This window comes from Bacteroidales bacterium (assembly GCA_016709865.1).
GTDB lineage: Bacteria > Bacteroidota > Bacteroidia > Bacteroidales > VadinHA17 > LD21.
In genome coordinates this window covers 1-57,671 of sequence record JADJLX010000003.1, presented here as the reverse complement: position 1 = coordinate 57,671, position 57,671 = coordinate 1, and the positions used below count along the sequence as shown (strand labels likewise).

Here is a 57,671-nt window from a genome sequence, read left to right as displayed (position 1 = left end):
TCCTGCCATGATTTTTTCGTGTGATGCTGTTCCTGATTTTTAATATATTCCCTAACCCGATGAACATGGGACTCACTCACAGAAACACCAAAATACTCTTCAGCCCATTCAAATTTATCCTTTACTACCAAATTTCTATTAATCCAAAAAGAGGATTCTCCCTTAATCAGCTGCATCACTTTGGATAATGTCTGGTCCTGGTTTAAAGAAAGAAGGCAGTGAAGATGCTCTGTATGTCCATTTATAAAGTCTATATATATACCTTTTTCATTGGCATTGTTCCGGATATGACTGATCACTTCTGCCTTTTTCTCACCCAAAAGGAATTGTTTACGGTTTTTAGTTCCCCAAACACAGTGAATCCAGATCTTTACGTACGGCATAGTATTAAGGTTTTGGGCTAAAGCCCTGTTTTATAGCGTGTTTCAACTTCCACGGCTTAAAAGCCGTGGTTACTCAGGTTGGTCTCCTCCATGGCTTAGAAGCCGTGGTTAGTTAATAACCTGATGCTGTAATCATCATGGTCTTCCACTAGCTGAGGACTTCAGTCCGTTAAAAACCCTGCTTAGTGATTGCCACTGATACCTTGATCGTGCAGGGCATCCATTAACCACGGACTTCAGTCCGTGGTTGGAGATAAGTCTCAGGGAAAGGGCTTTAGCCCAAAACCGCTTATAATCACCTCTTGCGGAGGAGGATGAATCAGAAAGCATATTATTATATGTATACATATTAGGTGTGATGTAAGGTTCCGGGCTAAAGCCCTATTCCTTCCGATTCTGCCTACCACGGCTTAAAAGCCGTGGTTAGTGAATGACCCTGATGCTGTAATAGCACCTGCCTTCCTCTAACCATATACTTTAGTCCGTGGTGGGAGATCAGTAATTCATTTACTAATCTCGACTGTCGCACTTTCAAATCCTCCCTTTAAACCATCCACAAAATCATCCCATTCATAGATAAGTACTATCAGGAATGCAGCTACCATGCCTAGAAAGAAAACCTTTACATCTCGTTTTGTTATTTGAAGTTTCTTCATTTTTAGGTGATTAAATATCCGCACTAATATCCTATTGGCATATTATATCTTTTTGCTAGATCTATACTCTCCTGAAGAAGGTTTTTGATTTACAAACCATTTCAGTCAATCTCAGTCAAGGTCGCATATGTTGTTATACATGAAGACAGAGTTAAAGCAACAGCGCAAACTCCAAGGATTATGAGAACGAAACCACCATCGGTTGACTGCATTTCAAGGGTATTCATCTCATGAACACCCATTGAATTAAAATTAAATTTTTGCATAATAAATAGTTGTTAAGTGAATACTAATGACCTAATCAAAATTTCATTTAATGTATATTCAAGTATTTGAAGGTCTAGGACCTGGTAGATCAATTTTAGCATAAACTCCTTTAAGTGCTAAATAAATTTCGGAGAGTAGCGTACGGAAAAAAGGATTTTGGAGTATAAAAAAAGAATTTAAAATAAAGTAAAGACCTGTAAAAAATAGGTGTTATAGTATCCAGATGTAGTTAGATTAAAAAACCTTCATTAACTAGTTCTGAATGAATCACGACTGGTATACTGTGAAGGTTTTGGGCTAAAGCCCGGTTCTCTATTCATTATATCTGCTCCGGACTGAAGTCCGGAGTTAGTAAATAGTTATCATAATGAGTCTTTTACCTCTGAGACTTTCAGAGACTTTCTCTCTATTCCCTTCACTATAAATACTGTATAAAGGATTGCGACCATTATAAAAAATCCATGACAAAAATAAAAAGAGAGATAACCAATTATTACTTTATTAATATACCAATAAGAAATCTTTCAAAAACATTATCTATTTTTAATATATATATATAATGTTAGTTATTACATGATACAAAGACCGAATAAAACAGATGGGAATAGAAACATCCTAAGACAAAACAACACATGGATAACCATTTATTTTGGATAATTGATAAAAACCGAAAGGAAATTTGCCTTGTTTTATCCCCAGTGTTTTTAAGATATTTCATTGCTATGATAAATTACAGACTTAATAGGATAGCAAAAAACCATAGAATATGATAGTTTGTACCCAACTAAAATGTAAATAACGATAATCCAATTATCTTCATATTTCAAATCTGGTGAAGCCAGATAAGTTGTAGCAATATCAAGTATAACAAATAAAAAATATAAAAATACTAATAAAGCAGGTGCATCTTTTACACCTGCTTTAACTATGTAATAATTTTCATCAATATCCGATTGGCATATTAAACTTTTGCTAATTCCATAGGTTCTACAGTTGCCATCTGCAATTCCCATTCATAGTACTATCCGCCACCTGTGTTACATTTATTGTATTACCTGAACCCCCAATTTGTGTGTTAAAATTTATTGTACATGAAGACAACGCCAATACAGCAGCGCATACACCAAGGATGATTAATACTACACCACCATCAGTTTCCTGCATTTCAACGGGATTCAGTTCCTGAACTCCCATCAAACGTAATTCTGAATTTTTCATGATATTCATATTTCATTAGTAAAAATAATTAATCCGCGCCGAATATCTATCCGGAATAATAATCTTATGCAGATAACTATTTTAAATTTTAATTTCTCCCCCATTTCTTTCTCATGCCCGGGGTTTTAGCATGGTAACGTTACCATACTAAGGTCGGAGGACAGCGTACGGAAAAAAAGGATTTTGGGGAAAATTACCGAGCCGCCTTCATTTTCTTTGGTTTCTGTGTAGGTGAGCGGACGAAGGGAACAGGTGACAGCTATGTCGTAGGGCTGACTGTAGAAAAAGGTCTTCGCCGACTTCGAGTAAGCTATCGGCACTCCGCGCGAACGTAACTCATCAATCAGTTCATACAGACTGGTCCTGCTGACGCCCAGCTGACAGGCAAACTCTTCAGGGGTGCCGGTCTTGCGCCTCGACACCAGCTTGTGCATCCTGCTGATGCGATCGAGATATTCAAATACTTTCATGCTATTGGTATTTTGGGTTCATACTTTTATTGTCTCCGTTACATCTATCGTCTGATGCATCCACATCCTCCTGAAGGCTCCCGGTGTATTCGCCAGTTCGGAAAAGGTGCCATCCTGGACTATCTCTCCCTTTTCAAGCACTATTATTCTCTGGGCCAGACTGATCGTCGATAACCTGTGCGCAATAACTATAACTGTCTTATTCGATTTCCGTAATAACTCAATCGTATTCTGAACAAATGTCTCTGCCATCGAGTCGAGTGATGAGGTCGCTTCATCGAGGATCAGGATCTCCGGATCCCTGTACAACGCTCTCGCAATTGCAATCCTTTGCTGCTGACCGCCCGAGAGGGTGGCTCCGTTCTCTCCCAGGTATGTGTTGAATCCATGCGGGAGCTGCTCTATGAACTTCATCATGCCAAGCTTCTCACAGACTTCCAGCACTCTCTCCATATCGGGCTGAAACTCGCCGACAGCTATGTTCTCCAGGACATTCCCCGCAAAAAGGTCGATCTTCTGCGGGACAACCGATACTACCTTTCGAAGCGATGAATTGGTAAGATGCCTGAGGTCGTGACTGCCAATCTTAATATGCCCCGATTGTACAGGATACAGATTCTGAAGCAACGATATGAGTGTCGACTTCCCCGATCCGCTCTCCCCTGCCACTGCTGTTATATCTCCCTTCTTTATTGTTAGATTAAGTGAATCAAATACATCCACCCTGGTGCCGTAACGGAACTTCACATTCTCAAACCTGATGTCTCCGGCCATCTCTGGCTTCAGATCAATCTTATTCGATTCATCTTCAATCTCCAGGTCAAAGATCTCAAAGAGCCTGTCTGCTGCTATCTTTGCATCCTGAAGGGTGCGGTTGAAGCCAATAATGCCTGTAACCGGACCGGTAAAATATCCTACCACTGAATAGAATGAGAGCAGCTCTCCGGGTGTGATCTGCGAACTTATTGCATACCCGGCTCCTATCCATAAAACAAGTATCGTAATCACCTGCGAAAGAAGACTTGTTGAACTGGATGAGAAAATGCCATTCAATCCTGACTTATAAATTATCTCCAGCAGATTCACAAACCGTGTCTCTGTCTTCAGATTGGAAAACTCTTCCAGACCGAATCTCTTTATAGTTCCTGCTGCATTAAGCGATTCGACAAGCTGTGCCTCAAGATCTGCAGCCTTCTCCATAACCTTTCTCTGGACTTTCCTGTTTAACCTGTTCGAGATAAAATATATTAATGCATAAAACGGCACAACAAAAAGCATTATCAGTGCCAGCTTCCAGTAGAAAGAGAACATCAGCACAAATGATACTATTAATATGAATACGTTAAGGATAAGACTTACCGAGACTTCATTCACAAATACCCTTATCTTCACTGCATCCCCTATCCTCGAAATTATCTCACCTGTGCGCATATTGTCGAAAAAGGTCTGGGGAAGCTTAAGCAGATGCTGATAATATCCCAGGATTAGTGTTGCATCTATCCGCTGTCCGGCCTTAAGAATAAATATTGTCTGGAAATAACTTAGCAGCAGTCTCAGTATAATTATAAGTAACATCGCAATGCCTAGCAGATTCAGCAGGCTGAGGTTCCCTCCCGGTAATACATTATCAACAAGTTTCCCTACATATAAAGATGCTGCCAGACCCAGTACGGAGAATACCAGCGCTCCTACCAGCGACTGAAGCAGAATCCCTTTGTTAGGTTTGATGAGTCGCCAGAACCGTTCGGAAATTGATGTTTTTTCATTGCCTATTGTAAACTTTTTCGCCGGGGGCAATCAGTACCAGGACACCTGTCCATTGCTTTTTGAATTCTTCATGTGTAACTCTGTGAAGCTCTCCATCGGCTGGATCCATTATTTCAATATACTTCTCTGTTGCCTTGATTAATACAACATAATGATGAAGGGCCTCTTTTACAATCACATGTGCTATGGCAGGCTTGGGTATTTTAAAGAGAGAGTCCCATTCTCCCCTGACTCCTTTTGCCAGAAACCCCATCTTTGCTGCTGCTTCAACCAATCCCAAAACATTCGTTCCTTTCTTATCGGTTCCTGCAAACTGCCGGATCTTGGCAACAGGCAGGGCAAGATTATAATATGCAGCTACCGAGGCCAGACATGCTGCACCGCAATCGGTTATATCTCTTTGTTTTACTTTTATCAGCATACAACTAACGAATTTCCCTTTGTGTCCTTCGTGAAGACCTTAGTGTCCTTTGTGGTAAAAAGAAATCCATTAACCACAAAGAGCACAAAGGATAACACAAAGAACACAAAGGGTTTTTTAGAACTCATCTTTCTTATTCAGGTTTATATGTATATGGATTGAACCATTTATCCGCTTTATCGAATAACAGATTATAAAGGCTTCGACGTATCACGAAGATCCTTGTATTGATGCTCATACCTTTCTTTATATATGCTTTATGCCCGTTCCTGAGAGAAAGGAAGGTCTGATCAGGTTTGCATTTGATCCTGAAGTATGCCGTTGATCCGTTCTCAACTATCATATCATCTGAAATATCAATAATATTGCCTGTAAGCATTCCCCATTCATTATAATTGAATGCATCTACCTGGATCTTCACTTTCTGGTTCTCGCGGATCAGACCGATATCTGTTGGCCTGGCAAAGCATGTGGCTATAAGCTCCCCTTCAGGCGATAACTCTGCAATCATCTGTCCCTGACTGACAACACTCCCTGTCTGGATATCGGAGGTCTGGATTACCTCTCCGCTTGTTGGGGCTAAAACAATCCTGTTATTAAGCTCTTCGATACATTGTTTATATTCAGCCTGCAATCTTACAGCTTCATTTTTTCTTGCTGTAAGATCGTTCTGCCACACAGATTTCTGATAGATCAGGACCTGATTCAGATTGTCCTTTTCAGATTTCAGGGCATATGAGCTGTTTTCATGATCAGTCTCAGGTATTATCTTCTGCTTAAAAAGAAGTTCATTTCTTTCATGCTCAGTCTTTCGTTTCTGAAATTTCTGATACTGCATTTCATGCTGATTCACTACATTCTCAAATTCAGCCTGATATCTTTTTGAAGCAAACATAACCTCTTCAGAATGAAGCATCGATGAATCAAGAAGAGTCAGTATTTCAAGATCGTTTATTGATGCATCGTTCTCATCAATTCTTTTCTTCAGTGCTGACTGCTGTGCCCGTATTGCTTCGGAATCGATTATAAGAAGTGTGTCTCCTTTTCCAACTTTGTCGCCGTTATGGAATGATGCAAAGACAACTCTTCCGTGGAAGGGGGTATATACAACCTGTTTTTCAATCTCCGACTGAAAATATCCTCTTGCCTGAACGGATACATCGACATAAATAAATGGGAGTACTGCAATACCGGATACAATGATTCCTATGATTATCCAGTAGATAATTTTGCTCCTGGAAGTGATCTTTATAAAATAACTTTCCAGACACAGAGTGGTAACTGAATATGGTATCAGATTCATATTATTCCACTATTAAATGCAGCAAACGGCAAATTAATATTTAGCACTAAAAACAGCCGGTTTCTTTACATTTTTTGCATGCAGCTGATCAAATTTAGAAAATTAATTCTATTTGTTGAATGAAAATTTCAAGTTTTTTTGTCTTTGATCAGATTTTTTCTCTATCCCGGTTTCTTTTTTACCGCAGAGGAACGCAGAGCCCTCCTCCGCTAAAGCTTCGGCGGGTGAAAAATGCGCAGAGGGCCGCTGAGTCCTTTACCGGTTTACCCGGAAGGCCCCCGGTTTCGCCCTCGTTTTTGTTTCCTCTGTGGCTCTCTGTACTCTCCGGATCTCCTCTGTGTCAGTTCTTCATTTTTATTACAATTCTTTTAACCACGGAGGCACGAGATTGCAAGGAGTTACACAGAGTTAAGCCTCCACGCCAATAAAGAAAAGCCCGTCTCTCAACGGGCTCTCTTCTTCTTAGCCCCCCTTTAGGGGGGTTGGGGGGCGAAAATCTGGGGCAAAGGTTAGTGTAACAGCGTCACATCCCCCACTTTCTTGAACGGCTCGCCATTACTGTACTTGCCTTCCACATACCATATATATACTCCCTGCGGACAAAGCTTCCCTTTGTAGTAGCCGTTCCATGCATTGTTTATGTTGCGGCTTTCGAAGAGCAGCACTCCAAGCCTGTTGAAGATCTGCAGTTTGTACTTCTGTACTTTCTCCTGTATTGGCGGAAAGAAGAACATATCCATGTTTCCGGAATTGATATTACCCATGTCTCCGTCAATCTCTCCGTCTTTGTTAGGCGTGAAGACTGTAGAGAACCTGATATCTCCGGCCGGCTCAACTGTTACTCCGGGCGACAGGATAAACTTGTCGTAACATCCGTTGTTAGAGTAAGCCGACAAGGTGATGTCAAATACTCCGGGCTCCATATACTTGTGGAACGGTTCTTTCACATGCGAGGTGTCGCCATCACCAAATTCCCATAAGTATGTATTGCCTATTGCCGGGGTACTGAGGTTGAATCCTCTTACTTTCTCATCGTTCACAAAGACAAAGGTTGGTGCAACTTCAAAGTATGCCTTAGGTGATGGATTGACATGTATTGTCTGCAATGTATCATCCTCTCCGCCTGGTCCACGCACTGTAAGTTTTATCACATAGATACCCGGATCGAAGTATGTATACTCCGGATTCTTCGCTGTGGAGATTCCTCCGTCGCCAAACTCCCAGAAGTATGTTGTACCCGGTATTTCGGTATTCTGTGAGGTATTGACCGCGGTGAATGAAACCGGTTCGCAGCCATCAGGGATCTTATCAAAGCTTGCAATAGGTGCCTTAGGTGTTACGCTCACAGTATGCATTACCTTGTCTGAGCACGATCCGTTGGTTACTTCGAGAGTTACATCATAGTCGCCAAGATCTGCGAATGAATGAGACGGGTTTGCAGCTGTTGATGTTGTTCCGTCATCGAAGTTCCACTTGTATGTCCAGTTGCCGGTATTGGTAAGGTTGGTGAATGATACCGGGTTGCCTCCCACTTTGTATACCTGCGAAACCGGACTAGCTGAGAACTGTGCCACAGGTACAGGCATAACCACAATCTTAATAGTTGTATCAGCCGTACAGTTGTAGAACGATGTTGTTGTCAGCTTGACATTGAGATCAAGTGGTGTGGTGCCCGGGTTGGTATACAGGTGTGTTGAGTTGCTTCCTGCATACGCGCTCACTGCATCGCCATAATCCCAGAAGTACTTGCTTGCACCTGATATACCTGTGAAGGTCACTGTCTTGCCGCTGCAGATAGTATCTGTTGTTGCGGTAAAGGTTGCCTTAACTGCAGGGTAAACTGTTACAAGCGAGGTATATGTCTTGATACAGCCGCCCGGTGAACGTACTTTCAGTTTCACATTATAGTAGCTGATAGCTGTCTTGCTGCTGTTTACAAAGGTATGTGAAGGATTGGCCTGGAGTGAGTCGAGCGGCGAACCGTCGTTGAAATCCCACCAGAACTTGGCTATTCCTGTCATATCCTTCGTGTACTTGACTGTCAGCGGTGTGCAGCCGTTATCGATATCCTGGGTGAAATCAGCAGATGGACTGTCAACTATCACTTTAAGGGTATCGGTTGCTGTACAGGTCTTGCTGTCGGTTACCTTGTATATTAAGGTATAGGTACCTGAGATCTGCGAACTGAAGGTAGGCGACTTAACTGTGTAGAGGTTCAGAGGACCTACATCTCCTGTCCAGCGGTGCTGTGTATATGGCAATGTTCCGCCTGAAGGATTTAAAGGATCGTTGTTCAGAACCAATGGTACTCCTCCGCATGCGTTTACATCTGCTGTAAAGTTCACTATCGGGTTCGGATTGACTGTCAGGGTAACTCCGTTTGAGTATACTGTTGTACATGATCCGATGAATGCCAGACGGTACTGATTATTGTTAAGTGTTACCGGTGCATTGAGTACCGAAAGCTGGTTGGTAGCTGCTCCCACATAGGTAACAGCATCGTCAGTTATGTTGGTCCATGTTGCTCCGGCATTGGTACTTACCTGCCACTGCAGATTCATGTAGCCCGATCCGTTCCCGAGGAAGTTTGTGCTTCCGTTTTCGCATATCACCTTAAGTACAGGCTGAAGTGCCACTACAGGCGGATTGGTTACTGACAACCGTCCAAAGTTGGTATTGACTGCTGCGCCGCATGTTCCTTTGGCCTGTGCCCTGAAGATCCAGTTGTTGTATGTTGCAAGTGCGTCAGTTATTGTAAGTGTTGTCTTTGTTGTATCTGACGAAACTGTTGTTGCAAAGCTGAAGTGTGTATCGGCAACAACCGGAACAAATCCTCCTGTTCCTTTATTGACGTACCATGTCCATACAATTCCTGTTCCCAGCGAAGCTGCGTTCATTGTTGTTGTTGCACCCAGACAGATTACCGAGTCTTTAGGATGAACTGTTAACTCAGGTGCAGTATTTACTGTAAGAAGTGCAGAAGCTGATGTTACATCGGGCAGACAACCTGATACCACTACGCGGTATTTGTAGTTGTTCATTGTCCTGTCGGCACTCCAGATCTGAAGTGTTGAGGATGCTATTCCGCTGTAAATTCCGCCTGTTACAGGTGCAAATGTTCCTGTGTTCGGGTCAACTTCCCACTGGTAGCTCAGATCATCTCCGTTTGCTGTTACATCGAAGTTAACCTGACCGAATTCGCAGGTAACTGCAGCAACAGGTGATGTTGCTATCGATGGCAGACGTTTTACCCTTACTGTTACACTACCCACTGTGGTTCCGCATAATCCTGCAGATGTTGCAGTTATTGTTGCGTTACCGAAGAAGGCAGGTGCCCAGTCCATGATTCCTGTTGTCGCATTTATAGTACCTGCTGTTGCCGGTAATACCGAGTACAGAATCGATGTGCTGTTAGTGGCTGTTGCAGTATATGTCTCATCCGGTGCATCCTGACAGACCTCTAATGCTCCTGTTGTGAAGCTGGTCGGTCCGGTTGACGGATTGACTGTTACCACTATGTTTGTCGGAAGTCCTGAACATGAGTTGGCAGTCGGTGTTACAATATATGTAACTGTTCCTGGTGTCAGTCCGGTATTGTAAAGCGTCTGGGCTATTGTTGTGCCGTTTGAAGCAGTTGCTCCGCTTACGCTTCCTGTTACTCCTCCGATTGTCCAGCTGAATGTTGTCCCGGCAACTCCGCTTGCAAGTGCAATATTTGTAGTTGCTGAGTTACATATTGTTGTTACACTTGCTGTTGTTACATCAGGGGTTGGATTGACTGTTATTACAACAGTTACCGGTAATCCCGGACATGAATTAGCTGTCGGTGTAACTATATATTCAACAGTTCCTGCTGTTGTTCCCGGATTGGTGAGGATCTGTGCGATATTTGCACCTCCTGCAGGTGTAGCTCCGGTAATTCCTCCTGTTATTGTACCTATTGTCCAGGTGAATGTAGTACCTGCAACACTGCTGCTAAGAGCAATATTTGTTGATGTTGCACTGCAGATTGTTGTTGGGCCTACAGTTGATACATTAGGTGTAGGATTAACAGCAACAGTGATATTAACAGGTAATCCTGAACATCCGCCTGCTGTAGGTGTAACTGCATAGGTCACTGAGCCCGGAGTTGTTCCCGGATTGATAAGTATCTGTGCAATTGTTGATCCGCTCGAAGCACTTGCTCCTGTTATTCCTCCCGATACTGATCCGACTGTCCATGTGTAGGTAGCTCCTGCAATGTTGCTTGTGAGTGCAATATTGGTTGTGGTAGCGCTACAGATTGTAAGCGGACTGGCCGTTGATACATTTGGTGTCGGATTTACTGTTATTGTAAATGTTTCTGCCGGACCGGTACATGTTACTGAACCGTTGGCAAAATGAGGAGTAACAGTTATCGTTGCAACTACAGGAGTCACTCCGGTATTTACAGCTGTAAATGCTGCAATATTTCCTGAGCCGGCAGCCGCCAGACCAATACTTGGACTGTCATTTGTCCAGTCGTATGTTGTGGTTCCTCCTGTGTTGGATGTGGTAAAGTTAATTGCTGTTGCAGTTGCTCCGTTACATACAACCTGGTTGGCAGGATCGTTCACCTGACCTGTCGGATTCACAGTTATTGTGAAAGTCTGTGCAGGACCGGTACAATTTACTGAACCGTTATTAAAGGTTGGTGTAACTGTTATGGTGGCTACAATAGGTGCCGTACCGGTATTTGTACCTGTAAACGAAGCAATATTTCCAGTGCCGCTCGCCGCAAGCCCCATGCCGGTTGCCGAATTGGTCCATGCATAAGTTGTTGTTCCTCCGGTGTTTACTGTTGCAAAATTAACAGCAGTTACCGGAGCGCCATTGCAAACAACCTGATCGACAGGGTCAGTAACTTGTGCGGTCGGATTCACTATTATTGTGAATGTCTGGGCCGGACCATCACATGTAACCAGACTATTGCTGAAGTGAGGTATAACTGTAATTGTTGCAGTAACCGGTGAAGTACCTGTATTTACAGCAGGGAATGCAGAAATATTTCCGGTACCGGATGCTGCCAGACCAATGCTTGTAAGATCGTTTGTCCATGTATAGGTTGTTGTTCCGCCTGTATTTACTGTTGCGAAATTAACCGGTGCTGTAAACGAACCATTGCAAACAACCTGATCTGCAGGATCGGTAACCTGACCAGTCGGATTCACAGTTATTGTGAATGTCTGATCGGGACCAGCACAAGCCACACCATTTGTAAATGTTGGTGTTACGGTTATTGTCGCTGTAATCGGGGCAGTAGTTGCATTAGTTGCTGCAAATGACGCTATATTACCAATGCCGGAAGCCGCAAGACCAATGCCCGGTGTCGAGTTAGTCCATGTATAGGTTGTTACTCCTCCTGAATTGCCTGTTGTAAATGTAACTGCTATATTATCTGTGTTACATACAACCAGGTTGGCAGGATCGTTCACCTGTGCCGTCGGGTTGACAGTTATTGTGAATGTCTGTGCCGGACCATTGCATGTTACCGAACCATTATCAAAATGAGGAGTCACTACTATCGATGCCACTATTGGTGTGGTACCGGTATTAACAGCATTAAATGATGCTATGTCTCCTGAACCGGAAGCCGCAAGCCCAATACCGCTTGCCGAATTAGTCCAGGTGTAGGTGGTAGTTCCTCCTGTATTTAATGTTCCGAAAGTAACCAGGGTTGTCGGGAAACCGTTACATACAACCTGATCAGCCGGATCATTTACCTGGGCTGTCGGATTGACTGTTATTGTAAAGGTCTCAGCCGGACCGTCACATGTAACCGCACCGTTTAAGAAATGTGGTGTAACTGTTACTGTTGCTACAACTGGCACTGTACCGAGATTGACAGCATTGAATGTAGCAATATTACCAGTACCTAAAGCAGCAAGCCCTATGCCCGGAGCCGAATTCGTCCAGCTATAGGTTGTGCTACCTCCCAGGTTATTGGTGCTGAAGTTGACAGCTGATACCGGGGCACCATTACATACTACCTGATTGGCAGGATCGTTGACCTGACCAGTCGGATTTACAGTTATTGTAAAGGTCTCAGCAGTGCCATCGCATATCGGTGCACCATTATCAAAGTGAGGTGTTACTGTTATTGTTGCTGTAACAGGAGAGGTTCCCAAATTAGCTGCATTAAATGAAGCTATAGGACCTGTTCCTGATGCAGCCAGACCAATAGATGGTGTATTATTCACCCAGGTATAGGTAGTTGTTCCGCCGGTATTATTTGTAGTAAAGTTTATTGCTGTTACCGGTAGTCCGTTGCAAACAACCTGGTTAGCCGGATCGTTCACCTGTCCTTTTGGATTGACAGTTATTGTAAATGTCTGTGGTGTTCCATCGCAGGTAACCGAGTTATTCGTATAATGAGGTGTAACCTCTATCGTTGCCACAACAGGAGCAGTACTTGCATTTGTTGCAGTAAAGAATGGAATGCTTCCTGTTCCGCTTGCTGCCAGACCGATTGATGGCAGATCGTTGGTCCATGAATATGTAGTGGATCCACCCGTATTCAGTGTTCCAAAGAGGACAGTAGCAGTCGAAGAACCGCTGCAGACTACCTGGTTAGCCGGATCGTTGACCTGACCTGCCGGATTTACTGTTATTGTGAATGTCTGGGCCGGACCAGTGCAGCTGACAGCTCCGTTTGTAAATGTTGGAGTTACTGTTATTGTTGCAGTTACAGGTGCCGTTCCGGCATTTACTGCTGCAAACGAGGCTATATCTCCAGATCCTAGTGCTGCCAATCCGATTGTAGCATTATCATTGGTCCAGTCGTAGGTTGTTGTCCCGCCAGTGTTGAGTGTTCCAAAGACCACTGTAGTTGTCATATCACCGGCACAAACTGTTTCATTAGCCGGATCATTAACCTGTGCAGTCGGATTGACTGTTATTGTGAATGTCTGTACAGGACCATTACATGTAACAGAACCGTTAGTAAAGTGCGGAGTAACTGTTATTGTCGCAACGACAGGAGCTGAAGTAATATTGGAAGCCGTGAAGGCTGCAATATCTCCTGTCCCGGAAGCCGCAAGCCCGATACCGGTCGCCGAATTGGTCCAGCTATAGGTTGTAGTTCCACCTGAGTTCCCGGTTGTGAAAGTAACAAGGTTTGTTGTCTGCCCGTTACATAGTGCCTGATCAAGAGGATCTGCAACGTTTCCTGAAGGATTGACTGTTATTGTAAAAGTCTCAGCCGGACCATCGCATGTTACTGCTCCGTTTGTATAATGTGGTGTTACCGTAATGTTCGCAACTATCGGAGCCAGGGTTGCATTTGTTGCTGTAAAGGCAGCAATGTTTCCTGTTGTTCCTGCCCCAAGACCAATAGCCAGATTGTCGTTAACCCATGAGTATGTGGTTGTTCCGCCTGTATTTGTTGTACTGAACGAAACAGGTGTTGAAAGTGAACCATTGCATACTACCTGGTTTGCAGGATCATTAACCTGTCCTGTCGGATTTACTGTTATTGTAAAGGTCTGTGAAGGACCTGTGCAGGCTACCGAACCATTATCAAACGACGGGGTAACTGTAATAGTTGCAATTACAGGTGAGGTCCCAAGGTTAACTGCATTGAATGATGCAATATTTCCCGAACCGCTTGCAGCCAGACCTATTGCTGAAGCATTATTTGTCCAGTTATAGGTAACTGTTCCGCCAAGATTATTGGTGGTGAATGTAACCGCTGTTGTCGGCAGTCCGTTGCATACTACCTGGTTGACAGGATCATTTACATGGGCAGTCGGATTGACTGTTATTGTAAAGGTCTGAACCGGACCATCGCATGTTACCGAGCCGTTTGTGAAATGAGGCGTAACAGTTATTGTTGCCACCACAGGCGACACACCCGTGTTAGTCGCTGTAAATACTGGAATATTACCTGTTCCGGTAGCGGCCAGATTTATCGTGGTATTGTCATTTGCCCAGGAATATGTGGTTGTGCCTCCTGAATTTGCTGTAGTGAAGGCAACGGCTGTGGTATTTGAACCATTGCATACTACCTGGTCAACAGGATCATTAACCTGACCCGACGGATTTACAGTTATTGTAAAGCTCTGTGAAGGACCGGTACATGTTACCGAACCATTGTCAAAGGTCGGGGTGACAATTATAGTAGCAACTTCGGGAGATGTCCCTGTATTGATGCCGTTAAAACTTACTATGTTACCCGTTCCGCTTGCCGCGAGACCGATAGTGGTATTGTCATTAACCCAGTTGAATGTTGTTGTTCCTCCTGTGTTTACTGTTACGAAATTAACAGCAGCAACAGGAAGTCCGTTACATACAACCTGATTAACCGGGTCGTTAACCTGTGCAGTCGGATTAACAGTAATTGTAAATGTCTGATCAGGACCGTCACAAATTACTGAACCATTTGAGAAATGAGGAGTCACAGTAATCGTTCCGACAAGAGGTGTTGTTCCTGCATTTGTTGCAGAGAATGCCGTAATATTACCTGATCCGGATGCCGCAAGCCCGATGCCGGGAGCCGAATTCACCCATGTATAGGTTGTCGTTCCTCCTGTGTTTGTTGTACCAAAGAGCACAGTTGTAGTTGATGAGCCCTTACATACTACCTGATCAGCAGGGTCATTTACCTGTCCTGTCGGATTTACAGTTATTGTAAAGGTTTGTGCCGGACCATCGCAAACCGGGGCACCGTTATCAAAGTGCGGAGTTACAGTTATAGTTGCCACAACTGGTGTGCCTGCATTATTGCAGTAAAGGAGCAATATCACCTGTGCCGCGCCCAAGCCCCATGCCCGCTGTTGAGTTCGTCCAGGTATAAGTTGTTGTCCCTCCTGTATTGTTTGTAGTGAAGGTCACAAGTGTGGTAAGATCTCCGTTACATACAACCTGATCGGCAGGATCATTAACCTGACCTGTTGGATTTACTGTTATTGTAAATGTCTGAACCGGACCATCGCATGTTACTGAACCGTTTTCAAAGTGCGGTGTAACAGTTATGGTCGCTATAACAGGTGCTGTAGTGATATTGGATGCTGTAAAGGCCGCAATATCTCCTGTGCCGGACGCCGCAAGCCCGATGCTCGTAGCTGAATTAGTCCAGCTGTATGTTGTGGTACCTCCTGTGTTCAGTGTACCAAATGCAACCGCTGTTGTTGTTCCGCCGTTGCAGACAACCTGATTGGCCGGATCATTAACCTGACCTGTCGGATTTACTGTTATTGTAAATGTCTGTGTAGGTCCTACGCAATCAACACCACCATTCTTAAATGTTGGTGTAACAACTATAGTCGCAACAACAGGAGCTGTAGTAGCATTAAGTGCTGTGAATGAAGCTATATTACCAGAGCCGGATGCCGCAAGCCCGATGCCGGGTGCCGAATTGGTCCAGGCATAAGTAGTAGTTGTACCTCCGGTATTTACAGTTCCAAAAGTTACTGCTGCCACTGGTGCATTATTACATACAACCTGATCGGCAGGGTCGTTGACCTGACCTGTCGGATTAACAGTAATTGTGAAGGTCTGTGCAGGACCGGAACAGTTTACTGAACCGTTTGCAAATGTTGGCGTTACTGTGATTGTTGCAACCACAGGTGATGTACCTGTATTAACTGCATTAAAGGATGCAATATCACCTGTACCTGAAGCTGCAAGTCCTATAGATGCCAGGTTCTGAGTTTGTCCAGGCATAGGTTGTAGTACCAATGGTGTTAAGTGTGGCAAATGTAACTGGTGCCACTGCACCACCGTTGTATACCACCTGATTGGCTGGATCATTAACCTGAGCTGTCGGGTTGACAGTTATGGTAAAGATCTGAGCTGGTCCGTCGCATGTTACTGAACCATTAGTAAAATGAGGGTAACTGTGATATTGGCCGTTACCGGAGCTGTTGTTGCATTAGAAGCTGTGAAGAAAGGTATATCGCCGCTGCCGCTTGCTCCAAGACCTATACTTACCAGGTCATTGGTCCATGTATAATTTGTGGTTCCGCCGCTGACAATTGTTGCAAATGTAACAGTTGCTGTCGATGCTCCGTTGCAAACTACCTGGTCAGCCGGATCAGTTACCTGTGCTGTCGGATTTACAGTTATTGTGAAAGTCTGTACGGGTCCGTCACAGACAGGCAAACCATTATCAAAATGAGGGGTTACCGTTATTGTAGCTACAACAGGTGAATTCCCTGCGTTGACAGCTACAAACGGAGCAATATTCCCGGTGCCGGACGCCGGTAGCCCGATGCCGGGTACCGAGTTAGTCCAGGTGTATGTTGTGGTTCCTCCAGTTTTGTTTGTTGTGAAGTTCACAGCAGCAGTATTGAAAGTATTACATACTACCTGATCGGCAGGATCATTAACCTGTGCAGTCGGATTGACAGTAATTGTGAAGTTCTGAGGTGTTCCTGTGCATGTTAGAGCACCATTGGTATAATGAGGCGTTACAGCAATTGTGGCAACAACCGGCGAATTTCCGGTATTAACTGCTGCAAAGGCTGCTATATTACCTGTGCCGGAAGCTGCAAGCCCGATACCGGGTATTGTATTAGTCCAGCTGTAAGTTGTAGCTCCGTCAAGATTGGTTGTGGTAAATGTTACAGGAGCGGTATTAGATCCGTTGCATAATACCTGATCAGCAGGATCATCAACTTTACCTGAAGGATTAACCGTAATTGTGAATGTCTCTGAAGGTCCAACACAAGAGACTGCTCCATTGGTATATGTTGGTGTTACAGTTATTGTTGCAGTTACCTGTGATGTACCTGTATTTATCGCATTAAACGAAGCTATATTCCCCGAGCCGGTAGCTGCGAGCCCTATGCCGGGAAGATTGTTCGTCCAGTCATATGTTGTTGCTCCACCAGTGTTATTTGTTGTAAAGATCACCGTAGTTATCGGTGCTCCGTTGCAAACAAGCTGATTGGCTGGATCGTTGACCTGACCGGTTGGATTCACTGTTATTGTGAATGTCTGTGCAGGACCGTCACATGTTACTGAAGCATTTGCAAAGTGAGGTGTAACAGTTATTGTCGCAACAACCGGTGCAGTACCTGCATTAACAGCTGTAAACGCAGCTATATCACCTGTACCGGATGCCGCTAACCCGATGCCGCTAGCCGAATTAGTCCAGGTATAAGTGGTTGTACCAACTGTATTTACTGTAGCAAAAGCAACAGGAGCAGTAAGTCCATTATTGCAGACTACCTGGTTTGCTGGATCTGTTACCTGAGCCGTCGGATTGACAGTAATAGTGAATGTCTGGTCAGGACCAACACACGATACACTTCCATTTGCAAATGTCGGTGTAACAGTAATTGTTGCTACAACTGGTGCCGTTGTGGCATTAGTAGCTGTAAACGATGTTATATTCCCGGTGCCGCTAGCCGCAAGCCCGATGCCGGGAACCGAATTCGTCCATGAATATGTTGTTGATCCTCCTGAATTATTAGTAGTAAATATAACAGCCGGTGTAGCAGCTCCGTTACATAAAACCATATCGGACGGATCGTTTGCCTGTCCCGACGGGTTAACAACTACAACAACATTCTGTGGATTTCCGGTACAGCCGGCAGCAGTTGTTGTGTACACATAAGTTACACTAATTGGTGCAGTTGTGGTATTTGTCAGAACCTCGCTGACATTTCCTGCTCCTGCAGAACCGGTTCCTCCATTAATTCCGAGAATTCCTGCTCTTGTCCATGCAAATGTTGCTCCACCTGTTGCACTGGTTGCAGTATAATCAAATGATGTGCCACTGCAGATTGCAGGAGGTGTTAATGAACTGCTGAGAACAGGTTTTGGATTTACAGTCACAGGTATTCCGGTATGGAATGTTGTACATGCACCGTTTGTCTCAACAACAGATACTGTTCCCGAGAAATTTATCGGGAATGTAACATCAACTGCAGACTGATTATCTGGTACAGTGGTAATAAATGCTCCCGGAGGCAGACTCCATGCATAAGTTGAACCCGCTGTAAATGAAACACTATAGTTATTCAGTGTAGAACCTTCGCAAACTGATACTGGTCCTGAAACAACTTCTCCGATTTTTGCCGTAGTAACGACAACAGGGAATTCAACAGGGATACCTGTACAGAATGTTGGTCCGGGCAATGTTTCAGTTACTGTTATCTTTGCCCCCGGTGCTGTTGGTCCGGTAGCATCAACAATAATAAAGTAGAGCCCTGCAGGAGAAGTTACTGTAAGACCGGCCGGAACCGTCCATACATATGTAGAACCTGCTGTTCGCGGCAAGCTTACCTGATATACTTTATTTGTGGCATTTGTACATAAAACTGCATCACCTGTAATTGGTGATGTTACAGGAAGAGGATAGATGCCGATAGTGATCATATTTGTATAAACCTCTGCTGCACAAGATGCATCTTTAGCTTTCCTTACAAACATTGTAGGGTTTGTAAGAATGCCCGGGTCATAACCTGAACCTGTGGCCAATGGAATAAGTGTCCAGTTTATATCGCCAGGCACTGCTGTTAGTGTTTCTGTATAATACCAGCTATATGTTATTACTCCGTCTCCACCTGATGCCAGTATTGCATTGGAGATAGCCGGGGCATCAGTATTATAACAAATTGAAGTATTTCCGGTAATTGCACCGGCAACTATTGGAGGACGGACTGTGATAACAACATTCTCCGCATTTCCATAACAGGTTCCTCCGATAGTTGGAACCACTACATAAGTTACTGTTAAGTTTCCGGTTGAACCATTAGTCCAGGTATCAAGCGATATATAGTTTGATGGCTTTCCTGTGCCCGGTGCAACATTAGTGCCTCCTGGTGTGAGTCCTGCCTGCGGAGTAATAGATATTATGTCAAATCCGTCTGCCAGTGCCAGTACGTCAGAAAGGATAACTCCAATAGCAACATTATTGCAAACTGTTGCATCAAGATTACTCAAATCGGGTTCGGGACTAATCGTAACAGTTACATTCTCCTGATCACCGATACAGCCTAAGTTAATTCTTGGTATCACTGCATATGTAACAGTAAGGGCTCCGGCAGTAACATTTATCCATTTATCATTTACTATTGCATTTGAAAGCTGCCCTGCTCCTGTTGAAGCATTGCCAGCAACAGGTGTTAATCCTGCCTGAGGAGTAATAGATACTATCTCAAATCTGTTGGCAAGTCCGTGTACATCTGTAAGTGTGACACCTGTTATAACATCGCTGCAGATTGTTGTGACCGGCGTAACCAGGTCCGGTTCAGGACTGATTGTGATTACAACATTCTCCTGATCGCCTATACAACCTGCCGCTATCCTTGGTATTATTGCATAAGTGACTGTCAGAGATCCAGCTGTCTTGTTGGTCCACTTATCATTTAATATGGCATTGGATGCCTGACCTGCTCCCGTTACTGCATTACCTGCAGTGGTGACAAGACCTGCCTGTGGAGTGATCGATACTATATTAAAACTATTGGCCAGTGAATGTACATCTGTTAACGTAACTCCTGTCGATGCATCACTGCAAACTGTCGTATTCAGATTATTAAGATCCGGCTCCGGCGTGACGGTTACCACAACGTTCTCTGCATCACCTATACATCCTCCGTTAAGCCTTGGTATTATTACATAGGTAACTGTCTGGTTGATCGCTGTCTTATTAGTCCAGGTATCATTTACTATAGCGCTGGAAAGCCTAAGTGTTCCTACTGTGGAGTTGGTTCCGCCTGCTACAATACCACCTGTTGGTGTAATTGATACTATCTCAAACCTGTCGGCAAGTCCATGAACATCCGAGAGGGTGATCCCTGTTACAGCATCGCTGCATACCGTCGAACTCAAAGGATTGAGATCCGGCTCAGGATTAACAGTTATCACTACATTCTCCTGGTCGCCTATACAACCTCCGCCTACTCTTGGTATTATAGCATATGTAACTGTCAATGAACCTGCTGTCTTGTTGGTCCACTTGTCACTTGCTATCGCACTTGATAGCTTCCCTGCTCCCACAGTAGCATTGCCTGCTGTGGTTACAAGGCCTGCCTGTGGCGTTATTGATACTATCTCAAAACTATTGGCAAGTCCATGTACATCTGTAAGGGTTACTCCTGTTGAGGCATCACTGCATACAGTTGTATTTAGGTTATTCAGATCAGGCTCCGGACTGATTGTAACAACTACATTCTCCTGGTCCCCGATACAGCCTCCGTTGATTCTTGGTATGATCGCATAGGTTACTGTCAGTGATCCTGCTGTCTTGTTGGTCCACTTATCATTTACTATGGCTGATGATAACTGCAATGCGCCTGTTGTCGCATTTCCTGCCGTGGTCACAAGGCCTGCCTGCGGGGTGATTGATACTATCTCAAACCTGTTCGCTAGTCCATGAACATCCGATAAGGTAACTCCCGTTGATGCATCGCTGCATACTGTTGTATTAAGATTATTCAGATCAGGTTCCGGGGTGACTGTTACTACAACATTCTCTGCATCGCCTATACAGCCGCCGTTAATCCTGGTATTATTACATAGGTTACTGTCTGGTTGATTGCTGTCTTATTGGTCCAGGTATCATTCACTATAGCATTCGACAACTTCAGAGGCCCGACTGTTGCATTGGTCCCTCCTGCTGTTATCCCGCCTGTGGGTGTAATTGATACTATCTCAAACCTGTTCGCTAGTCCATGAACATCCGAAAGGGTGATCCCTGTTATGGCATCACTGCATACTGTCGAACTCAAAGGATTAAGATCCGGTTCAGGATTAACTGTTACAACTACGTTCTCCTGGTCGCCTATACAGCCTAAGTTTACTCTCGGTATTATTGCATAGGTTACTGTGAGGGCTCCGGCCGTCTTATTCGTCCATGTATCATTTACTATGGCACTTGATAACTTCAGTGCACCGACTGTTGCATTGGATCCTCCTGCCACAAGCCCTGCCTGTGGAGTAATGGATACTATCTCAAATCTGCTTGCAAGTCCGTGTACATCTGATAGGGTTATCCCTGTAACAGCATCACTGCATACTGTGGAAGTCAATAAGTTAAGGTCCGGTTCAGGACTGATTGTGATTACAACATTCTCCTGATCGCCTATACAACCTGCCGCTATCCTTGGTATTATTGCATAAGTGACTGTCAGAGATCCCGCTGTCTTGTTGGTCCACTTATCATTTAATATGGCATTGGCTGCCTGACCTGCTCCCGTTACTGCATTACCTGCAGTGGTGACAAGACCTGCCTGTGGAGTGATCGATACTATATTAAAACTATTGGCCAGTGAATGTACATCTGTTAACGTAACTCCTGTCGATGCATCACTGCAAACTGTCGTATTCAGATTATTAAGATCCGGCTCCGGCGTCACGGTTACCACAACGTTCTCTGCATCACCTATACATCCTCCGTTAAGCCTTGGTATTATTACATAGGTAACTGTCTGGTTGATCGCTGTCTTATTAGTCCAGGTATCATTTACTATAGCGCTGGAAAGCCTGAGTGTTCCTACTGTGGAGTTGGTTCCGCCTGCTACAATACCACCTGTTGGTGTAATTGATACTATCTCAAACCTGTCGGCAAGTCCATGAACATCCGAAAGGGTGATCCCTGTTACGGCATCGCTGCATACCGTCGAACTCAAAGGATTGAGATCCGGCTCAGGATTAACAGTTATCACTACATTCTCCTGGTCGCCTATACAACCTCCGCCTACTCTTGGTATTATAGCATATGTAACTGTCAATGAACCTGCTGTCTTGTTGGTCCACTTGTCACTTGCTATCGCACTTGATAGCTTCCCTGCTCCCACAGTAGCATTGCCTGCTGTGGTTACAAGGCCTGCCTGTGGCGTTATTGATACTATCTCAAAACTATTGGCAAGTCCATGTACATCTGTAAGGGTTACTCCTGTTGAGGCATCACTGCATACAGTTGTATTTAGGTTATTCAGATCAGGCTCCGGACTGATTGTAACAACTACATTCTCCTGGTCCCCGATACAGCCTCCGTTGATTCTTGGTATGATCGCATAGGTTACTGTCAGTGATCCTGCTGTCTTGTTGGTCCACTTATCATTTACTATGGCTGATGATAACTGCAATGCGCCTGTTGTCGCATTTCCTGCCGTGGTCACAAGGCCTGCCTGCGGGGTGATTGATACTATCTCAAACCTGTTCGCTAGTCCATGAACATCCGATAACGTTACTCCTGTGGATGCATCGCTGCATACAGTTGTATTAAGATTATTCAGATCAGGTTCCGGGGTGACTGTTACTACAACATTCTCTGCATCGCCTATACAGCCGCCGTTAATCCTTGGTATTATTACATAGGTTACTGTCTGGTTGATTGCTGTCTTATTGGTCCAGGTATCATTCACTATAGCATTCGACAACTTCAGAGGCCCGACTGTTGCATTGGTCCCTCCTGCTGTTATCCCGCCTGTTGGTGTAATTGATACTATCTCAAACCTGTTCGCTAGTCCATGAACATCCGAAAGGGTGATCCCTGTTATGGCATCACTGCATACTGTCGAACTCAAAGATTAAGATCCGGTTCAGGATTAACTGTTACAACTACGTTCTCCTGGTCGCCTATACAGCCTAAGTTTACTCTCGGTATTATTGCATAGGTAACAGTAAGGGCTCCTGCCGTCTTGTTTGTCCATGTATCATTTACTATGGCACTTGATAACTTCAGTGTACCGACTGTTGCATTGGATCCTCCTGCCACAAGACCTGCCTGTGGAGTAATGGATACTATCTCAAATCTGCTTGCAAGTCCGTGTACATCTGATAGGGTTATCCCTGTAACGGCATCACTGCACACTGTGGAAGTCAATAAGTTAAGGTCCGGTTCAGGACTGATTGTGATTACAACATTCTCCTGATCGCCTATACAACCTGCCGCTATCCTTGGTATTATTGCATAAGTGACTGTCAGAGATCCAGCTGTCTTGTTGGTCCACTTATCATTTAATATGGCATTGGCTGCCTGACCTGCTCCCGTTACTGCATTACCTGCAGTGGTGACTAGACCTGCCTGCGGTGTGATCGATACTATATTAAAACTATTGGCCAGTGAGTGTACATCTGTTAACGTAACTCCTGTCGATGCATCACTGCAAACTGTCGTATTCAGATTATTAAGATCCGGCTCCGGAGTCACGGTTAAAGTAACATTTTCAGAAGCACCGGTACAACCCTGGGTACTTACAGGAATAACTGCATATACTACATTTACGCTGGCAGCAGTTTTGTTAGTATATGCATCATTAACAATCTCATTTGATGCAAAACCGGTACCAGTAACCGGGGCTCCTGCAGATTCAGTAAGCCCGTTCTTTGTAATAGTAGGAATATTAAATGTTATACCGGAACAGTACGCCCCGGAATTTGTAATTGAAAGTGTAATGGCTGAAGCAACATCGCTGCATACAGTATTTGTAAGAGGTGAAAGATCCGGGATATCATTGACATCGAATGTATGAACAGGCGCCATAGATGGTCCGGTTCCGCAACCATTGGCTGCTGCTACAGTAACCGTATAGGTATTTGGAAGAAGTCCGGTAAGATCTATTGCAACCTGACTGACTGCAGTAGTATTATTGTTTACACCTGCAACCCATGAATAATCCCAGATATATGAAGAAGCTGTTGCAACATCTGAAACATTTAGATTCAATGTCCCGTTTAAACAGATATCAACAGGACCAGATGTAAATGTGGGAGCTGTGGCCGGAGCACCCGGATTAATCGTAACATCATAATTCGCAGTAGTAACAGAACAGGTTGTGGCAACAATTGTTTCTACCACTTTTACCCATCCTGCTCCGGCTGCACCCCAGGTAACAGTAATAGAATTTGTTCCGGCTCCAGCTGTAATTGCACCTCCTGAAATTGACCATACATATGATCTTCCGGCTGCCGGTGTTACTGAATAAACTTCTCCTATAACATTGGCACAAACATCAGTATTTCCGGTAATAACAGGCGTTGGAAGAGGGTTAACCGTAAGACTAATTGCCTGTGTTGCAGCACATCCATTTGCATTGGTAATTGTCATTGTTCCTAAGTAGGTAGCTGCTGCAGTTCCTGCCGGTACTGCTATGTTTGGTACGTTCCCTCCACCACCTACGAATGCATAAGCTGTACTTCCCTGATCGGCAAGGGTTGCCCAGTTTATACTATATGAGGTCGGACTATTGGTTGTTGCAGTGTAAGGCATAGTTGTTGTTTGTGCTCCTGCATTGAAACATACAGCTGCTACTGTTCCTGTACTGGTTATGGTTGGCAGAGGATTAACTGTTAGGCTTATTGCTTTGTATTGGTACAGCCATTAGCATTGGTGACTGTCATTGTCCCCAGGTAAGTTCCTGCTGCTGTTCCTGCAGGTACCGCTATGTTCGGTACATTGCCTCCTCCTCCTAAGAATACATAACCTGTACTTCCCTGATCGGCAAGTGTTGCCCAGTCTATACTATATGAGGTCGGACTATTGGTTGTTGCAGTGTAGGGCATCGTTGTTGTCTGGGCTCCTGCACTGAAACATACAGGTGCTACTGTTCCTGTACTTGTTATGGTTGGCAAAGGATTAACTGTTAAGCTTATTGCCTTTGTATTGGTACAACCGTTAGCACTGGTAATTGTCATGGTCCCGGGATAGGTACCTGCTGCTGTTCCTGCCGGTACTGCTATGTTCGGAACGTTTCCTCCTCCTCCTAAGAATACATAAGCTGTACTCCCCTGGTCGGTAAGGGTTGCCCAGTCTATACTATATGAGGTCGGACTATTGGTTGTTGCAGTATAGGGCATCGTTGTTGTCTGAGCCCCGGCAGTGATACATACAGGTGCTACTGTTCCTGTTGAAGTGATTGTTGGTGTTGTCAGGACAGTTAAACTTACAGCCTGTGTGGCAGTACATCCATTTGCATTGGTGACTGTCATTGTCCCCAGGTAGGTTCCTGCTGCTGTTCCTGCAGGTACCGCTATGTTCGGTACATTGCCTCCTCCTCCTAAGAATACATAACCTGTACTTCCCTGATCGGCAAGTGTTGCCCAGTTTATACTATATGAGGTCGGACTATTGGTTGTTGCAGTGTAAGGCATTGTTGTTGTCTGGGCTCCTGCACTGAAACATACAGCTGCTACAGTTCCTGTACTTGTTATGGTTGGCAGAGGATTAACTGTTAGGCTTATTGCTTTTGTATTGGTACAGCCATTAGCATTGGTGACTGTCATTGTCCCCAGGTAAGTTCCTGCTGCTGTTCCTGCAGGTACCGCTATGTTCGGTACATTACCTCCTCCTCCTAAGAATACATAACCTGTACTTCCCTGATCGGCAAGTGTTGCCCAGTCTATACTATATGAGGTCGGACTATTGGTTGTTGCAGTGTAGGGCATCGTTGTTGTCTGAGCTCCGGCAGTGAAGCATACAGGTGCTACTGTTCCTGTGCTTGTTATGGTTGGCAAAGGATTAACTGTTAAGCTTATTGCCTTTGTATTGGTACAACCGTTAGCACTGGTAATTGTCATGGTCCCGGGATAGGTACTGCTGCTGTTCCTGCCGGTACTGCTATGTTCGAACGTTTCCTCCTCCTCCTAAGAATACATAAGCTGTACTCCCTGGTCGGTAAGGGTTGCCCAGTCTATACTATATGAGGTCGGACTATTGGTTGTTGCAGTATAGGGCATCGTTGTTGTCTGAGCCCCGGCAGTGATACATACAGGTGCTACAGTTCCTGTTGAAGTGATTGTTGGTGTTGTCAGGACAGTTAAACTTACAGCCTGTGTGGTAGTACATCCATTTGCATTAGTGACTGTCATTGTACCTGTATATGTTCCGGCTGCAGTTCCTGCCGGTACTGCTATGTTCGGTACGTTCCCTCCACCACCTACGAACGCATAAGCTGTACTTCCCTGATCGGCAAGGGTTGTCCAGTTTATACTATATGAGGTCGGACTATTGGTTGTTGCTGTGTAGGGCATCGTTGTTGTCTGGGCTCCTGCACTGAAACATACAGGTGCTACTGTTCCTGTACTTGTTATGGTTGGCAAAGGATTAACTGTTAAGCTTATTGCTTTTGTATTGGTACAACCGTTAGCACTGGTAATTGTCATGGTCCCGGGATAGGTACCTGCTGCTGTTCCTGCAGGTACCGATATGTTCGGTACATTGCCTCCTCCTCCTAAGAATACATAAGCTGTACTCCCCTGGTCGGTAAGGGTTGCCCAGTCTATACTATATGAGGTCGGACTATTGGTTGTTGCAGTATAGGGCATCGTTGTTGTCTGAGCCCCGGCAGTGATACATACGGGTGCTACAGTTCCTGTTGAAGTAATTGTAGGTGTTGTCCTGACAGTTAAACTTATTGCCTGTGTTGCTGTACATCCATTTGAATTGGTGATTGTCATTGTCCCGGTATATGTTCCGGCTGCAGTTCCTGCAGGAATATTTATGTTGGAAATGGTCCCGGCTCCTGCATTAAATGCCTGGGCAGTATTGCCCTGATCAGCAAGAGTTACCCAGTTTATACTATATGAGGTCGGACTGTTTGTTGTTGCCGTGTAGGGCATCGTTGTTGTCTGTGCCCCGGCACTGAAACATACGGCAGCTGCAATTCCTGTACTTGTTATAGTCGGCAAGGGATTTATTACAAGAGTCACTGGCAAAGCCGGACCGGCACATCCCGTACCCAAAGTTTCATTAACCCAGAAAGGATATGAACCAACGGCCGATTTACCGTGAGTGTAAGGATCTGCCGCTCCACCAGCTGGTGTTGTCATTGCTGCATCTGTCCACCATTTAAGCGTACCTGTTGTCCCTGTGGCATCCAAAGTTGCTGGTACACTGTTAAAACAGTAATCTGTGGCCCCGATTGTTGGTGCAGGAGGTGAAAGGATAAGTCTTAGTCTTGATACCTCAGTTACTGCCTGAAGATAATTAAAGGGATTCACCGCCATCATAAGGATTACACGGTCCCCAGTTTCTGAGAGTTACATCAAAATATCACCAGCCACATCATTGACAAAATCTCCGGTATGCGATATAGGATAGGTTGTAACCAATGGAGTAATTCTTGCTTTTGTCCCAGCATCCCAGAGATATTGCACTACAGGTCCTTCAAAAAATCCGCTGGTGGTTGAATAAGCAGGAACAGCTGCTCCATTTGAAGGATTGACAGTCCATGAATTTGGCATCGGATTCCCGGCAGCGTCTGTTAATTGGACCGGAGTACCGAAAACATTAATAAAAACATTTGGTATAGAGGCTCCGACCTGGGTGCCATATACATATTGAACAGACCTTGGGCGAATGTTTGGCAGATTTGCCTCCGGAAGGGGATACTGGCAATCAAAAACAGTGGCATCAGTAAAGGTAAAATTTGTTATGTCTTTCCCTACACAGTAAAGGGTTGTAGGATCATCTATTGGTGGATTAAGTCCTAAATCCCCCGTTCCGGGAGTTGGTGTACCATTGTCTTTTTTATAATTAGGTATTGTAATAAAAACCTGGTTATCTGTAACATTAATAATTGGTTGTGGTGCAACTCCCAGAACATATGGATATATACTTATTACCCATGTACAGTTGTTAGTATCGTCTGGATAATTATATGTCTGAGTACAGCTATATACACCTGAACCAACTACTCGTTTCCAGTATAATTAGGGTCTGTTTTAGGGGCAGCAGCAGGATACATCCATAAAGTGTACATTCTTGGCGTTCTGAAGTGTATACTATTCCGATAAACTGCAGCAACTGTTATGTTTGAGGTGATCTCAACATTAATAACTGCAGCACAAATATCAACAGGTGGATTTTCTCCATATAAACCATTCGCAAAATCCGCCTGTACTCCAATATGGTTATTTGTAGCTGCTATATTGGTAAGAGTAAGAGGTTCCGTTAAGTCTGCCATTGAAAAACTACCGGTAGCAGCATTGTATGTGGACTTTTTACATTGTCGTTCTGCATATGTTATGAGGTAGTATTAAGTGTTATCTGGACTGTGACTCCGGCTGCATCAATCTGAGAAATTGTAGCCGCCGTTCCTGAAACAGACCAACCAACCTGACTTATATTTGCACCCGGGGTAACATTCTTCGTAAATGTAAGTAATAACTTAGTCTGAGTCGATTCACTAAATGTGATTGGATATTGGTTGGACGCAGGAACTGTACCAATCAGATAATGTTGCCCGTACAGGCTAAAGGATGACAAAATAAAGACTGTCAGCAAGGAGAATATTTTCATTGCTTTCATTGTGAAAGAATTTTTAATTCCAGCGGGTTGCGACGTTTCCATGTCAGGTTGTTTTAGTCAAAATATAGTTAGCTGCCAATCTGGCTCCTCCTTCGCTTTTTTATCAAATAACTGAATGTCACAATAATTGTCAATTAAGCTACGCAGGACGCAGTCAAATTAAGACTGTAAGATAGGAAAAAAGGTTGCACGATTCTCGTACTGAGAAAACTGGAAATAAGTAGATTTGTTACAGACATTATTTTTTTTGAAGGTGAAATATGGCAGAAGGCAGTAGGCAGTAGGCTTTAGGAAAACCTGACTTCCTAATGAATAAAGCCTATAATCCCCGATTTTACGACCTGCTTCTGTGTTTGATGAGGTTAGTTAACATTGCAAGAATCTCCTTACATTCAGTATTCAAGAATAGAAAGTCTGGTTTTAGCAAGTACCCTATTTTATCTGCAATTATAACTGCGTAAATAATTCAGCAGTTGAACCTTTTAGCAATTTTCAAATATCGGACTGATGACTTATCAGATTCATACTGGATCTCCTTCTGAGATATTGCTAGAAATACTTACAGAGGCACGACGCATCTGATCTCTTAATCCGAAATCCTTGTTAAAAGGATCTTTTTGTATTTCGTAGACTTTACGGCAAGGTCAACAGCCTTTTGCCAGACTTTTAGTTCTTCAAAGTGACTCATAGCACAACATTTTTAGTTAGACAAGATATATTCCGAAACTAAGATAGGAAAAAAATGAAGGCAGAAGGCAGAAGGCAGAAGGCGGTAGGCAGAAGGCAGAAGGCGGAAGGAAATCCCTACTGCCTTTAGCCTATAGCCTATAGCCTTTCTTAAACATAGGAACTTTATAGGTAGAATATAGTCCCGAAACTATGATTGAATTAAATATTCGATTCTTTAACTTAGCTGATGCAATAATTATTCTACTGTCTTGATAGTAAAAACTAAAGTGAAAAAATCATCATTTGGTGATTTGAAAAGGATCAAAACCAATCCCGGAATAATCATTTGTCGGGGAAAAATAATCGTAAATAGTTGCGGAAGTCCCGTAGCTGAGTGCGGAAAGGTCGAAGGAAAATGCGGAGATCTCATTAGTATTTGCAGGAGGTTCACAGACAGTTGCGATAGGGTCGCAGACATGTGCGGATACGCCATAGTTTGTTGCGAATGGCTCGTAGGTAAGTGCGGAAGTGTCGAAGAGTGTTGCGGAAGGATAATAGGTGAGTGCGAAGAAGAATTTCTTTCAATTAACTCAATTATAAACCTTAAAAGTAAACGTTATGACAACAATTCAGGAAACCAGACTCAACATGTACCTTGCTGTACGTGATTTTCTAATCCCAAATGAAGCTCTAACCAAAGACCTTCCTAATTTTTTAGAAAGTGTAAATGTTCTGAAAGAGACAATTGTAAACATCCAGGCAATTGCAGAGGAACAGAAGTTTGATAAAAAAGGACTGGCAAAACTAAAAAAAGAACTAAGGTTAAAACTTATTGAACTCTCAATTGACAACTCCAGAAAAATTGTTGCTTATGCCAAATTCTCTAAAAACACTCTGCTGCAAAATGATGTAAAATTCACTGCATCAGGCTTCTCAAAAATGACTGATACAGGTCTAAAGGATTATGCCCAGATAGTTTATGATAAAGCACAGTTGAATATTGAGGCACTTCCTTCCTACGGTATAAATGCGGAGACCCAGAAAACCTTTCTTGATACAATTAATTTATATAATGAATCAATATCAAAACCACGGGTGGGAATAGCTGAGAGAAGCAGGGCTACAAAACAACTTGTTACTCTGTTTGAAACAGCAGATAACAACTCTTGGAAACCTCGATCTGGCTGTTGAAATAATAAGATTGCCAAATAGAAATTTCTATGATGGTTTCAAGACTGCCAGAAAAATTGTTGAAACAAGTGCAGGAAACCTTACACTAAAAGGTCAGGCAAACGAGAAGAAAACAGGTGCACCGATAAAAGGTGTAACTTTTACATTCAGGTCCATCGGAATGATGGCTGGCAGTAGTGGAAATGGTGAAATAATTAAGAAAACTGCTGACAAAGGCAAATTTAATATCAAAAATATGCCTGCAGGTACTTACCAGGTCACGGTTAATAAGCCGGGATATGCCGAAAAGACTGAAACCGTTATTGTGGCTGAGGGGGATTTGACGGATCTGAAGGTTGAGCTTGAGAGGTTGTAACGGCACAAAGGCGCAAGGGCGCAACGGCACAACGGCAAAATCTTACATACATTCCTGTCGATTGAGCCTTGAGCCATTGAGCCACTGCATTGTGCCATTGCGCCACTAATTTCTATGTCAAATCCTAAAAATTAATAATACATGAAATCTAAACTTTTCACCCTCGATAGCAGAGACATTCTGCATGGTTTATTAATGGCTTTCCTGACGGCATTACTGACAGGAATAATAGATATGCTTGGAAAAGGGGCTGTTTTTGACTGGCCTTCATTAAAACCGGTGCTGATTGCCGGGGTAAGTGCAGCTCTTTCATATTTACTAAAGAGTTTAGCTACGAATTCGAGGAATCAGTTGTTTACAAGAGAACCGGGGTGATGGCACGGGGATGCAGGGGGCAGGGGGCAGGGTGCAATTGTTTGACTATCACCGATTACAGATCACCGATTACTGTTGGTTCCTGATGCCTGACGCCTGGCGCCTGATGCCATTGTCTAAAATTTTATTGTTTAACTAATATTTTACAATCATGAAAAAATCAATTTATTATTTAGTAATCATCCTCATGGGGGCATCATTAGTTTATGGATGCGCCTCGGTGCAGATCTATTCGAATAATGACCTGAAAAATAAAACAGGTCTGAAGTTCTATTCTGTAAAACCTTATCTGTTGGTGGAATTAAAGTCTGAGAAAGATATGACTGTAAAAACCACGGTAGTTTACCTGCCTGATCTGGCAACCAATACCTGATAGTAAAACCGGGCATTCGTTCTAATGAACTGAAGATGGCTTTCACAAATGGGATAATGAACTCTTATGGCCTCGACAACTGAGGCAATGTAGCCGAAACGATAACTTCAGTTGCAAACTTAATCGGGAAAAGCTCAGATGCAGTTTCGAAACTGGCAGTTCCGGGAATTCCGGGAAAGGAGGAAGGTGGTGATGAGATCTTTGTGCTTTATGAGATAGTCATTACTGCGGAAGGGACGAGGCTGAGGAGGGTGAAGAGTGAATAAAGGGATCAGGGATCAGGAAAGAGGGAAGAGGGAAGAGGGAAGAGGAAAGAGCAGATTCCTATTTCCTGATTCCTGGTTCCTATTACCTGATGCCTGACGCCTTTAAAATGACTCAAATTTCAATTAAACCAAATCTATCAATAGCATGAAAAAAATAATTTTAGGAATTTGTGAAAACAACACAAAGAGAGTTAACCGTAAAAATGGATTCCCTAATATGGATGTTGTCAAATTGATGATTATTGACACAACAAAGAAAGAGGATGATTATGAATTTCCGATCATCCCGCTGAAACCCAACGCATATAACCGGATAAGCTGGGATGTTTTGTGCGATCTGCTATCGCCTGATAACCAAAAATACCTTATAGTTCCAGTTGAAGAAGATGAGATAGTAATTAAGGAGAACAGGATACTGACAGAGAACAGTTTAACAACAGTCCGGTTTTCTCTGACCTATATCCAAAAGGTGATTATGGACCTTGCGTCTGAAGGCCTTTCAACAAAAGAGATTGCTGAGAGACTCCACAAATCGTATCATACTATCAAAAACCATTTTTCACATATCTATGAGAAAATGGGTGTAAGGAGCCTGCCGGAGGCGACAGAGGTGTATTTGGAGTATAGGAAGAAGATGAATTAGGGCTGAGGGCGGAAGGCTGTAGGCAGTAGGAACACAGCGTGACGGAGAGACTAAGAGACTGAGTGACTAAGAGACTGAGTGACCTACTGCCTACTGCCCACTGCCCACTGCCTCATATAAAATAAAATGATTAAGTATCAGAATATGATTAAACTTTATTAAGATGAGCTTATTAAATAAAAAAATCAAAATTGCATGCCAGGAAGAACCGGTTGGAACCGGATGGCTGCCACCTGTACCTGATCTCAGAGATTATACAGAGAATAATGAAGAGATTAGGGTATTCAACACAAAACTAAAGCTGACTAAAGGGAAAATGAAACAGCCCGTTTCTGTCGATCTCAGGGAATGGTTTTCTCCGGTGGAGAATCAGCTTAGCCTGGGATCTTGTACTGCTCAGGCGGGGATTGGAATTGTAGAATATTTTGAGAGAAGGGCATATGGAAAATATTTTGAAGGATCGCGTCTTTTTCTCTACAAAACCACCCGGAACATGATGCAGGAGAAGGGAGATACAGGCGCCTTCATGAGGAATGTGATGGGAGCGCTTGTATTGTGTGGTGTTCCGCATGAAAAGTACTGGCCATATAAGGTTGCTGATTTTGTTAAGGAACCAGGAAGCTTTGTTTATTCCCTGGCCGATGATTACAGATCGTTAAAATATTTCTGTCACGATCCGCTGAGTATTAATATTACCGGAACTGAGGTTCTGGTATCGGTTAAAAAATATCTCAATGCCGGAATTCCATCAATGTTCGGATTCTGGGGGTTTCCCTCCTTTGAAAATACAAATATACCGGGAGGGATCCCATACCCCTGCAATGGAGAACAGGCAGAATGGGGACATGCAATTGTTGCGGTAGGTTATGACGATAATATGAAAATCAAAAACACCAAATGTAACCTGGAGACAAAAGGCGCTTTACTGATAAGAAATTCGTGGGGAAAAGAGTGGGGAGAGAGCGGTTATGGGTGGTTACCCTATGAGTATGTCCTGAATGGACTGGCGACAGATTTCTGGTCGCTGCTTGAGATGGAGTGGGTAGATACGGGGATGTTTGGAGTGTAGAGCGGGATGCAAGATGCAGGGTGCAGGGTGCAATAACTTACTGATTACTGATCACCAATCAGGATCTTAATCATTTTATCCAAATCGCTTTGCTGTTTTTCCTTTATCAGAGTATATCGGGAGATCCTGGATTGGATATTTTTATCTGAAAAAAGACCTGGATTAAGGATAGCCGAAGAAAGAGAATTTTTGATCTCATCTTCACTATGAGGATCAAAATAGTATGCTGCATTGCCGCACACCTCCGGGACTGGTCCGATTTCTGAAACCAGCACCGGGACACCATATTTTAAGGCTTCAAGGGGCGGATATCCAAAACCTTCGTTGAGAGTTGGATATACTAATGCCAGTGCATTTTGGTAAAGATCCTCCAAGGTATCCCGGTCCAGGTAACTGGTAAATATAAAGTTCTGTTGATTTTTAATTTTATAAATCAGTTTACTAACTCCTGTTATTATCATTTTTATACCTGCAAGATCATGCCTGTCTGAGATAAGTTCATCAAAGGCCCTAACAGCTCTGATACTATTCTTAGTCCAGATTGATCCGGAAAGAACTAAAAAATATTTTCTGGGAGCTAAAGATAATTTAGCAATAGTATCAGATTTAGATTCTTTCCCATAATAAATTAATGGGCTATATAAAACCTGAATTCTTTGTGAAGATACTTCCGGGAAAAAAGAAAGTAATGATCTTTTTGAGTGATCAGATACTGTAATAATTTGTGATGCATCAAGAAATTTTTTATAGTAACTAAGAACGTTTTTATTATACCCATTCTTGAAAAACTGTTTATAAAAAAATTTTATTTTACTTTTCAAAGTATGACAGTAATACAATTCATATTTATCTGAGGGTAATTCGAGAGCCCGCAGTCCGTGAATTGTTATTATTACTTTGAAAGATTCCGATTGCATTTCAATTAGGGAACATAATCTTCTTTAATAAGTGCAGAATAGAATACATTGATATTCTCTGTTTTTATGTAGTCAATAATTGATGTTATGTCGTGTGTGGCGACGGTATGAAGTGAATATTTCCTGATTAAATCTTGCTATTTTGTTCTCAAGGACAATATTATGATTATAAAAGACTGAAACAGACCTGTGATTAGTCTCAAGTAATTTATAAAATACTGCTTTCGCATATTCGCTACCTCCGTGATTTAAAATACCATTTTCGGCTTGGGTTGCTGAAAGATCAAATAATAATTTCATCTTTTTCAAATAAGTGCCAGTATTCTAATATAAATGAGACATTTACAAATTCAATATTCGAATTTTCAGCAAATTTAGAATCTGTTTCAGAATCACCTATCATTAATGATTTAGACTCTTCAAGCTTGTATTTTCCTTTATATATTTAAAAGCTCCTTTTGAAGGTTTCCTTTCAATTTCCTCTGCCAGAACAAACTGAATATGATTATCCAGTCCTTTCCAGTTAATTTGGTCAATCTTGTTTTTTGCTGATTTTGATTTCCGTTGGTCACAACCAAAATCTTCTTTTATGTTCAAGTAGTTTAATAGTAAAGTGTTCAACCGCCTGGAAAATCTCGAGTTTGAAGTCCAGCCGAATGGTCCTAAGAATTAGTAGAAACTCGTCTAATGATTTTTTATCAAGATTGTACTTTACAATTATTGAATTAAATAAATTCTCCCGCCCGGAATTTAAAAAATGAAACTTAATATCTTCCAGAATTGAATCAGAGTCTATTGTGGTCTGCATTTCAATTCTCTGGGCAATTCTTTTATAAACTTCGAACAGATAATGGTTTTCGTCGTAAATCGTATTATCAAGATCAAATAAGTAGTACTTAAAAGAAAAAAGGGTTTTACTATCCAAAATCATATAAAAACAACTTCTTGCTGATTAACTCCAACACCACCCCAATAACGGTAAAAAATACTGTTCCAGTCAATACTAAAATCCGGGATCTCTTCATTTAATACTGCCTTTACAGATCCGTAAATTATATTAGCCCCACAAATTGTTGACATGACCATTGTTCCCTGAACTCTTGGATTGCATTCTAATATTTGGGGTTGGTTATTTTCATCTGATTTAAACTGAAATCCGAAACAGAATGACAGGCCAAGTATTCCGGCAAGCTTCTCTGAAATTGAAATAATCTTTTCATTCTTTTCAATTTTGCCATTGAAGGTTATACCGGATCTGATCATGCCCTTTTTCTTGGTATAACTGTTAAATTTGATTTCGTTCTTAAACATCCACAGAATATTCATCACCTGGCAAATATTCCGAAATTATCAACTCTGGAAACTCATTACCAATATTTCTGAACATATCGCCCATCGTAATACAAAACTTGTGGGTTTCTCTTCAAAAAACTGCTTTTTCAGGTCAATGCTCTCATCTATTACACGGACACCTCTCATGCCATTGGAATCTGGCGGTTTTACTACAATCTTTCTTTCCGGCCAACCAAGCTCAGTGGCAGCTTCTTTTAAATCCTTAAAATTATTAACCAACTTATATTTTGGTGTGGCTATTTTATTCGTTTTGCAGATTTCCAATAGATTGTATTTATTGTTCGCCTGTATTAATGCAATCGTGTCAGAAATTATAACCCGTGTTCCAATATTATGAAGATCAGTTTTATTACTCGACAGGGTAATTAATTCAGCTGTATTCTGAGGTAGTAATATATCGGGGCTCTCTTTTTTGCATACATTAAATAATGATTCCAAATAGTTGGAAGGGTTACTTGCAGATTCAATTTTATAACTTTTTGCACACAAATATTTACCAACCACATCATTATTCACATCAGTACCAATTATTTCAATTCTTCTTTTGTCAAAATTATTATTCAACGAGTAAATAGTTCCGCCGATCCCGGGTGCACCTATCCCGGTAATCAATACTTTAAGTTTCTTCATTTAATAATTTTTATTGCAACTTTCTGAAAAGAAATTCCTGAAACGGCTATTATTTCATACTCTCTTAAAAACGAACCTGAATAATCCACAAGTGCTCTGCATTCATCACCTGATGTAAATTCATCAAAAATAATGATTGTCCCGGGGTGAATGTACTTATCAAGAGTAGCTAAAACATAAAGTGTTGAAGTATAGAGATCAGCATCCAGATTAATAACAAGTTGTTCCTGCAATTCAACCTGCTTTATGAAAGAAACGAGAGTCTCCTGAAAGGTACCCTTAACAAAGCTGACTCTTTTATCCAGTGTCAGTTCATACGGAATTTCTCCATATGTTGTAAAACATCCTTTTTGTTTTGTCCCGGATAATTTGCTCCAATCTGTTGGCAGCCCGACAAAGGAATCGAAGCCAAAGAAACGTGAGAACTCATTTTTGTTAATAGTCAGCCAGTCTCTCATCGAATGCCCTTTGTAGACACCAAATTCTAAATAATCAAAGCCTTATCATATATAAAACTATCATTAAGATATTTGTAAAGTTCGGGCCTGGTCTTAAGTGTTTTTTGAATTTGAATTCTGACAATATCTTACCACTTAACAGAATTGTATAAAAAATATTTAGCCTTTCCGGAAAATGAATTCCTGTTTTAGAATAAACCTTTTGATATATTGGAGAGCATTCATTAAATTTTAATTTATCCATCTAATAACTTCAAATGCTTCTGCGAATTCTGCCGATACCTGGACACCTCTTATACGAGCCAATCCTTCAATAAATTCTTTTGAAAACTATGATCTCTTTTTTTCAATTTGAGAATGATATGAATTAAGTAAATCAACTTTCCCATCAATTTGGGCAGGATTCAGTTTGATAAAAAACTGTGTGTTAAATGAGATATGATTCCAGGGCAATTCATAACTGATTATACTGGCAGTAGATTTAAATGCCCTTACCATTTCATTTGCTACAATTGTATGGTCCTGATGAAAATCATTCAATGATGGTCCGATTACAAGATCCGGGTTGAAAAGACCATCCAGAGGATTTCTTTCCCGCTTTCAATAAATCTGATAATTGATCCTCCGCAACCTAGTTCCGCATCGTCTGTATGAGGTGACAGTATAAGTATTTTATCCATTTCTATTTGAATTTGAGTTGAAAATCAGGATTCTCTTTTATAATTCCCTTGCTTTCCGGGAAATTAGTTACAAACCAAACCATAAATGCGGTAATATCAATCTTTTCTGAAAGCATTTTTTCTTTTTTACTCATCCACTTTTCTTTCGTTCCCGGATCGTTTATTAAATCTAATGCCTGATCCAAAATACTCTCACTATACTTTTCATATATATAAACCAAATCATATTTTTGTTGCTCAGTCAGTGTTCCGATAGTTCCCTTGGGTAAACCACTGATTTGTATTGCCGGAGTGCCAAGCATTGCACATTCAGAAGTCATTGTTCCACTTTCACCAAATAGTAATGATGCGAAGTATAGGGCATCATGCATTTTTTCAGGTGAGATCTTTAATTTATATTTCTGCAACTCGTCCGGGAGTCGTCCTTCAGATGAAATAAAAACGGTAGCATGTTTGCCTATCTGATCAACTATTTTGAGTTTCGTCTCATGATTAAGTCCTTAAATCTGAAATCGTGATTTGCCTGCCAAGAAACAAATCTGATAATTACATATTTTTCATTAATATCTAATCCTAAATCCTCCAGAACTGAGAATCTGGCCTGAAGTATTTTGGATGAAGAGAGCTTAATTCAATAAAGCTTTAAATGGTATATGTTTCTCCTTTTTTAGTTTGTTATAACTACTTGGATTAAGAATACTGTCAGTAAATGGAGTATATAAAAACTGGCCAATCCTGGCAATCTCAGTATCATCTAAAGTTATATGCGGTTTCCCGGATAGCCAGGCTGCATGAGCTGCATATGGTGATGCAAAGCTTAGAAACAAATCTGGACGGAATCTTTTGGCAGCTTTTAAGAGTATGTAGTCGCCTTTAAAAAGATACAAAATTTTACCCAAGACTCCTTTACCCCCTTTTCCCCGGGATATATAATTAATTTTAAATTTTTTTAGAAGAATATGAGTCATTTCCTTATCCCGGGCTGTAACAAAAATTTCGTGACCTGATTCCTTCATCAGTCTGATGAAATGTCTGAAATAATGAACATGTGCAGGATGTCCTATATCTAACTGTATTCTCATCTCTCAATATTTCCAATCCATCCCTTATTCGATACAAAGGAATAATATACGATTCTGGGAATATTTTCCAGCTTAAACTCAGAATCTTCTATTCTTACATCAATATCTTTCACGGAAAAGTTGGTTATTTTATAATGCCTAATACTAAAGGAATTAATTATCGAGGGAATCTTTTTGTAATCAAATCCCATTACACCGGCACATACTGAATCTATAGCTGCAGGATTACTCCCCTGTATAATATATCCGAGCTTTTTAGGATCAGGTATTTTAGGACCATTTCCTTCTCCGCAAAGAACAGCATCAACAATACCTATATAGCTTTTCCTGTTAACTAAATCATCTGGAACGCAACGTCCCGTCCGGATTAGCATAAAATAAAATCTTGTTAATATCAAGACTATTCTCCATATTGTGTCATTTCCATACCATGAACCACCCCTGATTGTCTGTTTATTATTGCCAACATCTTCCTGCCCAGACTAATAACCGGGCTGAAACATCTGGCTAAAAATGGTATAGTTAAAATTTTCTGATGTATGACAGGCATAAGCCTGCCCTCAACTCTTTGTTTTATTCCTGAAAGGATAAATTGGTCTCCCCTTCCTCTTTGTTCCCAGTGAACAATGAGGGAGATAATTTCTATATGTGTTAATACCAACAAGGTTCTTCAGGCAGCATGTAATCCCGGATTTTTTGTGTGTTTTAAGTTTGGGAAGATTTATAAATACATCACATTCGACAACCGTACGGGATACTCTGTAAAGATTATTGAATCCATTATGAGCTTCATTGGTTTCAACAATATTTGAGTCTGCCCTGAAATAGCTTTTTTCGATTTAATATGTCCTGAAAATTCACTTAGTTCTTCTTTCAGGTCCACCTGAGTATTTCCAAGAGGATCTCCCTGATTTTTAGACCTTTTTGTGACAACATTACCATCATCAACCCAGATTTCTTCGCGGAGATCCAGAATCTCTAAAAAGACCCCCCTTGAAGCTGCAAATTCATTCCAATCTCGGACAGGGTTATATGATAAGATTTTACTAAAGGAAGCCGAAAACTCAGGACCATCAATTATACTTATTTTACCGCCTGATGGCAAACATTCGATCGCTTTTCTCAGGACAGCAGAAATCACACTCGGATGTGTTATTACGTAATCCCAGTCAAGTGGCTTTTCGCGATGATATTCACGAACCCAGTTTGGTTTAATTACTACTTTTCGGCACTCTTAGTTTCTCAAATAACCCGTCGTCAAGTGTATTGTAAATATCTTCCTCAATATATTCATTGATTTTGCTGATATATACTTTATTTTCCATTGATTATCTCTTTAATAAGTTGTAAAGCGATTTTTGCCTTCGTGCATTTATTGTGTACTTCTCCTCAATCACCTGTCTTGATCTGACAGCGAACTTTTTCTTTCGGTTCATCAACAAGCAAATCTCTGATGTTTTCTGTAAATCCCAATACATCATCATATCTGTCGATAACTTTCGCATTAAAATTATGAATAGCAGCCTCTTTTATATTGCCTACATTTGACATTACCGGAACACATCCGCAACTCATTGCTTCAAGCATTGCTGTCGGGAGGCCTTCACTGCGTGAAGGCATTAAAAGGATCTTTGATTGTTGATAATAATGTACCAAATCCCTCTGGTACCCCTCAAACTTTATATTTTGATCCACCCCGAGCTCCTTTGCCATATCTTTTGTATGCTGCAATAACTTTCCATTTCCTACCATCACTGCTTTAATATCGGGAAAGAAACTTGTTAACCTTTTTCAGTATATTTAAAATTCTGTCGGGTCCTTTTTAATTCATAAAATGTACCAACAAAAAGGATATCTGTCTGCCGTTCTGAATCTGAGAATACAAATTTATCTGTATCTATAGACCCGTTCATCTGGAAAATTTTATTGCTGTTAATTCCTTTTGAGGTTAGATAATCAATATCAGTTTGTCCTTTAACTGAAATTGCTTCACAACCTTTATAGTGTTATAAATTTATTTTTTTCCCAGACTTTCTTAAAGGTAATTCTGTTTCAATTTCCAAGCGACTGCCAATAACCCAATTGACACACTTTAAAGCTGTTATTCTGGAAATTACATAACTATTTAAGCCTTTGGGAATACAATAAATTCCGTTAATGAATGTGGGTCTAATCTTTACGGCATAATAAAAAATTTGCAGTGGCTCAAAAAAAATCCTAAGGAGCTGGGAGATAAAAACAGGCTTTGCATTTCTAATCCATTTGGGTATAGTAATATATTGACATTTGCTATTTATAGCTCCCTCCGTCTCAGTAAAAATATATATCGATTCAACAATATCAAGTGATACAAAAGGTAGTGTTTTGCTAGTAACCAGACTTTGGCCAGTGCGTCCAGCAACAATAAATAGTGTGATGGGCTTCGTTCCATTAATAAGGCAGCCTGATTTCCGGATTGCGTATAAGAAATCTCCGTTTCCCAGAATATGAATTTGGTATAGACTTATGTATTTCGACAATGAGTTTTACTTTTCACCAAGAAAGCTCTGCCAGTATTTAATTATTTGAGATTCTGTCTCATCTGTATAGGTATCTTTCACTACCAATCTAAAAATAAATTCATCTTTACTGATCTGCTCAATCTGAAACTGGAGAATACTATCAAAATATTCAAAATAAATAGTAAATAAATGCACAATAAGAAGGTTCCCGGAAGGGGTAATCAAAATATCATTATCCTGACCGAGGATTTTGCTTAAACCAGTTAATTTTCTGCCGCATGAAGAAACTGATTCAGATTTCAGAACCAGATCCTGTGTGTTATAACGAATGAGAGGCATTGCATAATTCCACAGATCTGTGGTTATATGCATGCCTGATTCACCTGACTTGCACTCAGTGCCACTTGAATTAATCACCTCGGTAACAGCATACTCCATCGAACCAAGGTAATTTTCCCGTGTAGGACCCTCAAAGAAGACAGCGCCTTTCGCAACTATAAGAATCAAATACAGGACAACCGAATTGTTCTTCTATTACAGCTCTTGCCTCATTTGAAAGAATATTACCTGTTGTGTTAATCCCTTTTATAAATTTGAAAGACTTATTTTCCTCCCAAGAATCTTGGCTATAAATAATAGAGGATCAGGATAACATCTTATGAACTCAGGCTTTTCTGTTTCTATTCTGTTAATAATATTATGCAATGTACCTGCACGTAAATCCGGGATATAGAGGTATAAGCATCTATTGAAAGCATCCTGAATTCTTTTATCAAACTGCTTCTCCTGTTCTGGCTTAACTTAGCATAATAGTCTCCCCAAACGATAATCCATCCAACCCCAGCCTCGAATAGCAGCAGCATATTTCATACTGTATGCATCGTGTGGAGATCAGATATTTAAATGGTTCTCCTGTTGAACCACTTGAATTCAATATATTATACTTTGCAGGTTAAGGTTCTTGGCTCTAAATATTTTAGGAGATTCCTTGAATTTCAATCTTCGAAACCACGGGTAGTTTTTTTCAGATCGCTCAGGTACAAATATCTGACGGGGCCAGGTTATTTGAATTAAACCAGTCAGTGTAAAAAGGGAACATTCTCATAAACAAAAACATTAAATTATGTAAGCGTTCCTCCTGGTAAGAAATTAGCTTTTCTTCAGTCCACCATTGACTCTCCTTAAGGAAGTCAAGCTTTTTCTTTATGCTGAGCCCCTGTATCTTATCGTTCAGTGAGAGAAACAGCTTCTCGTGTAAAAAATGAATCATCAGTTTTACTCTCCCCTCCCTGCAAGTTTTACATAATTCCATGCAATTATTATCATCACTGCTACTGCAAGATATATTGGATACCATTTTTTATTCTTCATTTGAATTATGCCATAAGCTGCAAGAATTATAAGCAGTGGTTGGCAGGATAAGAAAACGCACGGAAGTAAATAGCATAGCTTTAAACAAAATAAACTGGTAGCCGATAATTACAGCCCATAAAGGAGCAAGTTCCTTCCATTTGTAGCGGATTGCATAATATAATCCATAAATACTGAAAAAAGCAAAAATCATCCAAAACATATTACCTGCTACATTATAATAGTAATCATTATGAGGCAGACCGTCCTTTATCGGCAGTTTTACAACACTTGAAATGGCCCAATCTAAGGGCTAACGCAGCGTATACCGGCGCTCCGACTATAGTAACCAACGGATTAATTCTTTCAATTTCCGATAAACGCCGCTCATTGAATTCGTCGGTTTCGTATACCGTTTGTAATATTCATTATATCTGCCTGTCGATTTTAAAAATAAAATATAATTCCCAGGGTCAGAGACACAACAATAACACTGTAAATGATATTTGTTCTTCTCTTCTGCATAAATAACGAAAACGCCATAACCATAACCAACAGAATGCTTATTGCTGATCTGAAGAAAAAGATTACTAGTACGATAAAAATAAACTTAATAAGAGATAACAGGGTAAATGATCTCTGAACTTTAACGATAGAAATTATTGCCTCAATCATCATCATAACCATTAATCCTTCTTTCAGCAGGATTACGGAATAATACCACGAAACAGGATAAAGTAGTATTAGTATGGCTGCTAATCTTGAGGTAGGGCTGATCGAATAACATTGAGGCAAGTCTATACCTCCTTATCACAACTAAACTTCCTATAAGACACAAAAATAACTTTAATTATTACGGTGCCTGGCCAAATATGAAGATTGGAATTGTCAGAAACATAGCAAATCCGGTATCGGATATCTCATTTCTGAAACTTAATAAAATATGACTGTAGGCATAATTCAAACCCAGATCTCTCCAGATTACACTTGCTTCACTCGCAACCCTGTAATAAACCATTTCATCTTTTGCCCCGACATAATAAAACATCCCCCATGTACGATAGGATATTGCAAGGAGAATTACCATTGCAATCAACCGGATTACTAATGCACTTATAAAAAGTTCTGTAATGAATTTATTTTCAGATGTATTCGTCCATCGAATCGAAAGCCTGTTAACTCCTAAAATAACTGCCATCAGAATTACTAAAGCGGAAGCCATCCATTCTATTCCATAAATTTTACCCGGAAACGAAAGGTAAACACCTGCAATAGTAACAACTGAAAAAAGCATGGCCCTTTGGATAAAACAGAACTCCAGCCTAACAACATATTATTCATTTCTGATGATCTTTAAGAATTGTTCAGCCCTGCTCTCTGATGAATTTTTTTCTGCAATAAGAATCCCTTTTTTAACAGAATTCAGATCATATGATTTCTTAATTGCTTCTCTTATTTTAGCAATATAGTCGTCTTTGTTCTCTGCATATAAAGACAAGATCATCGAATTCCTTATAATCTGCGTTCAGGCGGTGAGTAACAAAGGTTTTTTACCCAGAGCCATATACTGATATTGCTTATTGTTATTCAGATAAAGGGCATATTCGTGACCTGGATTAGCAGCAACAAGACCTATATCCCAATTAATTACAATACCGGGAAATTTATCATATTCTATAAACCCAAGATGCTTCACATTGTGAAGCTCTGATAGCCTTTTCATTTCATGCTCCTGTGATTTATTCAAATCAAGTTTCCCTGCTATTTCAAAATCATATTCGGGCAGTCTTTCCGCTAAATAAATCAATAATTCAATATCAATTACGTAATTAATATTCCCCGCCAAACCAACAAGCGGCTTCGCTTTGGGCCTAATGAAGTCTTTCCATCGCTTGTAATCCCAAAGACCAAGGTCCACAGTATTAGGCCATAAATGAACATTAGCCGGCGTAAATCCATAGTATTTTTCAATGTAGTATGAGCAGAGGTTTTCGCTGATTCCCAGTACAATATTTGTCCTCTTAAGTATTGGCAGTTCCCTGTTATAATTAACATTGTCCTGTAGTATACTCGGATCGCGAAGGAGATAAACCAATTTCTGATGTTTACTCAAATATGGCAGCAGGAAATACTGATTTGGATCGATAAAAATATTATATCATAATTTTTAAAATCGTTTCCATTTAATATACCTGAAGAAATGTTCACAAAAAGAAAACACTCTGAACCTTCTTAGTTTTTCAACTGTCCAGAAATGATAATTATAAAACTTTATATCTCTTGTTATATTTTTCTTTTTCCCGATATTCAAAAGAGAATTGAATAACAAGATATCAAGTTCCGGGTTCAGCCGGTGAATTGCTTCGATAGTAGCCCGACGGGTATAATTAATAAAGTCAAGTCCGCTGCAAACAGTGAGAATCTTCAATCTAAACAGTTTTTTTAAGTATTAACTAAGAGATAAAAGCTGATTAGCAAAGTCATTATAATTCTTCTCTGCATTGAAGTTATTCTCCCAGTTCTTGCGGGATACATCCCGTTTTTTGATCCATTTCTCCCTGTTAATGTATACATCGTATAAAGCACTGGAAATTTCATCCGGAACCGGATCAGCCGATATGAGCAGACCATTTTCGTTATTCACAATCTCAGCGGTACCTCCTACTGCTGTTGCAATTACCGGCACTCCACACGACTGAGCTTCCATAAATGATACAGGAATCCTCGGAATCACTTACGTTTAAAAGAATATTTATGTTCTCTTCTTTATAAATTCTGTAGATTTCACTGTTAGGTATAAAACCTAAAAAATTATATCTGACTCTCCCTTCAAGAAGCCTTTTTGCAAGTGAATGCATTTCACCTTCTAGCGGTCCGGAACCGGAATGGACCCATTCAATCTTTACCCCGGGATAGTTCTCTGAGAAAGATCTTAAACTTTCTATAATCAAATCTATTCTTTTTGCTTTAACAAACAGTGAACATGAAAATATTCTAATCACTTCTGATGGAGGAGGAATAGAAATAAAATTGGGATCCGAGTCCCAACTTTGAAACTTCAAATTTGCTGTAATAGTCAGGAAACTTAATGTTCAGATATTCCATTCCATGTTCGGAAACTGTAAAGATTCGATCTATATACTTCAGGTTTTCTTTTTAAACAAATTGGTAATGTCAGATCCGAATTCACTATATAAATCAAACCTGTGTACCCTGGAAACAATTTTACAATCTGAGGCGATTCCATCTGAAAAACATAACGCTGATGTAACCTCGTTGTACCAATAAGTATAATGTATTGTATTACAATTATTTGTTAAATTCTCCAGGCACCAGTATTTTATTTCACTTATCCTAACAAAGTAATTAAATAAAGCCTTGATTTTTAGAGGATTAATCCGGAACGAAAGTCTCAGAAATTTGTAATTAAACAGAATGCTCAAATACTTAAACGCATACTTTCTAATTGCTTTTTGCCTGGAGATAATCTGATAATCCAAGGTTTAATTTAGTGTTTTGAGGTAATTCATTTTATTCCTTCTGAAGAATTATTCAGAGGAATAATCTCAATATTATTAAAATAGCGGGATATCTGATTTCATTGTATATGAAAATCTCATCCCAGTTTTCATATTTAATACAATAAATATAAAGGTTACTTCCCATTCAAATAATCTAAGATTACCGGATAAATATGCTGGTATTCAAACCATGGATCTTTACCGAAACTCGTGTTGTGCCAGAGAAAAACAAAACTCCCACTATGCCTCCTAACGCAATCAATGATTGTCTTTATCTCATTCAGTACTTCATCTGGTTTAGACTTCTTATATTTAATAAGGCTGCCCTCCATCACAATCAACGGTCGCTCAGTCATCTCCAATTGTTTTCCGGAAAGAAAATCAAAAATCGGGAACTCATTACATATTCCGCATCTGAATCCGATATCTTCAACATAACCCAAAGATGAGTCGCTGTTAAAGCCGCAGAGTTCCTGATTTACAAATGTTACAGGTTGTTCAATTCTTAAGAAATGCTGCCTTACTTCACTGATTTCAGTTCCTGTTATTGATTCAAGCTTAAGTTTCTCGGTTTTTAATACTTCTGCATTATTATAACTATTATAACTAGGATGTAAACCTATTATATGTCCTCTGAATATTATCTCTTTAATTCTTTCTTTAAACAGAACTGAATCGAGGTAATCTTCAAAATCGAGCGCACAGGTATTACCTGTCATAAAATAAAAAACCGATCTTGCTTTTATCCTTTCACTCTGGTCCATTAAATAATGAAAACTGTCGTGCGGATTATTTAATAATTGATAATAAATAGTCTTGATGAATCGGGACAAACTATGCTTTTTAATCAGAATTTTAGCCAAACTCCTGATTGTTGGATTCGGGCAAAACAGTGAATCAATATCATGAGTTATCCGGAAATTAAACTCCCTTTTCTTTCTTTGCAGGGATGGATCTGAGTTCCTTATTATATTCCATAAAAACTCAAAATATTCATTAACAACAGGTCTCTTATGGAACAAGCATTTATAAGCAACTGATTCATGTAACGGGAACCGGCCATGTTCGTCTTTTATCGGGTTGACATATTCTTCCCACCTCACGAGCATAAAAAAAATAGAAGCTATTAAATCTATTTTAACGACAGTTTTTCTAACTTTTTCGTTGGAAATAATTACCTGCGGACTTCCATATAAAACAGGAATGTTTTCTTCGCAACAAAACCCGCTATAAAAAAATTTAACACCCGATGGAAGTGCTTCGGAATTTAGGTACGAAGAGTTTGCGTATTTTGAAAAAAAGTGATCTTCGATCTCAATCACTGACCCATTATTAAGAATTATAATGTAATTTGATATATCCTGTAACTCAATTTCAGGACTTTCACCGAATAAATAGTTAAAAGAGGTTTTTATTACATATTCTCTTTCATTATAATAATACTCAGGTATAATTATTTTCATGCATTCCCAAAGGCTAATTTCTTAACCTCGCTAAGTAGCTTTATGAACTTACCTTTACGGCTGCGTTTTGTAATTTGCAGATAATGATTCTGCTCACCCCCGAAGCTTCTGAAAAAATGTTCAATTGGTTCAATCATGCTTCCTTCAAAATCAAAACTCTGTTTTCGATGTGCTGCCTGATTAATGCCTGCCCATATAAGTAGACTCATTGCTCCGCTGTTCCTGAATTCGGGATCTGCTCCTCCCATCAGGTAATAAGTACAATCTCTGTCCCAGATTAAATATATGGCTGCATGATAGTTACTATTTCCATCTTCACAACAGTATACTTCTGCAACATTGCTTTTGGCATTCTTTATCTAATTTTTGAATAAATGAGAAAGAATATGGAATTTTCTTATTCTTACGGTCGAATGTTAATGAGTTTATTTTATAAAATAGTTCAATTTTGTCCGATTCTACTACTTTGAGATATTTCTCTGCTTTTCTTATTTCACTTCTGGTACTTTCCTTAAAACCTGAAAATACGTTCTCTGGTTTAGACAATTCAGTAAGCTTATAGGTATAGGACAAACTTTGATCAAAACCCCTCCAGTAAAACGGCAATTTATTCCGGATTGACAGATTAATATTTTGCTGAAAGAAGTCGGTTGCAGGGAGTTTATCTATAAGTTTGTTTATTACCTCCTTTTCGTATGATAACAATGAACAATATTTCTGGTTAACAGGATATTTTATCCACGGACCGGAAAAAGGAGTTAATCTGGGCATCTTTACTACTCGTTGACTATAATTGCCATTAATAAAATAATATGGCCATACGGCCTTAATCTGATCTCCTTCCTCATAACTGACAAAATCCCAATTGCCTTCCCCAAAACCAGATCAAGCCACCAATCTGTAAGAAAAACCGGAATCCCGGACGGCCGCACAAAATTCTCTCTGTAGGTTTCCCTCATCTTAAGGAATCAATTTTGGTAAGGAGGAATATTTTCCTGAAGGAGGATTTTTCTGAATCATAGTTAAACTCCCCTACTCTTTGAAAAACCTGCTTGAATCAATCTGTATCGTGATGTTTGGGATTCATGTAAATTATCTTCACTTTCCGAGGTTTTACTTCAAGACTTTTTTCTATCTCCGAAACTACAATTTTTAAGACCTCAGCGGGAAATGGATTAAACAAGTAAAATATATCAAAATCAGTGTATTGGTCAAAATTCAAAATGTCACAATTAAATATTGCAACATCAGCTATTTTAAGTTTTTGCAGGTTATCTTTTGTTATTGAACATAGTCTCTCAGAATCTCTACACCGGCTACATTCTTAAAACCAAGTTCTTTAACGCAATCAGTGCACTCCCTTTGCCGCTTCCCAAATCAATTATTTTCTCGCTGGAAACTGAAAAAACCTGAATTCTCGGAAAAGAATGGTTTTAATATGTCTCATTCTGGTACCTTCATAAATATACCTGATTAATTTGAATTCCCAGTGAATTAAGTGATTCCGTATTTATAACATCAATTCCCTGATTCTATCATAAATTTTTTTCAACGAAAATGATTGCATTCTTTGTAAAGCTTTTAAGCCTGATCAATATATAATAATAGATAAGGATTATAAAAAAATGATTATAAAACTTAATTCAAAATCACTGACTACTACCTGAATAAAGAGTGAAACAGAAATTGTAGGAATTATAATCAAAGGTATTCTTATTCTTTTTTCCATAGTCTCCCTATTCTTCTTTTTATACCAATTTTGGATCTCAGATGATGATATATAAATCCTATTAGATACTTTATGTTTTTTAAATTAATTCCGAATTTTCCCTTAAAACTGAGCTTACTTAAATTTGTAAGTTTAACCGATGCTTTGAATAAAGAAATTGTTGAATGAAATCGCTTTGCTGTTTTTTGTGAAGGATAGGTTCTGAAAGATCCTATCCTAACCGGTGTATTTTGAATTTTGCAGCCCTCCAGTAATAACTTCCCCCATAATTCATAGTCCATTGAATAATGATTATCTGTATTCAGTCCGTTAATCTTTTTAACTGCCTGCAACGGGAAAAATGCAGATTGCTGGGCTATGGAAGCGCCATTCCTCCAAAAACCAGAAATATCAACAAGCATTTCTAGACCTTGAATTATATTTTCGCCTGATTTGATCACAACACTTTTTTCATCAATTGTTGCCCATTCACCGAGGTAAAGTGTGTTCGAATCAATCTTTGTATTCCGAACAAATCTGTTTAGCCCGTTGAGGCAAAGCAAATCATCACTGCAAATCCAGTTTACAAGCTCTCCTGTACATTTCCAAAATCCTTTGTTGATTGTTTTTCACTCTGACCCGAGTCTTTCTCCTTTACCCAATAAGTTATCCATGGTTCGTACTTCTTGATAATCTCCAGTGTATTATCACTGCTTCCCCCCGTCAACTATAATATATTCAAGGTTTGGATACATTTTGAAGGAGGATGGATCGTATAGTCTCCTCTATAGAATAGCCCTGATTGAAACTAGGAGTAATTATACTTGTCCTTGGCCAGGAGATTGCAAGATGTTGCAAAGACTCTGTTGATTCACTTTCTATAGTCCAGGGCCAGCCTGTTTTACCTGTAGGGGGGGGGGGGAGTTTGTTAAGCAGGTTCAAGGTTCAAGGTTCAAGGTTCAAGCTTGCTCATGAAAGCTTTCTGAACACTAGGGTCAAAGTTCAAGGTTCTAGATAAAACTTAAGATTTAAAGATTTAGATTCTAAAATTATCAGTTAATTTATTTTTACTGAAAATAAAAAAATCTATGATGAAAAGAGTTGAAAAAACAGTTGCAAATATTGTAAAAACAGTAAACATCCCAATATGGGTTGGCCGTTTGTAAAGACTTGTTAAGTAGGAGGGTTCTTTATATTGCATCCATTTCTGTTTATACTCATTAAAAACCGGATCACTAGTTTCGGTATAGAGAAAATCAAATTCGATATGGAAATTGTGGTACCACGGATAGGCGGGCTTGCCTAAAAGCATCATAATTTGAGTCCGTTATCATCGAATAGACTGAGTTTGCTTTGACTTCACTTACACCTCTTTTGGAAAGCAGGCAGTTGTATCAGCTGTCACTTTTTTATAGTCTGAAAGGGCCTGCAACACAACAATCATCCCGTTTAATACTCTCGACTGAGGTACATTATCATCAGCGTATTCTTCATACCAGTAACCGCTTCTGTCTTTATAAGTAACACCTCCATCCTTTACCTCGGTAAATAAGGTATTCATTGCTTTGCGTGCATAGTCGATATACATTGTGTCTTTTGTCAGCTCATAAGCTTTTAAAAATGCCTGTATGGCTCTTCCCTGACTCATAGCTGATCTCCAGGGTCTAGTCATGTGATAACTGCTCCAGTCAAAGTCAACATAATAAATCATAGAACTGTCATTGAGCTGAACCAAATTTGATTTCAACCACTCTATACATGTGAAAAACTTATTCCTGTTTTCAGGATTATCTATTTTATTATAATATTTTATTGCCTCCTGGGCAGTCATTACAACAGTAGTATGCTCTCCCACATTTCCTTCATAAACTACAATAGGGATGCGGAGTCGCTGTACCTGACATGCTGCGGAATTTTGCCTGAAATTTTCTGATATATTCCTGTCTCAAATTTTTCCAGCGGTTTCCCGATTTTGTTACTAAGGAGAATGGTTACTAAAATCCCTATCAGCAGAATTATAAGATATTTGTAAGAAAAATGCAGTTTCTTCAAGACTTGACTGCTTAATAATTTGATTCTTGCGGTGCCAGTAAATAATCTATATTCAGAATATTACCATGAATCCCGATTGAATCTATTTCTTCAAGGGCCATAAAACTTTCGTTCCTGAACTTTCTTTATAAGCATGATTTTATAATTCAATTGCCGAATGAGAGCTTCAGTTTTTCAAGTCTTCCCTTCGATTAGATTTTCTGCAGTATAAACAGGTAGTATCTCAATAATAATAAAGGGTCTGTGTTTCACAATTGTTCCTACACGATTGCAGTACCTCAGGTTCTGCCTCAACATCAATCTTGATAAGATGAATCCTGGGAATAGCGGTGACATCGGTAACTTCATTTATATTGAATACAGATACGAAATTTTTCTTACATATGCTACTGTCCGTGCAATAACCAGGTATTATTGAGGCCCGCCGGATCGCTGTCAGGAGTCATTATAATAATAAAAAGTAAGCAACGACTTTTATCTGATATTCCAGCCGGGAAAACAATAGCGTGTTTTAAGATTGTTTCTATCAATAATCTTATATAGAGGTAGTTTACACATACAGGATTTGGTTCAAATCCGAGATAATTGATCTCTTTATCAATGCTCTTTATTTTTATCAATGTCTGACCAATATTTGCTCCAACATCAATTACTGTCCAATCCTTATTTATTTTAAGCTCTTTCAATAACCCTGTGAACCAACCGCCTGTAAGGAAAAGGTTTTCCCAACCTGTCTTATTTAATACCGGAACTTTGAAGATTTTCCCGTTCAGTTTTATCCTCAGTGAGCAATTGAATCTGCTTACTGGTATAGGATCCTTACGCCCATACCGGTTAATTAATCCGGCTTTATTTAAGACTCGTGCACAATTGAGGCAATCATTTAATCGTTTTAATGTCTTAACCCTGTGATAAACTATTCAGGTTGAATTCCGTAAATATCTTGATAGGATATAAGAGCCTTCGTCATGTCAGATTAAAGTTTTGTAAATATTCATATATTTTTCAGCCTGATTTTCCAGTGTAAATCCTTCCAATACTTTTTCACGGCAATTTGCCATATACCTATATTCTTTCTCATTCAGGTTACACCATTTTATAGAATCTGCCAGAGAAATAACATTGCCTTTTTTTCCAAGGCGGTAGCCTGTGATTCCGTCCTGAATCATATCAGGTATTCCCCCAGTATTGAATCCGACAACAGGAATGCCACATGACATTGCCTCCAGGGCGGTTTGTCCAAAAGCTTCTTCCAGCGATGGTATTACGAAGACATCGGCACAATTGTATATTATCGAAAGCAGATTGTTATTTGCAACATTACCAAGATGAAGCATAGGAACATCTGTACCGGCAGGTACTGTGCCCGAACCAAAGCTTAACAAAACAAACCCGGATATTGTTCTTCAGCTGTTTCAAGCTCTCCGGAAAGCTCGTAAAATCCTTTTCGCGGATTATTGATCCCAGGTGCTCCAAATACTACTACCCTGCTGTTTTCCGGAATTTTTAAAGACCTAAGACAGGCTTGTTTATCCCCTTGGTATAAATTCATCAGTTTCAATCCCGTAATGAATTACATCAATGTCCATATCTCTGAAAATGCTGCTCTTCCTGCTTCTCGGCAAGCCAATGGCTGTCTGCTCTAATGATAATATTGTTTCTTAAAGCCAGTTCAGTGATTTTTTCTTTTCGTTTCAGATATTATATGAAAGGTCTTTTGAATCAGCGAACCGAGCTGTGGACAATTGTGACAGTTGGTAACATAGTTTTCACACCCGTTATTATAATGACACCCCCCTGTAAATGGGAACATATCATGCAGTGTCCAGACAACCGGCTTATTAATATGACTGAAGAATTCCGGCAAATCGACAAATCCGGAGATCCAGTGCAAATTATAGATATCAGCATCGGGTAACTGATCGGCAAATCCTGCTTTTCAGAGGTGCTCTGTCATCACTGAATACTTCTAGGCCGGCTGGTCGTGTGGATGTGTATTTCGAAATCAATATCTATTCTTAATTTATCATACCTGTATCTGAGTTTGCCAAGTCCCTTCGGATATTTATACCTTACAACAGACTTGTTTTCAGTCAGCTTATCCCTCACAAAAATCTTTGAATCGATACCTTTCTGAATTAGCCCGTTGTGTAATCTGAATGTTGCCCGGGCTGCTCCTCCGTTAATATCGCTTGTGCTTAGGTGAAGTATTTTCATTGGCTAAACTTCTTCAGTATAGTTTTAAGAGATGATTTTGCTTTCCTTTTGAGAGTATAATATGCCATATCGAAAGGTTCAATGAACTTCAGCCATATAATTCCAATCCTGTAAGTGAATGAATTTACCAATTTATCAATATCATGTTTCGGACGTAATTCAACTTGTAATACTCCGGAACTGATATCGGAAATCAGCTTTTGAATTATTCCCGGGTGAACCTTTTTAAAAGGGACAAGCCAGCTGGGAATCCATGAAACACTAAATACCCTGTACGGATGTGACAGTTTTAAAAACACATCATTAGCCCACCATTCAGCCTCTTTTCTTTTGGCCCATTCGGCATTTTTATAGTATAAAGTTTTTCAGTGACCTGTTTAGGGAATACAAAGAGTAATGATACATATAGAATCCCATTTTTCTGTTGTCTCGATTTGAAAATCTATCTCTTTCAGATTAATGCCATCCTGTTAATAACTGTAGGCGGCCTGGTTGTGATATATACTGATACCCTTCTTCCCATTTAAAGATTCTGAATATTTCAGGGAGATGTCTCTTAAAATACCAGCTGTCGACCACATAACTGAATCCACCCCAAAAACTTAATTGTTTAAATGATATCGTAGTAATGTTCTCATTTTTTTTGAGAAGGCTTTTAATCTTTAGAATATCTTCATCCCTGTAGAATTCATCAATATCAACCTGCCAGAGGTAGTTTCCTCCGGCCCTTTTTGCAAAAGCCCGGCACTGTTCCAGCTTTTCCCCCGGCCAGAAACCGTCTGAATGTCCCTCATCTTCAGCTGTAACAATTGTAATTTTGTTTTCCGGATCCTCCGTTCTCTTTATTTCGTAAAGCAGTTCAAGAGTACCATCAAGAGAATGACCTGAAGAAGATGCAACACTCGTGCACCTTCACAAGCTCCTCAGCAATAATTATTTCATAAGCGTGCGGGTAAAGGGCCCTGATATTATAACGGGTAAAGGTTCTCCGTTAAGAACAATGATACCAAAAGTTAATCTAATATTCATTTAAAATACTTTCAACTATCCTTTTAGCCTTTTGATTACCAATTCAGAACTAACTTATCCTCAAGAATATTGTTGTGATTGTGAATGACTTAGAAAAAGGAGTTGGCCCAGGAAGTTCCATCTTGATAAAGTTTTTGTTAGCCAGGTTAAATACTTGTCTGTATCTATCTCTTTCTGTATTGTCAAAAACAATTAGGCCTCCCTTTTTTATTTTATTCAAACTCTGTTTAAGACAACTCTGTCTTGATCTACCATCTATCAGTACAAGACTGAAATACTCATTAGGAAATGAATCTATAGTAGATACATAATTTTCAAAGACTTGTTTTTATACCTTTCATTTTCAGAGCTATATAGATTTTCTATTCCGATTGCATCAGTTGGTATCTTCATTAGAAGTTTAATGTTTTTAAGTCTTTATTCTCAATGGCCTTGCATATTTTTCCATACCACTGTTCATCATGTTCAACGCTTATTACTTCTCTTGCCCTTTCTGAAAAAAAATAATGTAGAGCCTCCACATCCATATTCAAAAACACTCATTTCTTTGCATATAAATTTGTCTATATATTTTATGGCGGGAAATGATATCCAAGGTATTCCAAAGTGCATTGAATCTGTTTGTGATTTAAAGAATCTCCATTTAATAAAATATGTATACAATGATAAATTATAGATAGCATTATTATACTTCTTATATAATTTTATCTGATCTCTAAATCTTAAAATATCTTTTACTACTTCAGGATAATTCACTGTTATTCAATTTGGTAACTAAGAAGAATACTCCCTTGAGTTTCATGAGGAGACTTGCCTGTATTATAGAAATCGACATTTCTAATCTCAAAATAAATTGCATTTTTAATCCAGTCTTGGATTTGTCCTGCAGCCTCACAATATAATGTCAAACTGTATGTTCCAGATGATAGAGGTATTTTTTCAACTTTAAAAAGTATTTCCTTTTCTTGATTAGGTAATAATGAAATAACCTTATCCAAGATATTATTACTTAAATAAGCAATTCTTGTATTCTGACTATTATCTATCCCTATATCAATCCTAGCATTGCTGATTGCCTTGGAACTGGAATTTTTTAATTTAATCATAAGATTTAAATTTGATCCTGTTGAGATAGGTTGATGATCATTCACTACAACACTTTTGAATAATATTTCACCTATTCCTTTTCTTTTTATAAACGATAGGTCCTTAGAGTATTGATCTCATTACTATCAAGATTTAAGTACTCATTTATAACCTCCTTGTTTTTTCCTACAGTTTCAATTTTACCATTATTAATAAGGATTACTCTACTAGTTAAGTTTTGAATTGCGCTCATATTATGACTTACAAAAAGAACTGTTCTATTTTTGTATTTGACTCACCTCCTGCATTTTGCCAATTGCTTTTCTTTGAAACTCGGCATCCCCAACTGCTAGGACTTCATCAATTATTAAAACTTCGGGTTCCAAAAAGGCAGCCACAGCAAAACCAAGTCGCACTGACATACCACTGCTATATCTTTTTACAGGTGTATCAATATACTTTTCACAACCTGAAAAATCGACTATCTCATCAAATTTTCTGCTTATCTCATTTTTACGCATGCCAAGAATGGCCCCGTTGAGAAAAACATTTTCCCGGCCTGTCAGTTCGGATGAAATCCTGTTCCTACTTCGAGAAGGGAAGCAATTCGTCCCTTATATGTAATTTTCCGGTGGTGAGCGGTTACTTTACTTAGTATTTTTAAAAGGGTGCTTTTACCTGCTCCGTTCTTACCAATAATTCCGAGCACTTCACCCTGTTCAACTTCAAAGTTTATATCCTTCAAAGCCCATACATATTCACTTGACCCCTTAACACTCCTGTCGTTCACGTCACCAATCTTAAGATAGGATCTTCCCTCCCCCGAACCAGGTGCCACCAGCGTCGAAGGTCGTGCGACAGGGTACCGGTACCTACAAGGCCAAGGCGGTACTGCTTACTAAGGTTTTCGATTTTATTACAGGCTCAGCTCATTCAGAGTTCAAGGTTCAAGGTTCAATGTTCAATGTTTAGTGAAATTTTGAGCCTTTAAAGTCACTCTTCTTTAAGTATGAAACAAGAGCTGAAATCTTTTGCTTAGTTGTGTTGTCAAGAGTTTCAGGATTAATGTATTGAAAGTCAAATGCCCTGTACGATTGAGATCTGGTTTCACCGCAAGATCCTTTTAAATTGTTAGAAACTGAATAACCTCCTTGTTTCCATCCCTCGAATCCTTCAGCAATATTGTCCATAACAGAACCTGAAGAACCTCTGATTTGATCCCTTAGTTTGAATGTCTGCAAAAAGGTTCTATTTCAGTTATTTGAAAAACAACTTTGGAAAACTCTCTTGCTTCTTTCCATATTTCCAGATCATCAAACCTCTCAACTTTCATAACAAATCTTCACTTGGAACTTTGAACTTGAAACATGGAACTTTAAACACTGTCCATAAACGTCTTTTCCGTTCTGTTGAAAACAGCAGCTCCAATAAGAAGAATTGTAATTGCAAATACCGCGCTGTAAGCCATGCCGTTAAGATGAAAACTTCCCGCCCCGGTGAAACTGTATTTAAAATTTTCAACAATTGAACTTACCGGATTGGCCATAATCGCCCACCTGTACTTTTCAGGGATCTGGGTAATCGGATATATAACCGGAGTTGCGTACATCCAGAGTTGTACTCCGAACTGTATAAGAAAGGTAAGATCACGGTATTTTGTTGTCATGGCGGAAATGATAAGCCCGAAGCCGAGGGCCAATAGTGCAATAATAAGTATGTATACCGGAAGATAAAACAGTGTTATATTTGGTACAATGTGCTGATCTGTAAAATAATAATAAAAGAAAACAGCAGGAATAAAAAAATTGTATTGAAAACTTAACCAAGTTCGAAGCTACAATTGATAACGGTGTAATGATCCTGGAAAATACCTACTTTCCCGAAAGTGCTGAGTTCTTTACGAAGGTATCAGATGTTAGACGAAGACACTCTGGAAAAATAATTCCATAGTGTAATACCTGCCATATAAAATAAAA

49 protein-coding genes and 5 pseudogenes (1 of these 54 running past the window's edge) are annotated in these 57,671 nt (G+C 40.2%); 6 read left to right on the top strand and 48 right to left on the bottom strand.

What is annotated here, in order from left to right; genetic code table 11:
- The 18 genes and pseudogenes from tnpA to IPJ16_05935 all read right to left on the bottom strand — a co-directional run.
- A protein-coding gene (gene tnpA / locus IPJ16_06020; GenBank protein ID MBK7626744.1) for an IS200/IS605 family transposase crosses the window boundary here: on the bottom strand, positions 1 to 383 show its 5' portion. Its footprint begins 55 nt before the window's first position; the window shows 383 of its 438 coding nt (coding positions 1-383); its start codon is at positions 381 to 383; its stop codon lies beyond the left edge, outside the window.
- Positions 384 to 886: 503 nt separating this feature from the next.
- Positions 887 to 1,039: a hypothetical protein gene (locus tag IPJ16_06015; GenBank protein ID MBK7626743.1), complete on the bottom strand. Its 153-nt coding sequence runs from the start codon at positions 1,037 to 1,039 to the stop codon at positions 887 to 889.
- A gap of 101 nt (positions 1,040 to 1,140) precedes the next feature.
- Entirely contained in the window at positions 1,141 to 1,305 is a 165-nt protein-coding gene (locus IPJ16_06010) for a hypothetical protein (protein ID MBK7626742.1), read from the bottom strand.
- Between the two features lie 988 nt (positions 1,306 to 2,293).
- Entirely contained in the window at positions 2,294 to 2,533 is a 240-nt protein-coding gene (locus tag IPJ16_06005) for a hypothetical protein (GenBank protein MBK7626741.1), read from the bottom strand.
- A 116-nt stretch (positions 2,534 to 2,649) separates the two neighbouring features.
- Positions 2,650 to 2,994: a hypothetical protein gene (locus tag IPJ16_06000; protein MBK7626740.1), complete on the bottom strand. Its 345-nt coding sequence runs from the start codon at positions 2,992 to 2,994 to the stop codon at positions 2,650 to 2,652.
- 18 nt (positions 2,995 to 3,012) lie between these two features.
- A pseudogene (locus IPJ16_05995) lies at positions 3,013 to 5,182 on the bottom strand (peptidase domain-containing ABC transporter).
- A gap of 133 nt (positions 5,183 to 5,315) precedes the next feature.
- Complete coding sequence (locus IPJ16_05990) at positions 5,316 to 6,485, bottom strand: HlyD family efflux transporter periplasmic adaptor subunit (protein MBK7626739.1); 1,170 nt, start codon at positions 6,483 to 6,485, stop codon at positions 5,316 to 5,318.
- Between the two features lie 509 nt (positions 6,486 to 6,994).
- A complete protein-coding gene (locus tag IPJ16_05985) occupies positions 6,995 to 15,205 on the bottom strand; it encodes a gliding motility-associated C-terminal domain-containing protein (protein ID MBK7626738.1) in 8,211 nt (2,736 codons plus the stop codon).
- A 16-nt stretch (positions 15,206 to 15,221) separates the two neighbouring features.
- Positions 15,222 to 16,166: a hypothetical protein gene (locus IPJ16_05980; protein ID MBK7626737.1), complete on the bottom strand. Its 945-nt coding sequence runs from the start codon at positions 16,164 to 16,166 to the stop codon at positions 15,222 to 15,224.
- A gap of 144 nt (positions 16,167 to 16,310) precedes the next feature.
- Entirely contained in the window at positions 16,311 to 20,777 is a 4,467-nt protein-coding gene (locus tag IPJ16_05975; protein MBK7626736.1) for a hypothetical protein, read from the bottom strand.
- Positions 20,778 to 20,938: 161 nt separating this feature from the next.
- A complete protein-coding gene (locus IPJ16_05970) occupies positions 20,939 to 22,984 on the bottom strand; it encodes a hypothetical protein (GenBank protein ID MBK7626735.1) in 2,046 nt (681 codons plus the stop codon).
- Positions 22,981 to 24,669: a hypothetical protein gene (locus IPJ16_05965; GenBank protein MBK7626734.1), complete on the bottom strand. Its 1,689-nt coding sequence runs from the start codon at positions 24,667 to 24,669 to the stop codon at positions 22,981 to 22,983. Before IPJ16_05965 ends, IPJ16_05970 begins: the two co-directional genes overlap by 4 nt.
- Positions 24,670 to 24,755: 86 nt before the next feature.
- Positions 24,756 to 25,976, bottom strand: a complete 1,221-nt coding sequence (locus IPJ16_05960; protein MBK7626733.1) for a hypothetical protein — start codon at positions 25,974 to 25,976, stop codon at positions 24,756 to 24,758.
- Between the two features lie 66 nt (positions 25,977 to 26,042).
- On the bottom strand, positions 26,043 to 27,407 hold the full coding sequence (locus IPJ16_05955; GenBank protein ID MBK7626732.1) for a hypothetical protein: 1,365 nt from the start codon (positions 27,405 to 27,407) through the stop codon (positions 26,043 to 26,045).
- A 30-nt stretch (positions 27,408 to 27,437) separates the two neighbouring features.
- Positions 27,438 to 27,641, bottom strand: a complete 204-nt coding sequence (locus IPJ16_05950; GenBank protein MBK7626731.1) for a hypothetical protein — start codon at positions 27,639 to 27,641, stop codon at positions 27,438 to 27,440.
- A gap of 449 nt (positions 27,642 to 28,090) precedes the next feature.
- Positions 28,091 to 28,363 carry a hypothetical protein gene (locus IPJ16_05945; GenBank protein ID MBK7626730.1) on the bottom strand — a complete coding sequence of 91 codons (273 nt, stop codon included), beginning with the start codon at positions 28,361 to 28,363 and terminating at the stop codon, positions 28,091 to 28,093.
- 59 nt (positions 28,364 to 28,422) lie between these two features.
- Positions 28,423 to 28,707, bottom strand: a complete 285-nt coding sequence (locus IPJ16_05940) for a hypothetical protein (GenBank protein ID MBK7626729.1) — start codon at positions 28,705 to 28,707, stop codon at positions 28,423 to 28,425.
- Positions 28,708 to 29,228: 521 nt separating this feature from the next.
- Positions 29,229 to 29,330: a four helix bundle protein gene (locus IPJ16_05935; protein MBK7626728.1), complete on the bottom strand. Its 102-nt coding sequence runs from the start codon at positions 29,328 to 29,330 to the stop codon at positions 29,229 to 29,231.
- 664 nt (positions 29,331 to 29,994) lie between these two features.
- On the opposite strand from IPJ16_05935, the gene IPJ16_05930 reads away from it, so the two are divergent.
- The 6 genes from IPJ16_05930 to IPJ16_05905 all read left to right on the top strand — a co-directional run bounded on the left by IPJ16_05930 (position 29,995) and on the right by IPJ16_05905 (position 33,648).
- Positions 29,995 to 30,567 (top strand): hypothetical protein, encoded by a 573-nt coding sequence (locus IPJ16_05930; protein ID MBK7626727.1) that lies wholly within the window; start codon positions 29,995 to 29,997, stop codon positions 30,565 to 30,567.
- On the top strand, positions 30,521 to 30,922 hold the full coding sequence (locus IPJ16_05925; protein ID MBK7626726.1) for a carboxypeptidase regulatory-like domain-containing protein: 402 nt from the start codon (positions 30,521 to 30,523) through the stop codon (positions 30,920 to 30,922). The genes IPJ16_05930 and IPJ16_05925 overlap by 47 nt, the downstream gene beginning before the upstream one ends.
- Before the next feature lie 141 nt (positions 30,923 to 31,063).
- A complete protein-coding gene (locus IPJ16_05920; GenBank protein MBK7626725.1) occupies positions 31,064 to 31,297 on the top strand; it encodes a hypothetical protein in 234 nt (77 codons plus the stop codon).
- Positions 31,298 to 31,448: 151 nt separating this feature from the next.
- Positions 31,449 to 31,670: a hypothetical protein gene (locus IPJ16_05915; protein ID MBK7626724.1), complete on the top strand. Its 222-nt coding sequence runs from the start codon at positions 31,449 to 31,451 to the stop codon at positions 31,668 to 31,670.
- Positions 31,671 to 32,081: 411 nt separating this feature from the next.
- On the top strand, positions 32,082 to 32,579 hold the full coding sequence (locus IPJ16_05910; protein ID MBK7626723.1) for a helix-turn-helix transcriptional regulator: 498 nt from the start codon (positions 32,082 to 32,084) through the stop codon (positions 32,577 to 32,579).
- A gap of 163 nt (positions 32,580 to 32,742) precedes the next feature.
- Positions 32,743 to 33,648 carry a cysteine protease gene (locus IPJ16_05905; protein MBK7626722.1) on the top strand — a complete coding sequence of 302 codons (906 nt, stop codon included), beginning with the start codon at positions 32,743 to 32,745 and terminating at the stop codon, positions 33,646 to 33,648.
- Between the two features lie 44 nt (positions 33,649 to 33,692).
- On the opposite strand, the gene IPJ16_05900 is transcribed toward IPJ16_05905, so the two are convergent.
- From IPJ16_05900 to IPJ16_05755, 30 genes and pseudogenes are all read right to left on the bottom strand, one after another.
- Positions 33,693 to 34,469 carry a glycosyltransferase gene (locus IPJ16_05900; protein ID MBK7626721.1) on the bottom strand — a complete coding sequence of 259 codons (777 nt, stop codon included), beginning with the start codon at positions 34,467 to 34,469 and terminating at the stop codon, positions 33,693 to 33,695.
- A 1,023-nt stretch (positions 34,470 to 35,492) separates the two neighbouring features.
- A pseudogene (locus IPJ16_05895) lies at positions 35,493 to 36,548 on the bottom strand (ATP-grasp domain-containing protein).
- The gene (locus IPJ16_05890; GenBank protein ID MBK7626720.1) at positions 36,545 to 37,006 is read right to left on the bottom strand and encodes a hypothetical protein; all 462 of its coding nucleotides are present in this window, start codon (positions 37,004 to 37,006) and stop codon (positions 36,545 to 36,547) included. Before IPJ16_05890 ends, IPJ16_05895 begins: the two are co-directional and overlap by 4 nt.
- A gap of 231 nt (positions 37,007 to 37,237) precedes the next feature.
- A pseudogene (locus IPJ16_05885) lies at positions 37,238 to 37,686 on the bottom strand (hypothetical protein).
- 2 nt (positions 37,687 to 37,688) lie between these two features.
- Positions 37,689 to 38,093 carry a hypothetical protein gene (locus tag IPJ16_05880; protein ID MBK7626719.1) on the bottom strand — a complete coding sequence of 135 codons (405 nt, stop codon included), beginning with the start codon at positions 38,091 to 38,093 and terminating at the stop codon, positions 37,689 to 37,691.
- A 219-nt stretch (positions 38,094 to 38,312) separates the two neighbouring features.
- Positions 38,313 to 38,768, bottom strand: a complete 456-nt coding sequence (locus IPJ16_05875; protein ID MBK7626718.1) for a DUF354 domain-containing protein — start codon at positions 38,766 to 38,768, stop codon at positions 38,313 to 38,315.
- A complete protein-coding gene (locus IPJ16_05870; protein ID MBK7626717.1) occupies positions 38,765 to 39,142 on the bottom strand; it encodes a DUF362 domain-containing protein in 378 nt (125 codons plus the stop codon). Before IPJ16_05870 ends, IPJ16_05875 begins: the two co-directional genes overlap by 4 nt.
- Before the next feature lie 186 nt (positions 39,143 to 39,328).
- Entirely contained in the window at positions 39,329 to 39,607 is a 279-nt protein-coding gene (locus IPJ16_05865; GenBank protein ID MBK7626716.1) for a DUF362 domain-containing protein, read from the bottom strand.
- Positions 39,490 to 39,984: a hypothetical protein gene (locus IPJ16_05860; protein MBK7626715.1), complete on the bottom strand. Its 495-nt coding sequence runs from the start codon at positions 39,982 to 39,984 to the stop codon at positions 39,490 to 39,492. Before IPJ16_05860 ends, IPJ16_05865 begins: the two co-directional genes overlap by 118 nt.
- Before the next feature lie 173 nt (positions 39,985 to 40,157).
- Positions 40,158 to 40,520, bottom strand: a complete 363-nt coding sequence (locus IPJ16_05855; GenBank protein MBK7626714.1) for a glycosyltransferase family 4 protein — start codon at positions 40,518 to 40,520, stop codon at positions 40,158 to 40,160.
- Between the two features lie 773 nt (positions 40,521 to 41,293).
- Entirely contained in the window at positions 41,294 to 41,776 is a 483-nt protein-coding gene (locus IPJ16_05850) for a hypothetical protein (GenBank protein ID MBK7626713.1), read from the bottom strand.
- 526 nt (positions 41,777 to 42,302) lie between these two features.
- Positions 42,303 to 42,539: a hypothetical protein gene (locus tag IPJ16_05845; GenBank protein MBK7626712.1), complete on the bottom strand. Its 237-nt coding sequence runs from the start codon at positions 42,537 to 42,539 to the stop codon at positions 42,303 to 42,305.
- A 90-nt stretch (positions 42,540 to 42,629) separates the two neighbouring features.
- Positions 42,630 to 42,833, bottom strand: coding sequence for a hypothetical protein (locus tag IPJ16_05840; GenBank protein MBK7626711.1), 204 nt, complete (start codon positions 42,831 to 42,833; stop codon positions 42,630 to 42,632).
- A gap of 639 nt (positions 42,834 to 43,472) precedes the next feature.
- A complete protein-coding gene (locus IPJ16_05835; GenBank protein ID MBK7626710.1) occupies positions 43,473 to 43,913 on the bottom strand; it encodes a hypothetical protein in 441 nt (146 codons plus the stop codon).
- Between the two features lie 39 nt (positions 43,914 to 43,952).
- On the bottom strand, positions 43,953 to 44,123 hold the full coding sequence (locus tag IPJ16_05830; GenBank protein ID MBK7626709.1) for a hypothetical protein: 171 nt from the start codon (positions 44,121 to 44,123) through the stop codon (positions 43,953 to 43,955).
- A gap of 21 nt (positions 44,124 to 44,144) precedes the next feature.
- Positions 44,145 to 44,714 carry a hypothetical protein gene (locus IPJ16_05825; GenBank protein MBK7626708.1) on the bottom strand — a complete coding sequence of 190 codons (570 nt, stop codon included), beginning with the start codon at positions 44,712 to 44,714 and terminating at the stop codon, positions 44,145 to 44,147.
- Positions 44,715 to 44,786: 72 nt separating this feature from the next.
- Positions 44,787 to 45,047 (bottom strand): hypothetical protein, encoded by a 261-nt coding sequence (locus tag IPJ16_05820; GenBank protein MBK7626707.1) that lies wholly within the window; start codon positions 45,045 to 45,047, stop codon positions 44,787 to 44,789.
- Between the two features lie 21 nt (positions 45,048 to 45,068).
- Positions 45,069 to 45,353: a glycosyltransferase gene (locus IPJ16_05815; GenBank protein ID MBK7626706.1), complete on the bottom strand. Its 285-nt coding sequence runs from the start codon at positions 45,351 to 45,353 to the stop codon at positions 45,069 to 45,071.
- A gap of 921 nt (positions 45,354 to 46,274) precedes the next feature.
- Complete coding sequence (locus tag IPJ16_05810; protein MBK7626705.1) at positions 46,275 to 47,603, bottom strand: polysaccharide deacetylase family protein; 1,329 nt, start codon at positions 47,601 to 47,603, stop codon at positions 46,275 to 46,277.
- Positions 47,600 to 47,962 carry a GNAT family N-acetyltransferase gene (locus tag IPJ16_05805; protein ID MBK7626704.1) on the bottom strand — a complete coding sequence of 121 codons (363 nt, stop codon included), beginning with the start codon at positions 47,960 to 47,962 and terminating at the stop codon, positions 47,600 to 47,602. Before IPJ16_05805 ends, IPJ16_05810 begins: the two co-directional genes overlap by 4 nt.
- Before the next feature lie 1,354 nt (positions 47,963 to 49,316).
- The gene (locus tag IPJ16_05800) at positions 49,317 to 49,733 is read right to left on the bottom strand and encodes a hypothetical protein (protein ID MBK7626703.1); all 417 of its coding nucleotides are present in this window, start codon (positions 49,731 to 49,733) and stop codon (positions 49,317 to 49,319) included.
- A gap of 941 nt (positions 49,734 to 50,674) precedes the next feature.
- The gene (locus IPJ16_05795; protein ID MBK7626702.1) at positions 50,675 to 51,166 is read right to left on the bottom strand and encodes a hypothetical protein; all 492 of its coding nucleotides are present in this window, start codon (positions 51,164 to 51,166) and stop codon (positions 50,675 to 50,677) included.
- A gap of 583 nt (positions 51,167 to 51,749) precedes the next feature.
- Positions 51,750 to 52,049, bottom strand: a complete 300-nt coding sequence (locus IPJ16_05790) for a hypothetical protein (protein MBK7626701.1) — start codon at positions 52,047 to 52,049, stop codon at positions 51,750 to 51,752.
- 285 nt (positions 52,050 to 52,334) lie between these two features.
- Positions 52,335 to 52,748 (bottom strand): glycosyltransferase, encoded by a 414-nt coding sequence (locus IPJ16_05785; GenBank protein MBK7626700.1) that lies wholly within the window; start codon positions 52,746 to 52,748, stop codon positions 52,335 to 52,337.
- Between the two features lie 571 nt (positions 52,749 to 53,319).
- Entirely contained in the window at positions 53,320 to 53,580 is a 261-nt protein-coding gene (locus tag IPJ16_05780; protein ID MBK7626699.1) for a hypothetical protein, read from the bottom strand.
- A complete protein-coding gene (locus IPJ16_05775) occupies positions 53,577 to 53,879 on the bottom strand; it encodes a hypothetical protein (GenBank protein ID MBK7626698.1) in 303 nt (100 codons plus the stop codon). Before IPJ16_05775 ends, IPJ16_05780 begins: the two co-directional genes overlap by 4 nt.
- 1,488 nt (positions 53,880 to 55,367) lie before the next feature.
- Entirely contained in the window at positions 55,368 to 55,760 is a 393-nt protein-coding gene (locus IPJ16_05770) for a Wzt carbohydrate-binding domain-containing protein (protein MBK7626697.1), read from the bottom strand.
- A 41-nt stretch (positions 55,761 to 55,801) separates the two neighbouring features.
- A pseudogene (locus IPJ16_05765) lies at positions 55,802 to 56,536 on the bottom strand (ABC transporter ATP-binding protein).
- Positions 56,537 to 56,663: 127 nt separating this feature from the next.
- Positions 56,664 to 57,028: pseudogene (locus IPJ16_05760) on the bottom strand (four helix bundle protein).
- 42 nt (positions 57,029 to 57,070) lie between these two features.
- Positions 57,071 to 57,493 (bottom strand): ABC transporter permease, encoded by a 423-nt coding sequence (locus IPJ16_05755; protein MBK7626696.1) that lies wholly within the window; start codon positions 57,491 to 57,493, stop codon positions 57,071 to 57,073.
- Positions 57,494 to 57,671: the final 178 nt, after the last annotated feature.

Coding starts and splice junctions, on each gene's coding strand:
- IPJ16_05920 (MBK7626725.1), top strand. CDS start 31,064: ATGAAATCTAAACTTTTCACCCTCGATAGCAGAGACATTCTGCATGGT.
- IPJ16_05855 (MBK7626714.1), bottom strand. CDS start 40,520: ATGGTAGGAAATGGAAAGTTATTGCAGCATACAAAAGATATGGCAAAG.
- IPJ16_05980 (MBK7626737.1), bottom strand. CDS start 16,166: ATGCCTGGACAAACTCAGAACCTGGCATCTATAGGACTTGCAGCTTCA.
- IPJ16_05780 (MBK7626699.1), bottom strand. CDS start 53,580: ATGAAAATACTTCACCTAAGCACAAGCGATATTAACGGAGGAGCAGCC.
- IPJ16_05905 (MBK7626722.1), top strand. CDS start 32,743: ATGAGCTTATTAAATAAAAAAATCAAAATTGCATGCCAGGAAGAACCG.
- IPJ16_05915 (MBK7626724.1), top strand. CDS start 31,449: ATGAAAAAATCAATTTATTATTTAGTAATCATCCTCATGGGGGCATCA.
- IPJ16_06000 (MBK7626740.1), bottom strand. CDS start 2,994: ATGAAAGTATTTGAATATCTCGATCGCATCAGCAGGATGCACAAGCTG.
- IPJ16_05910 (MBK7626723.1), top strand. CDS start 32,082: ATGAAAAAAATAATTTTAGGAATTTGTGAAAACAACACAAAGAGAGTT.
- IPJ16_05810 (MBK7626705.1), bottom strand. CDS start 47,603: ATGAAAATAATTATACCTGAGTATTATTATAATGAAAGAGAATATGTA.
- IPJ16_06005 (MBK7626741.1), bottom strand. CDS start 2,533: ATGAATATCATGAAAAATTCAGAATTACGTTTGATGGGAGTTCAGGAA.
- IPJ16_05955 (MBK7626732.1), bottom strand. CDS start 27,407: ATGATGGCGGTGAATCCCTTTAATTATCTTCAGGCAGTAACTGAGGTA.
- IPJ16_06015 (MBK7626743.1), bottom strand. CDS start 1,039: ATGAAGAAACTTCAAATAACAAAACGAGATGTAAAGGTTTTCTTTCTA.
- IPJ16_05845 (MBK7626712.1), bottom strand. CDS start 42,539: ATGATTCATTTTTTACACGAGAAGCTGTTTCTCTCACTGAACGATAAG.
- IPJ16_05830 (MBK7626709.1), bottom strand. CDS start 44,123: ATGATCTTGTCTTTATATGCAGAGAACAAAGACGACTATATTGCTAAA.
- IPJ16_05990 (MBK7626739.1), bottom strand. CDS start 6,485: ATGAATCTGATACCATATTCAGTTACCACTCTGTGTCTGGAAAGTTAT.
- IPJ16_05890 (MBK7626720.1), bottom strand. CDS start 37,006: ATGAGAGACTGGCTGACTATTAACAAAAATGAGTTCTCACGTTTCTTT.
- IPJ16_05875 (MBK7626718.1), bottom strand. CDS start 38,768: ATGAGAATACAGTTAGATATAGGACATCCTGCACATGTTCATTATTTC.
- IPJ16_05800 (MBK7626703.1), bottom strand. CDS start 49,733: ATGCTTGTTGATATTTCTGGTTTTTGGAGGAATGGCGCTTCCATAGCC.
- IPJ16_05960 (MBK7626733.1), bottom strand. CDS start 25,976: ATGACAATTACCAGTGCTAACGGTTGTACCAATACAAAGGCAATAAGC.
- IPJ16_05965 (MBK7626734.1), bottom strand. CDS start 24,669: ATGCCTTACACTGCAACAACCAATAGTCCGACCTCATATAGTATAAAC.
- IPJ16_06010 (MBK7626742.1), bottom strand. CDS start 1,305: ATGCAAAAATTTAATTTTAATTCAATGGGTGTTCATGAGATGAATACC.
- IPJ16_05950 (MBK7626731.1), bottom strand. CDS start 27,641: ATGCCAAATTCATGGACTGTCAATCCTTCAAATGGAGCAGCTGTTCCT.
- IPJ16_05870 (MBK7626717.1), bottom strand. CDS start 39,142: ATGCTAATCCGGACGGGACGTTGCGTTCCAGATGATTTAGTTAACAGG.
- IPJ16_05835 (MBK7626710.1), bottom strand. CDS start 43,913: ATGCTTTTTTCAGTTGTTACTATTGCAGGTGTTTACCTTTCGTTTCCG.
- IPJ16_05930 (MBK7626727.1), top strand. CDS start 29,995: ATGACAACAATTCAGGAAACCAGACTCAACATGTACCTTGCTGTACGT.
- IPJ16_05940 (MBK7626729.1), bottom strand. CDS start 28,707: ATGAAAGCAATGAAAATATTCTCCTTGCTGACAGTCTTTATTTTGTCA.
- IPJ16_05840 (MBK7626711.1), bottom strand. CDS start 42,833: ATGATTTTTGCTTTTTTCAGTATTTATGGATTATATTATGCAATCCGC.
- IPJ16_05945 (MBK7626730.1), bottom strand. CDS start 28,363: ATGGCAGACTTAACGGAACCTCTTACTCTTACCAATATAGCAGCTACA.